The following is a 57,671-nucleotide window of genomic DNA, read 5'->3' on the forward strand; positions in this document are numbered from 1 at the left end:
GGCCGCGGCGGAGAGCGTGCCCGTGCCGATCAGGGCGGCGGCGGTGACCGTGGCGATGGCGATCTTGCGCTTCATGGTCGGTTCCTCCCGAGTGGGTTTCGATGTGTGTCCCACCGTGGAGGGCGGACCCTGAACGCAGCCTGAAGCCACCTGAAGATCACTTCAGGTGGGATGGGGGAGAGTGGACCCCATGCGCTTGCTGATCGTGGAGGACGAGCAGCGGCTCGCCCGGTCGCTCGCCAGGGGACTCACAGCCGAGGGCTTCGCCGTCGACGTCGTGCACGACGGAACCGAAGGGCTGCACCGGGCCTCCGAGGGCGAGTACGACCTGATCGTGCTCGACATCATGCTGCCCGGCATGAACGGCTACCGCGTCTGCGCCGCTCTGCGGGCCGCCGGTGACGAGACCCCCGTCCTGATGCTGACCGCCAAGGACGGCGAGTACGACGAGGCCGAGGGGCTGGACACCGGAGCCGACGACTACCTGACCAAGCCCTTCTCCTACGTCGTGCTGCTCGCCCGGGTACGGGCCCTGCTGCGCAGACGTACGCGCGGGGCGCGGACGGTGCTGCGGCTCGGCGCCCTGACCGTCGACCCGGGCAGCCGGCAGGTCACGGTGGGCGAGCGGCAGGTGGTGGTCACCGCGAAGGAGTTCGCGGTGCTCGAGCACCTCGCCGTGCGGGCGGGGGACGTCGCCTCGAAGTCGGAGATCCTGGAGCACGTCTGGGACTTCGCGTACGAGGGCGACGTCAACATCGTCGAGGTCTACATCAGCGCACTGCGCCGCAAGCTCGGCCCGGAGTGGATCGCCACGGTGCGCGGCGCCGGATACCGGCTGGTGGACGCCGGTGCGTAGGGGTTCGGTACGGACGCGAGCGGCGCTGGGCGCGACCCTCGTCGTGGCGGTCGCGCTGGTCGCGGCGGGCATCGCGGTGGTGGCGGTGCTGCGCGGCGGACTGGCCGACAACGCCCGGCTGCAGGCCGAGTCCAGGGCCCGCCAGGTCGCTGCGCAGGTCTCCGGCGCCGACGCACGGCAGGTGCGGGAGCTCGACGGGCTCGACGACGACACGGACGAACCGGTGCAGGTCGTCGCACCGGGCGGAAAGGTCCTCGGGGCGGGCGAGACGCTCCGGGGACGCGGCCCGATCGCCGGCTTCAACCGGGCCGAGGCCGACGACGCGGAGGACGCGGAGGACGCCGAGGTCGACGGCGACACCGAGGAGAAGACCCTCAGGCTCCCCGCGGACGAGGACACCTCGGAGACGGGCGAGTTCACCGTCGTCGCCGTGCAGACCCTCACACGGGACGGCACACCCGTCACGGTCTACGCGGGCTCCTCCCTCAAGGACCAGCAGGAAGCGGTCTCCTCCGTCACTCGGTCGATGCTCCTCGGACTGCCGGGTCTGCTGCTCGTCGTCGGGGGCGTGACGTGGCTGGTGACGAGGCGCGCCCTGCGTCCCGTCGAGAGCATCCGGAGGGAGATGGCCGGGATCACGGCCAGCACCGACCTCTCGCGGCGGGTCCCGGAACCGGACGCCCGTGACGAAGTGGCCCGCCTGGCCCGTACGACGAACGAGACACTCGCCGCTCTGGAGTCCTCCGTGGAGCGCCAGCGGCAGTTCGTCGCCGACGTGTCGCACGAGCTGCGCAGCCCCATCGCCTCCCTGCGTACGCAGCTCGAAGTGGGCGCGGCACACCCCGATCTGCTGGACGTCGACGGGGCGGTCGAGGACACCGTGCGGCTGCAGGACCTCGCGACCGACCTGCTGCTCCTGGCCCGCCTCGACGCCGGGGAGCGTCCGGGCGAAGGCCGTGTCGCGCTGGGCGCGCTCGTGCGGGAGGAGCTGGCGCAGCAGGAGCACGGGCCGCATCCCGTCCGGCTCGGGGAGACCGCGGAGGGTGAAGTCGCCGGGTCTCGGGGCCAGTTGACGCGCGTGGTGGTCAACCTGCTGCAGAACGCGCAGCGTCACGCCGCGTCGGAGGTGACGGTGACCGTACGCGAGACGGTGCGGGAGGGACGCCGCTGGATGGAGCTGGAGGTGTCCGACGACGGGCCCGGCGTCCCCGAGTCCGAACGGGAGCGGATCTTCGAGCGGTTCGTGCGGCTGGACGACGCCCGCAGCCGCGACGAGGGCGGCGCCGGCCTCGGACTCGCGATCGCCCGGGATGTGGCGACCCGGCACGGCGGGACGCTGAGCGTCGTCGAGGGCGCCCGTTTCGTGCTGCGTCTGCCGGCGGCGGAAGGCTGAACCCGCCGGGGAGGCCGGGGTCAGCACCCAAGGCGACCCGAGCGGCCGGACCGCCGCCGTCGGAGCGCTCGGCCCTGTCTGACAAATGGCGTCGTCCGCCGCAGGCGGTGCTCGCGACGGATGGTGCGTGCAGCCGCAAGGCGGAGGATCGTCCTCGTAGTGGGCTACTCGGTCGATGCGACAACGCTGGGGGCACCTCCCGCGAAGCGGGGGAGGATGTGCGTGCCAGTCGTCGCGAGCAAGGCGAGATTTGTCAGACAGGGCCTATAGGCGGCCCCGTTCGATGCGCAGTTTCTCCGCGACGGGCCGCAGGGTCTCGTAGAGGTGCTCCAGGTCCTCCGGCGACATCCGGTCGATGAAGTGGCGCCGGACCGAGGCGACGTGATGGGGGGCGACGCTGCGCATCGTGGCCCACCCCTCCTCGGTGAGTACGGCGAACAGGCCGCGCTTGTCCGACTCGCAGCTCTCCCGGCGGACAAGGTTCGCCTTCTGCATGCGGGTGATCTGGTGGGAGAGGCGGCTCTTGGACTGGAGCGTCGCGGCCGCGAGGTCGCTCATCCGCATCCGGTGCCCGTCGGACTCGGAGAGGTTGACCAGGATCTCGTAGTCGTTCATGGTCAGGCCGAACGGCTGGAGATCGCGCTCCAGCTGGTACATGAGCAGGCGGTTGACGTCCAGATGGATGCGCCACGCCCGCTGCTCGTCCTCGGTGAGCCAGCGGGTGCCGTTGTCGGGGTCCATACCAGGAGACTTTACCCAGGGCTTGTCCGAAGACCGTACGGATGTGCTCATAGCCCGAACCTTCTCTGGAGGCCGCCCAGCTGGCCGGGCAGCTGCGGAGTCCGGCCCCCCTGCTGCCCGCCGTGCGGGCCGCCGCCCGGTACGCCTTCCTCGTGCGGGACAGCACCCGTCGCCTGCTCGGCCATCAGCACCTCCGTGGACTGGATGAGCACTGTGCCCGCCCCGACGAACTCGAACTGGTGCTCCTCGCCGGAGGCTCCGCCGATGCCCGTCATGGCCCGGATGCCGCCGAGTACGCCCTTGAGGTAGCCGTGGTCGTAGTGGTGGCAGGGCGAGGGGCAGTCCGCCCAGCCGACGAGGGCCTGCGGGTCGACCCGCACGGGCGGCTCGACGAAGTGCACCTCGCCGTTGGAGGCGGCCACGAACTTGCCCGTTCCGATGAGCGTCAGGAAGCCCGGAATGATCGACTGCTTCAGGGACAGCGTCGGTTCGAACGCCAGCAGGTTGCCGGAGCGCACCGTGAGGTTGCCGTCCTCCAGGTCGTAGGAGTTGACATCGAAGGCGCGGTCGGCGAGCAGCATCTTGCCGCTGCCCTCGGCGACGACCCAGTCCGCGGCGTGCAGTGGTGAGTGGAAGCTGGTCGCGACGAGCCGGTCGAGGTGGCCGTGGCCCACGCCGTTGAAGTCGATCTGCCCGTAGTAGGCGATCATCTTGCCCTTCTGCAGGAACCACTGCCCGTTCAGGTCGACGCAGAAGGTGTAGCTGTTGACGTTGTCGTTCGACGGCAGCGTCCTGACGTCCAGGATCTGCGGTGCGGTGGTCACAGCTTCTCCTCACTTGCCTGTACGAACACGACGCCGTTCCCGGAGAGTTCGAGCTGGAAGGCCTCACCCGAGCCGCGGCCCACCATGTCCCGCCAACCCAGGGCGGTGGACAGCTTGTTGCGCACGTCGCCGTGGTGGGCCACATAGGCCTGCGGGTCGACGTGCACCGGACCGGCGGGGGTGACGGGCAGCTGGATGATGCCGCCGTGCGCCATGACCGCGACCGCGCCCTTGCCCTTCAGCGTCGTCGTGAACAGGCCCTGGCCGCTGACCTGTCCGCGCACCATGCCCATCACGCCGCCGTCCGAGCCGAGGAAGAGCGTGCCCTGCTCCAGCGTCCCGTCGAAGGCGAGCAGCCGGTCGGCCTCGACGCAGAGGGTGTCGCCGTCCAGGTTGATCACCTCGACGTGGTGACCGCCGTGCCCGAACATGACCGTTCCCTGGCCCTCGACGGTCATCAGCGGCGTCGCCTCGTTCGCCACGCGCCGCCCGATCATGTTCATCAGACCGCCCTGCCCGCCCTGCATGTTGGGCGTGAAGCGGACGTCGCCCTTGTAGGCGATCATGGCGCCGCGCTGGCTGAACATCCGCTGCCCCGGCATCACCTGGGCCTCGACCATCTTCGAGCCGATCTCGCGGAACGGCATCACACATCGCCCCCCAACGTGTTGCGCTCGCTGGGCTGCACGTAGACCAGCCCGTCGCCCTCGAAACGGATCTGGAAGGACTCCCCGGAGCCCTCGCCCATGAGGGTGCGGAAGTTCACACCGGTCTGGAAGTTCTGCCGGAGATCGCCCTGGTGCGCGATGTACGCCCCCGGGTCCACCTGCAGCGGCATGCCCTGGGTGACGCGCAGCACCACGGCGGTGCCCGCCGACATCAGGGCGGCCTGCCCGGTCCCCTCGATCGTGGTGGTGAACAGGCCGGTGCCCTGCGAGGCTCCGCGCAGACCGGTGAAGGTCGTGCCGGTGCGCAGACCCGCCTCCGCGCAGAGCAGGTTGCTGGCCTCGACGTGCAGGGTCTCGTTGTCGAGCCGGACCAGGTTGATGTCGCTCGCGCGGTCGGCGAAGTAGCACGTCCCCTGCCCCTTCACCTCCATGAGCGTCATCTGCTCGCCGGTGAGGCGCCGGGTCACCATCCCGCGCAGGCCCTCGCCGCCGCCGGACAGCTTCTTGAAGGCCATCTGGCCGTCGTAGGCGACCATCGACCCGTTCTTGGCCTTTACGGAGTCGCCGTTCATGGAGACGGCGAGCACTCTGGCGCTGTGAAGTCGGAACTGAGCCACGTGCGAAACCTACCCTGGGCTGGGCGGGTGAGGGCAGGGGCTGCCACAATGGCCAGCGCTTGTGCTTCCCTTCACAAACGATCGAGGATCTGCCGTGGCCATCCTGGAAAACCCCACCGGTCTCCCGCCGAAGTCGGTCTCCGCACTGCGCCGTCTCCGTCTGGTCTCGACCCCCGAGGCGATCTCCTTCCTGTTGCTGCTCGTCGCGTCCGTGCTGAAGCGGACGACCGAGTTCAACGCCGTGCCGGTCCTCGGAGCCGTGCACGGCGCGCTCTTCGTCCTCTACGTCCTGTTCTGGGCGGACGCCTGGAACAGGGTGCGGTGGCCGCTCGGCCGTGCGGCGCTGCTGTTCGTGCTCTCCGTGCTGCCCGCCGGCGGCTTCTTCGCCGACAGGCAGCTCAGGCGTGAGGGAGAGGCGGGCGTCATCGCCGCCCGCGCGCGCAAGGAGCAGAACGCGGGCGCGGCCGAGTCATGATCGTCGCCTTCTCCGTGACACCGATCGGTGTGGGTGAGGACGTGGGCGACTACGTCGCGGACGCCGTACGCGTCGTCCGCGACTCCGGTCTGCCGCACCGGACCGACGCCATGTTCACCTCCCTGGAAGGCGACTGGGACGCCTGCATGGAGGTCGTACGGAAGGCGGTGGCGGCCGTGGAGGAGCGCGCACCGCGCGTATCGCTCGTCCTCAAGGCCGACATCCGGCATGGCGTGACGGACGGACTCACCTCGAAGGTGGAGTCGGTCGAGCGTCACCTCTCGGGCTGAGCACCTTCCGTCACCTCCCGGACGGGGCGCCTCCGGAGAGGAGCGCGATGCCCAGCGCCGTGCGCTCGTAGAGCACTTGGTGGCGTACACGGCGCGAAGTCAGCAGCCCCGCGTCGCGGAGCGATGTGAGGTGCGCGGAGACCGACGACGGCGCGAGCTCCAGACGGGCGGCAAGCGCCGTCGTCGACGCCGGGTCGTCCAGCGCGCTCAGTACGGCTGCCCGGTTGGCCCCGAGCAGCCGCGCAAGTGCCTGTGCGGAACCGGCGGTGGGCCGCTGCCACAGGTTGCCCACGCCCCGCGCGGCGTAGATGACGGCCGGCTGCCAGGGCGGGGCGAAGCCGCTCACCACGTCCGGCCACACGAAGACGCTGGGCATCAGCAGCACCCCGCGTCCGCGCAACTCCTGCACCAGCAGCTCGCGGTAGCCGGTACGCACGGACAGGGTGCCCTCGCTCCACGACAGCCGGGGATGCAGATCCGCGAACAGCCGCTCCAGGCCCCCTTCCGCCAACTGCCGCGCGCGGTAGGCGATGTCGGCCTCCAGCAGGTCCCGCAGCCGCGGCCAGTCCGGGGCGATCAGCGCCCGCCAGGCCCGTTCGGTGAGGTCCGCCAGTTCCTGTACGGCACGGGCCGGGTCGTCCAGCATCGCCCGGCCGCGGGCGGACCGGGCGGCGCCGGGCGTGCTCGCGAGTGAGCGGACGAGTTCCGCGTGGGCCAGAGAGGGGTCGGTACCGCGGACGCGCTCCAACTCCTCCCCGAATCCGGCCGGAGCGCTGCCGGATTCGAGGGCGGGCGGGCCGAGGAAGTCCGGTGTGTAGCCCCCGTGCTGCGGCATCAGCAGCCAGAGAGGTGCGAGATCGATCCCGCTCACGGCGGAGTGGATCCTGCGGAGCCACGGCAGGTGGTAGCCGTGCCGCTCGGTGCGCCGCAGCGTACGCACGGCCTCGTGCGTCTCGCACAGCGGTGAGACGGCGAACCGGCAGCGCAGCAGGTCTTCGGTGCCGAACTGGAGATGCAGAGGCATGGCTTCTCCCTGATCCGTGATTCGGCCGGTGCCGAAAGAGTAGAGGTGCGCGGCGGGCCGCGACAGGCTCCCCGCATGCCGTCCCGTACCGGTCACGAAGACACCGCCGGCCCCCGGCCGCAGTCCGGTGGGCACCACGGGGGAGCCGGTCCCGTCCACCCCGGCAAGGGCTATCGGGCTGTGTTCCGGGTGCGGGAGTTCCGCTTCGTCTTCGCCGCCCACGTGCTCTCCCTGCTGGGGGGCGTCGTGTCCCATGTCGCCCTGCCGGTGCTGGTGTACACCGGCACCGGCTCTCCGCTGCTGTCCGCCCTCACCTTCGCGATGGGATTCCTTCCGCATGCGCTCGGCGGCGCACTGCTGGCACCGGTCGCCGAGCGGTTCCCGTCCCGTCCTGTGCTCGTCGGCTGCGATCTCGTCTGCGCGGCGTGCGTCGGGGCCATGCTGCTGCCGGGCATGCCGGTGGCCGGGCTGCTGGCGCTGCGGGCCGTGTCCGCCTTCGTGCAGCCGTTGTTCGCAGGGGTGAGGGCGGCCGGACTCGGCGAGTTCCTGGCGGGGGACACCTTCGTGCTCGGACGCTCGCTCATCAGGATCTCCGCGCAGGCCGCCCAGATCGCGGGCTTCGCCGCGGCAGGTCTGCTGCTGCTGGTGCTCAGCCCGCAGGGCGCGCTGCTGCTGACCGTGGGGGGATTCCTCGCATCCGCCGTCCTGCTGCGGCTGGGGACTTCCCCCGGGCGGGGCCGCGCCGGCCGGAACGCCGCCACGGGGCGGTCGCCGGCGGGCGGGCGGACACGCGGGGGAACCCGTGCTCTCCTCGCCGACCGCAAAATCCGGGGGCTTCTGGCACTGTGCTGGCTGCCGCCCGCCTTCGTCGTCGTCCCGGAGGGGCTGGCGGCGCCCTACGCCGCCGAGATCGGAGCCGGCCCCGTCGGAGTGGGGCTCCTGCTGGCGGCGATGCCGGTGGGCGGGGTCACAGCCGAACTGGCCGCCGGCGGACTGCTGAAGCCCGCGGCCCGTGAGCGGCTCGTGCTGCCGCTCGCCGGCAGTCTGCTGCTGCCCTTCCTGCTCTTCGCGCTGCGCCCCGGCCTGTTCCTCGCGCTGGGTGCGCTTCTCGCCGCGGGCATGGGCCTCGCGTACACCCTCGGTCTCGACCAGTGGTTCATCGATGCCGTGCCGGAGGAGCTGCGGGCCCGTGCCATGACCGTCATGTCGTCCGGCCTGATGACGGTGCAGGGCCTGGGCATGGCGGCCGGAGGCGTCGCCGCCGAATTCGCGCCGCCGCACTGGGTGGTCGTGGGTGCCGGGGTTCTCGGGACGGGTGCGGTCCTGGCGGCCGTACGTGCGGTGCGGGCGGCGCGGACCCTGCCGGGGAACCCGGTCGCCGCACGGCCCCGCGGCCGGACGGGACGGGCGTGACGCCGCGGGACGTCACGTGGCGGGCAGGGTCACCTCCCACGTGTCGGCGGCGAAGTGGAGCGTCATCCCGTGCGCGGTGTAGAGCCGCAGGGCGCCCGTCGCGTTCGCGGTGTCCACGCCGAGGCCGATCCTCTCCCGTCCGCGCGCGGCGTAGACGCCGAAGGCGTGCCGCAGGAGATGGCTCGCGAGGCCCCGGCCTCTGGCGGGCGCCCGGACGCCCAGGTTGCGGATCCAGGCCATGGCCGAGCGGTCGTCGCGTGTGAGGACCACGGCCACGTCGCCCAGGCCGTCCAGCGCGGCGATCCACACGAGCGACCAGTCCATGCCCTCTCCCAGATCGTGCAGCCACTCCTCGTAGCCGCGCGGATGGTGGCCGAAGTGATCGGCGAAGGTCTCCTCGACGAGTTCGTGGGCACGGCGGCGGTCCGACTCGTCCCGGCAGTCCCGGAGGGTCAGCCCGCCCGGGGCCGGGGGAGCGGTGTCCTCCGCGGCGGACAGCGGGCGCGTGAGGACGTTGTGGCGGCGTACGGTCCGCCACCCCCGCTCCCTCAGCTCGGCGGTGTCCACAGTGGTGGCGGCCGCCAGCGTGAGATGGACGACGGCATGATCCGCGCCGGTCCCCGCGGCGCTCTCCACGGCTCGCGCCTCCATCAGCCCGAGCAGTCGCCCGCCGGCACCCTGGTGTCCCGGCCGTACGTAGAGGTCGGTGTCGACGCGCTCGGCACTGGAGTCGTTCCACAGCAGGCCGTAGGCGACCAGTTCGCCGCCGTGGAACGCGAGCCACGAGTTCCGGGCCAGATCCGCCTGCGGGTGGCCGAGGTCGTTCGCGACCGTCCGCAGGTCGGTTTCCGGGGCGCCCGTCTCGGCGACGTCGACGGTGTTGAGCAGCTCGCATATGACGGGTGCGTCCCCGGGGACGGCCGGTCTCACCATGAGGGGCATGTGCATGCCGCCACCTTCGGGACGGCCCTGTGCGGGCACAACCGTTTTTCCCCGCCCCGCCCCGCTCGCCCCGCCCCGATCCGCTCCACCTCGCCCCGCGCGTGCCCGGCCGCCCGGGCCCGGGCCCGGGAAGCGCCCGCCTCGTGAGACGGCTATGGCCGGCATGTGAGCGCCCACTAGGGTCTATGGCGTGTCCAAGCCGCTCAGTCTGACCTTCGATCCCATCGCTCGCGCCGACGAGCTCTGGAAGCGACGGTGGGGGTCGGTCCCGTCCATGGCCGCGATCACCTCGATCATGCGTGCGCAGCAGATCCTGCTGGCCCAGGTCGACGCGGTGGTCAAGCCGTACGGGCTGACCTTCGCCCGCTACGAGGCGCTCGTGCTGCTGACGTTCTCGCGGGCGGGAGAGCTGCCGATGTCCAAGATCGGCGAGCGTCTGATGGTTCACCCCACCTCGGTCACCAACACGGTCGACCGGCTGCAGAAGTCGGGGCTCGTCGCCAAGCGCCCCAACCCCGACGACGGTCGCGGAACCCTCGCCTCCATCACCGGCAAGGGCCGCGAGGTGTGCGAGGCCGCGACGCGCGAGCTGATGGCCGTGGACTTCGGGCTGAGCGTGTACGACGCGGAGGAGTGCGGAGAGATCTTCTCGATGCTCAGGCCGCTCCGGATCTCCGCCGAGGACTTCACCGACGACGGCTCCTCGGAGGAGTAGGAAGCGGGGCTCGGCGCCGGGCGGCGTATGCCCGGGGTGCTGTGAGGCGATGCGGAACGCACCGCTACGCTCGTCCCATGAAGAAGTCCGTGCTGACCCGTTACCGGGTGATGGCCTACATCACCGCTGTGATGCTGCTCGTCCTGTGCACCTGCATGATCTTCAAGTACGGCTTCGGCACCGGCGAGGAGATCACCTTCATGGTCTCCCAGGCCCACGGGCTGCTGTACATCGTCTATCTGGTCTTCGCCTTCGACCTGGGCCAGAAGGCACGCTGGCCCTTCGGGAAGCTGCTCTGGGTGCTGGTCTCCGGGACGATCCCGACCGCTGCCTTCTTCGTCGAGCGCAAGGTCGTACGCGAGGTCATGCCGCTGGTCGAGGACGGCCGGGACGACCGCACCGCCCCCGCGAAGGCGTAACGCAGGCAGCCGCTCCGGCTCCGCTCCCGGCCGTCTCACCCGTCACTGCTGTTCAGCCCGTCCGCACGGCCCCTCGGTCGACAATTACTAGGACGTCCAAGTAAATTCGAGTGTATGGACGCACACGAGATTGAAGAGGGCCGGCGCCGCTGGCAGTCCCGGTACGACGCCGCCCGCAAGCGGGACGCCGACTTCACGACGCTCAGCGGCGACCCCGTCGACCCCGTGTACGGTCCGCGCCCCGGCGACACCGTGGAGGGCTTCGAGCGGATCGGCTGGCCCGGCGAGTATCCGTTCACGCGCGGTCTGTATCCGACCGGATACCGGGGCCGCACCTGGACCATCCGCCAGTTCGCGGGCTTCGGCAACGCCGAGCAGACCAACGAGCGTTACAAGATGATCCTGGAGGCGGGCGGCGGCGGCCTGTCCGTGGCCTTCGACATGCCGACGCTCATGGGGCGCGACTCCGACGACCCCCGCTCGCTCGGCGAGGTGGGACACTGCGGGGTTGCCATCGACTCCGCCGCCGACATGGACGTGCTCTTCTCCGGCATCCCCCTCGGCGACGTCACCACGTCGATGACGATCTCCGGTCCCGCGGTGCCCGTCTTCTGCATGTACCTCGTCGCTGCGGAACGGCAGGGCGTCGACCCGGGCGTGCTCAACGGCACTCTGCAGACGGACATCTTCAAGGAGTACATCGCACAGAAGGAGTGGCTCTTCCAGCCCGAGCCCCATCTGCGGCTGATCGGCGACCTGATGGAGCACTGCAGCCGCAACATCCCCGCCTACAAGCCGCTTTCGGTGTCCGGCTACCACATCCGGGAGGCGGGCTCCACGGCGGCACAGGAGCTGGCGTACACCCTGGCGGACGGCTTCGGCTACGTCGAACTCGGCCTCAGCCGCGGCCTGGACGTCGACACCTTCGCGCCCGGCCTGTCCTTCTTCTTCGACGCCCACGTCGACTTCTTCGAGGAGATCGCCAAGTTCCGTGCCGCACGCCGGATCTGGGCCCGCTGGATGCGCGACGAGTACGGGGCGGTGAGTGAGAAGGCGCAGTGGCTGCGCTTCCACACCCAGACAGCCGGCGTCTCGCTGACCGCGCAGCAGCCCTACAACAACGTCGTACGCACCGCCGTGGAGGCGCTGGCGGCCGTGCTGGGCGGCACCAACTCCCTCCACACCAACGCACTCGACGAGACGCTGGCCCTGCCCAGCGAGCAGGCCGCCGAGATCGCGCTGCGCACCCAGCAGGTGCTGATGGAGGAGACCGGCGTCACCAACGTCGCCGATCCGCTGGGCGGTTCGTGGTACGTCGAGGCGCTCACCGACCGCATCGAGGCCGACGCCGAGAAGATCTTCGAGCAGATCAAGGAGCGCGGACGCCGGGCGGTCCCGGACGGCAACCACCCCATCGGGCCGATCACTTCGGGCATCCTGCGCGGCATCGAGGACGGCTGGTTCACCGGCGAGATCGCCGAGGCCGCGTTCACGTACCAGCGTGCGCTGGAGAAGGAGGACAAGAAGGTCGTCGGCGTCAACTGCCACCACGGCTCGGTCACCGGCGACCTGGAGATCCTGCGGGTGAGCCACGAGGTGGAGCACGACCAGGTACGCGCACTGGGCGGCCGCCGCGAGAAGCGCGACGACGCAGCCGTCTCCGCGGCGCTCGGCAGGATGATGGAGGCGGCGCGCGGCGAGGCCAACATGATCGAGCCGATGCTCGACGCGGTACGGGCCGAGGCCACCCTCGGCGAGATCTGCGGCGCGCTGCGGGACGAGTGGGGCGTGTACACGGAGCCGCCGGTCTTCTGACCCGACGGTTCCGTCCTTCCACGGCCGGCTCCCCGCCGTGCCCGGCAGTTGCGCTGTCCGTCAGAATGGCGGCCGGCAACTGCCCCGTACCTTGAGGAGCCGGCCATGAGGGAGCCACCGGGCGGCTCCGTGGAGGGACAGCCGCAACTGCGGCGGGAGCTGGGCGTTCCGGACGCCGTCGTGGTCGGCCTCGGGGCGATGCTCGGCGCCGGGATCTTCGCCGTGCTCGCGCCCGCCTCCGGCGCCGCAGGGTCCGGCCTGCTGTGGGGTCTGGCGGCTGCTGCCGTGGTGGCCTACTGCAACGCGACGTCCTCCGCGCGGCTGGCCGCGCGGTATCCGGCCGCGGGCGGTACGTACGTCTACGGCCGGGAGCGGCTCGGAGAGTTCTGGGGCTACCTCGCGGGATGCGCCTTCGTCGTCGGCAAGACGGCCTCGTGCGCGGCGATGGCGCTGACCGTCGGCTCCTACGCCTGGCCCGGCGAGATGCACGCGGTGGCCTGCGGAGTCGTGGTCGCCGTGACTGCCGTGAACTATGCGGGAGTTCAGAAGTCCGCCTGGTTCATCCGTGCCGTCGTCGCCGTCGTCCTCGCCGTGCTCGCGGCGGTCGTGGTCGCCTCGCTCGCCTCCGGACGGGCGGACGCGGCACGGATCGGCGGCGGCCCGGACGCCGGCTTCACGGGAATACTCCAGGCGGCCGGCCTGCTCTTCTTCGCCTTCGCCGGGTACGCCCGCATCACCACGCTCGGCGAGGAGGTGCGCGACCCGGCGCGCACCATTCCCCGGGCCGTTCCCCTCGCGCTGGGCATCGCGCTCGGCGTCTACGTCGCCGTCGCCGTCACGGCCCTGGCGATGCTGGGACCCGCGGGACTCGCGCGTACGGCCGCGCCGCTCAGCGACGCGGCCGCCGCTGCCGGAGTGCCCGGTCTGGCGCAGACCGTGCGCGCCGGTGCCGTGGTCGCCGCCCTCGGTGCGTTGCTCGCCCTCGTCCTGGGCGTCTCACGGACGGTGATGGCGATGGCCCGGGACGGGCATCTGCCGCGGGCGCTGGCGGCCGTGCACCCGCGCTTCCGGGTGCCGCACCGCGCCGACCTCGTCGTCGGGGCGGCAGTGGCCGTACTGGCGGCCACGGCGGACGTGCGGGGTGCGATCGCCTTCTCGTCCTTCGGAGTGCTGGTCTACTACGCGATCGCCAACGCCTCGGCGTGGACGCTCACTTCGGCCGAAGGCCGCCGTCGCCGCGTCGTCCCCGCCGTGGGACTGGCCGGGTGCCTGGCGCTGGCCTTCGCCCTCCCTCTGCCGGCGGTCCTCGCGGGGAGCGCCGTACTGGCCGCCCTCGGAGCCGTCCACGGACTGCGGCGCGCTCTGGCGGCGGACCGCCGCTGAGGACGGCGCGAGACGGCGGGGCTGCGCGAGACGGCGAGACGGCGGGAACGGCCGAACGGGGGACGGCGGGGGCGCGGGCTCCTCAGGCGGAGCCGTCCTGGTAGCCGCCCTCGGAGCCGCCCTCGCCGCGGCCGCGGGGCGCGGACGCAGCGACCAGGCCGTGCAGCAGAAGCGTCGTGAACGCCTCCGCCCACTGCTCGTCCACCGGTTCGGCACTGACGAGCGTGCGGTGCACCACCGCTCCCGCGATGACGTCGAAGATCAGATCGACCAGCCGCTCGTTCTCCTCCGAACTGGCGGCGTCCGGCGGCAGTTCCCCGCGCGCCTGGGCCCGTTCGCGCCCCTGCAGGACGAGGTGCTTCTGCCGGTCGACGATCGCTTCCCTGATGTGTTCCCGCAGCAGCGGGTCATGGGTGGACTCGGCGACGACGGCCATGAGGGAGGCGTTGGTCTCGGGGCGCTGAAGCATCCTGGCGAAGGAGATCACCACGCCCTCGATGTCTCCCCGCAGGCTGCCCCGGTCCGGCAGCTCCAGCTCGTCGAAGAGGGCGGCGACCGCGTGCACGACGAGTTCGCCCTTGTTCGGCCAGCGCCGGTAGAGGGTGGTTTTCGCCACTCCGGCGCGCGCGGCGACGTACCCCATCGTGAGCTTGCCCCACCCGACCTCGACGAGCGCCGCACGGGTCGCGTCCATGATGGCGGCGTCGGCCTGGGCGCTGCGCGGCCTGCCGACGCGGCGGGGTGTGGGGGCGGGGGACGGCATGGCGCCAGACCATATCGGCCCGAATGCCGCGGGGAACAACGGGTGCCTCCCCGCGGGGGCTTGCGTCACCAGGGGGCGCAAGGGATACGCTACGGAACGTATCGGAACGGGGAACTTCCGGTGCGACGACCAGCGGCCGGGTGGGGACTCGGCACACAGTACTGCGGGAAAGGGGGAGACTGGACCCATGCAGCCACGCAACATGTCCATGAGCGGAGCGGTCGACCTCTCCGCGGTGAAGGCGGCCGGAGAGGCCAAGCAGAAGGCGGAGCAGGCAAGGGCCGCTGCCGCCGAACGGGGCGGAGCCGACGCCCCGGTGAGTCTGGTGATCGATGTCGACGAGGCGGGCTTCGAGGCGGAGGTGCTCCAGCGTTCCGCCGAGGTGCCCGTGGTCATCGACTTCTGGGCCGAGTGGTGCGAGCCGTGCAAGCAGCTCTCGCCGGTGCTGGAGCGGCTGACGCGGGAGTACGCCGGGCGCGTGCTGCTCGCGAAGATCGACGCCGACAAGAACCAGATGCTGATGCAGCAGTTCGGCGTGCAGGGCATCCCCGCGGTGTTCGCCGTGGTCGCCGGGCAGGCGCTGCCGCTCTTCCAGGGGGCGGCCCCGGAGGCGCAGATCCGCCAGACCCTCGACCAGTTGATCCAGGTCTCCGAGGAGCGCTTCGGCATCACCGGTCTGCAGGGAGTCGCCGGCGACGACGCGGAGCAGCCGGCCCAGGCGCCCGAGGCGCCGGAGGACCCGGCACTCGTCGCGGCTCAGCAGGCCCTGGACGCGGGTGATTTGAACGGCGCGGTCCAGGCGTACCAGAACGTGCTGACGGGAGACCCCGGCAACGTCGAGGCCCGGGTCGGCCTGGCCATGGCCGAACTTCTGCGCCGCGTGCAGGGGCTCGACGCGCAGCAGGTGCGCAAGGACGCGGCGGACCGTCCCGGTGACGTCGAGGCTCAACTGCGTGCGGCGGACCTGGACATGGCGGGCGGTCACGTCGAGGACGCGTTCGGACGTCTTGTGGAGACGGTGAAGAGGACTTCGGGAGACGACCGGGAAGCTGCACGTGTGCGCCTGTTGGACCTGTTCGAGGTGATTGGCGCCGAAGACCCGCGGGTAGTCACTGCGCGTAGCGCACTGGCTCGCGTGCTGTTCTGAGCGGCGCGCAGGTTCACATACGCACCGTCACGACACATTGTTTTAGCGACAACAGCGGCTGTGTTTTACCAAACTTTGGTAAACGCAGTCGCTGTTACTCGTAGTAAGTGATGAGGCGGTCTTTGGCCGTTGATGTCCGGGTTGATTCCAGGTCACGTGCCCGGGGGGTGACGACCCTGTGTGTCTGCTCTATGCTGATCGGCCGCCGTCCAGTTATCTGGCCGTTACTCGCTGGTAACGCACCCCCTTGTGCGCAGCCTTCGGATGGACCACGATCGGCCAAGCTCGGTCCATTGCCCGCAGCCCGGCAACCATTCGGCGCACCGCAGGCATTGGATCCCCACCGAGCAGACCGGCAAGCAAGCTTGAGCCCCATCCAGTACCACCGCCGGTCTTCCGGGCAGGGGGGTCTCCGCCGAACTGGCAGAGCCTGTCCGAACAAAGCAGGTTGCGCGTGAGCGTGGCCAGTGGTTGTCGCTCGGGGGTGATCGCCGACAGCTCGGACGTGACGTACTCCGTACGTCTGTCGATGACGGCGCTCTCCTTCCCGAGGACGTAGCACTTCTCCCATCCCAGGTCAGGGAGCGGGCCGTTTCAGGAGCGGCTCGTCCAGGCCGGAGATGTACGTCCGAGAAGGAGGAAAGTCATGGAGTCCCTGGCTCGTGGCGGGACCAGATGGAAGCGGTTCGCCGTCGTCATGGTGCCGAGTGTCGCTGCGACCGCAGCGATCGGTGTCGCTCTCTCGCAGGGTGCGCTGGCGGCATCGTTCAGCGTTTCGGGGCAGCAGTTCAAGATTGCTGCCGACAAGCTCGAAGGCACCGGGTTCGTTCAGTACGGAGCCGTCGACTCGACGAAGGCCGGTAAGAAGCCCGTCGCGGTTGTCGGTTTCAACTCGGCGAAGATCAGGAACCTTTGCCAGTCCGTCGTCGTGCCGGTACCGGCCTTCGGCGACGTGACGATGAAGCTGGGCGCCGGCGCTGCCGGCGGCCCGGAGGTCGAGGCGAAGAAGCTCTACGTCGACGCCGACGACATAGCCGCCAATGCGACGTTCAAGAACGTCGACATCGGCGTCGCCGCGGACGAGACCACGAAGGGTCCCGGTCCGAACAAGGGCGACAAGTACCTGCCCGGCTCGTTCGCGCAGCAGGCCGACACGGCGACATTCACGGATGTCAAGCAGCGTGCCTGGGCGACGACCGCCGGCACGTTCAAGCTCAGCGGGCTGAAGATGGCCGTGAAGAAGGGCAAGAACGAGTGCTACTGACGGGCACTCACTGACCGCACGAGTGCGGAGCGGCTGCTCCTTGCCGCTCCGCGCCCGTCCGGTCGGCTCCACCAACGCAAGCTTTGTGCCAGTCCCGAGGAGCTGTACGACATGAGCGCCGAGACGCGACAAAGGCCGACTTCCGGATTTGGCCAGAAGCGCAGTTCGTTCCGGGAGTGGCGTGGACAGCGCCCGTTCTGGGGCGGGTTGCTGACCCTCCTCGCCGGTATCCCCATCATGTACATCCCGTACCAGAACTTCACGCTGGGTTCGCTGACCATCCGGATGTCCACGACGGCGGGCGCCGGCTCGCTGATCATCGGCGTGCTGCTGGTCGTACTCGGGCTGACGATGTGGTTCCAGCCGCAGTCGCGGGTCTTCGCCGGAATCGCGGCGATTCTGCTGTCCCTGGTTTCGCTGGTCGTGTCGAACGTCGGCGCTTTCATGATCGGGTTCCTGCTGGGACTGCTCGGCGGTGCGCTGGGCGTCGCATGGGCCCCGGGGAAGCCGCCGGCCAAGCGTGAGACCGCCGCAGACGGACCCCAGGGCGCGGGCACGACGGACACGACGGAGCAGGGGCTCCCCAGCTCCGCCCACTCCTCGGCGTCCGGTTCGGCAGGTGTGGAGGGCAAGGAGGCGGGCTCGGGCACAGGCCTCACGGGCACGGCCCAGGACGACCTTTCAGTCTTTGGAACGGCTCCCTCGTCCGGAGCCGATGCGAACCACGGGAACGGGAGGCACCGTGCCGGGTGACGAGGTGCATGAGGAGGCGGGTACGTCGGCGCAAGGAGCGCCCGACGCCGGCCGCGGGAGAACCGGACCGCGCCACGCGGCTCCGAGGAAGCCGCTGCTGACCCGTCTGCATGTCCCCGCGGGCAAGGCGATAGCCATCGCGGCGATGCCGTCCGCGGTCCTTATGGGCATGGGGCTCACCCCCCAGCTGGCCAATGCCAAGCCGCTGCCCAAGAACCCCTTCAAGCCCGGCCCTTGCGTCTCTCAGCCCGACAAGGACGCGGAGGACGAGAAGAAGGACGAGGCCGGGAAGGGCGAAGCAGGCGGCGAGCAGGGCCAGGACGGCTCCGGCGACTCCGCCGGGGACGGCGCCGGCACCGACGAGCCCGGTTCGGGCTCCGGTTCCGGGCCCGAGAAGCCTGAACCCGAACCGTCCGAGCCTCCCTCGTCCGGTGGCGGAAGCGGCGGAAGCGGCGGCGGTTCCGAGGAGCCCGAGCCCTCTCCGAGCCCGTCGGACCCCGAGGAGGGCGACGACGAGGAAGAGGAAGAGGACGACGGTGGTTTCCTCGGCGGCATCGGGGATGCGATCGGCGACATCCTGAGCCCGGAGGAGAAGAAGGAGAAGGCCGAGCAGGAGGAACAGGAGGAGAAGGAGGCGGAGGAGAAGGCTTCCAGCCCTGCGCCGTCCGACTCGGGTTCCTCCTCGTCCAAGTCCGGCTCCGAGCCCGCCGACGACACAGTCGGCAAGGTGGGCGACGGCCTGAAGGACACGGCCGACAAGCTGGGCGAGACCGCCGGCGACGCCGCTCAGGGCGCCGAGGACGGGCTCTCCGGCGACAAGGCGGAGTCCCAGAAGGCGGGCAAGGACGGCAAGAAGGCGTTCCCCTGCGTCGAGGCGAAGAAGGACCCGGGCGAGGACGAGCAGACCCCTGCCACGCTGCCCAACGACCCGTGGACGCTCGAGGCGAGCTCTCTCGGGCTGCACGGCCTCGACTACAAGGGCGTCGTCAACCTCCGTACCGCGAACGGCAAGACGAAGCAGGCCCTGAAGTTCACGGCCAAGAGCGTGGACATCGGCGACCTGCACCAGATCGTCGACGCTCCGGACGGCACCAGGTACCACGTCCGGGCGGCCAAGGGCTCGACGTCCACCATCCGCGACGGCCAGGTGACGATGTACACGGAGCGGCTCAAGGGCAACCTCTTCGGGCTGATCCCGATCACCTTCGACCCGGAGCACCCGCCGCCGCTGAACATCCCGGAGGCGTACTTCACCAACGTCGAGGTCAAGCAGGCCGGCCAGTTCGGCGGCAACCTGACCGTACCGGGGCTGAGTCAGAGCATCGACTGAGCCGAACGCCGGCGGCACCGCCGCACCGCACCGCACAGGAGGGCCCGCGACCTCGGTCAAGAGGTCGCGGGCCCTCCTGTGCGGTGTCCCTGCTCCCGAACGCCTCCGCGCCGCGGGCTCGCGGCGCGGAGGCGGCGTGTCAGTCCTGGGTGCCGCCGAGGTGGTGCACCCGCACCATGTTGGTGGTGCCCGGTACGCCGGGCGGTGAGCCCGCGGTGATGAGCATGGTGTCTCCGGCGTCGTAGCGCTGGAGCTTCAGCAGCTCGGCGTCGACGAGTTCGACCATCTCGTCGGTGTGCTCCACGTGCGGCACGACGTAGGTCTCGACGCCCCAGCTGAGCGTGAGCTGGTTGCGCGTCTCGGGCTCGGTGGTGAAGGCGAGGATCGGCTGGCAGGCCCGGTAGCGGGAGAGGCGCCGCGCCGTGTCCCCGGACTTGGTGAACGCCACCAGGGCCTTCCCGTTGAGGAAGTCCGCCATCTCCGCGGCTGCGCGCGCCACCGAACCGCCCTGTGTACGGGGCTTCTTGCCGGGCACGAGCGGCTGAAGACCGCGGCTGAGCAGCTCCTCCTCGGCCGCCTCGACGATCTTCGACATCGTCTTGACGGTCTCGACCGGGAACTGCCCCACCGAGGACTCGGCGGAGAGCATCACCGCGTCCGCCCCGTCGAGGATCGCGTTGGCCACGTCGGACGCCTCGGCGCGCGTGGGGCGGGAGTTGGTGATCATCGACTCCATCATCTGCGTCGCCACGATCACCGGCTTGGCGTTGCGGCGGCACATCTCGATCAGGCGCTTCTGCACCATCGGCACCCGCTCCAGCGGATACTCCACCGCGAGGTCGCCGCGGGCGACCATCACCCCGTCGAAGGCCATGACGACCGCTTCCATGTTCGCCACCGCCTGAGGCTTCTCCACCTTGGCGATCAGCGGCACCCGGCGCCCGACCTCGTCCATGATGCGGTGCACGTCGCGTACGTCGGTGGCGTCCCGCACGAAGGAGAGCGCGACCATGTCGCAGCCCATCCGCAGGGCGAACTTCAGGTCCTCGACGTCCTTGTCGGACAGTGCGGGGACGTTCACGGCCGCGCCCGGCAGATTGATCCCCTTGTGGTCGGAGATCACGCCGCCCTCGATGACGATGGTGCGTACGTGGGGTCCGTCGACCTCGGTCACCTGGAGGGCGACGTTCCCGTCGTTGATCAGGATCGGGTCGCCCTTGGCGACGTCGCCCGTCAGGCCCTTGTAGGTGGTGCCGCAGATCGTCTTGTCGCCCGGGACGTCCTCGGTGGTGATCGTGAACTCTTCGCCGCGGATCAGCTCGACGGGCCCCTCGGCGAAGGTCTCCAGACGGATCTTCGGACCCTGGAGGTCGGCGAGGACGCCGACCGCCCTGCCGGTCTCCTCGGCGGCCTTGCGGACGCGGTCGTACCGCTCCTCGTGCTCCGGGTGGGACCCGTGGCTCATGTTGAAGCGGGCCACGTTCATGCCGGCCTCGATCAGCGTCTTCAGCTGGTCGTAGGAGTCGACGGCAGGGCCCAGGGTGCAGACGATTTTGGAACGGCGCATGGGGCGATCCTAACGGTTTGTTCAAACGCGGAACGTATCGGGGGTGAAGTGGATCACGTGGTCATCCGGTTTGGCGCGGCTCCCTGCCGGTGACCAGCGCGTACGTCTGGCGTGCGATCTCCAGCTCCTCGTCGGTCGGTACGACGGCCGCCGCGACCCGCGCGTCCCGGGAGGAGATCAGCCGGGCACCGTCGGCGGCCGGTCCCTCCGCTTCGTTCGCGGCCGGGTCGACAGCCAGACCGAGCCCCTCGAGGCCGGCGAGCGCGGCCTCGCGTACCGGAGGCGAATTCTCGCCCACTCCCGCGGTGAAGGCCACGGCGTCGACGCGGCCGAGCACCGCGTAGTACGCCCCGATGTACTTCTTGATCCGGTGGATGTAGATGTCGAAGGCGAGTTGCGCGCGCTCGTCCCCCTCCTCGATACGGCGGCGGATCTCCCTCATGTCGTTGTCCCCGCACAGCCCGACGAGCCCGCTCCGCTTGTTCAGCAGCTCGTCGACCTCGTCCACCGTCATGCCCGCCACCCTCACCAGGTGGAAGACCACGGCCGGGTCGAGGTCCCCGGAGCGGGTACCCATCACCAGGCCCTCGAGCGGGGTCAGCCCCATCGAGGTGTCCACACACCGGCCCCCCTCCACCGCGGAGACGGAGGCGCCGTTGCCCAGATGCAGCACGATCACGTTGACCTCCGACGGGTCCTTGCCGAGCAGCTCGGCGGTCCGGCGGGACACGTACGCGTGCGAGGTGCCGTGGAAGCCGTACCGCCGCACCCGGTGCTCGTCCGCGGTCCCGACGTCGATGGCGTAGCGGGCGGCGTGCTCCGGCATCGTCGTGTGGAAGGTGGTGTCGAAGACCGCGACCTGCGGCAGCCCGGGGCTGAGGGTCTGCGCGGTGGTGATCCCCGTGAGGTTGGCCGGGTTGTGCAGCGGTGCGACCGGCACGAGCCGGCGGATCTCCGCGAGCACGTCGTCGTCGACGAGCGTGGGACGCGTGAACCACTGTCCGCCGTGCACGACCCGGTGCCCGATCGCGGCCAGCCCGGGCGAGTCCAGGCCGAGCCCGTCGGCCGCCAGCTCCTCCGCGGCTGCCCGCAGCGCGGCCTCGTGGTCCGCGAACTCCTCCACGCGTTCCCGGCGTTCACCTTCCGAAGCCACGGGGCTCCCGCGCCGCAGGCAGACGTGCGTCAGCCGCGACTGATTCTCACCGATGCGCTCCACGAGGCCGACGGCCAGTCTCGACTCGTCGGTCATCTCCAGCAGCTGGTACTTCACCGACGAGGAGCCGGAGTTGAGTACGAGGACACGGGTGGCGGTCACAGGCGGGCTCTGCTTTCTGGAAGTGGACGGGCGGCTGCGGACACCGGACGGGACGCCCGTGGTGACAGGCAGGTGACAGGCAGGTTCACCGCCGGGCCGACGCTGGCAGGGTCACCGCCGGGCCGGCGCTGGCAGGGTCACCGCCGGGCCGGCGCACTGTTCTGCTGTGCCTGTACGGCGGTGATCGCCACGGTGTTGACGATGTCGGAGACCATCGCACCACGCGAGAGATCGTTCACCGGCTTGCGGAGCCCCTGCAGGACGGGACCCACGGCCACGGCCCCGGCCGAACGCTGCACCGCCTTGTAGGTGTTGTTGCCGGTGTTGAGGTCCGGGAAGACCAGCACGGTCGCCCTGCCCGCCACCTTTGAGCCGGGCAGCTTGGCCGCCGCGACGGACGGGTCCACGGCCGCGTCGTACTGCACGGGGCCCTCCACCAGCAGCTCCGGCCGCCACCGCCGTACGAGGCCGGTCGCCTCCCGCACCTTGTCGACGTCCGCACCGGAGCCCGAGGTGCCAGTCGAGTACGACAGCATCGCGATCCGGGGCTCCACGCCGAACTGCTGCGCCGTCGTCGCCGACTGCACCGCGATGTCGGCGAGCTGCCGCGCGTCCGGGTCGGGTACCACCGCGCAGTCGCCGTACACGAGCACACGGTCGGCCAGGCACATGAAGAAGACCGAGGAGACGGTCGACGCGTCCTCACGTGTCTTGATCACTTCGAAGGCCGGACGGATCGTCGCCGCAGTGGAGTGGGCGGCGCCGGAGACCATGCCGTCCGCGAGGCCCTCGCGCACCATGAGCGTCCCGAAGTAGGACACGTCCGCGACGACGTCGTGAGCGAGCTCGAAGGTGACTCCCTTGTGGCGGCGGAGCTCCGCGTACACCTCGGCGAAGCGCTCCCGGAGCGGCGAGGTCTGCGGGTCCACGATCCGGGCCGAAGCCTGCGAGGCAGGCGGCAGCTCGTCGTCGCCGAGGAGGGCCAGGTCCACGCCCAGCTCGGCCGCGCGCTTGCGGACGGCGTCCGGCTCGCCCAGCAGCGTCAGATCGCAGATGTCGCGCCTGAGCAGCACCTCCGCGGCCCGCAGCACCCGCTCCTCGCCGCCCTCCGGCAGGACGATGTGACGCCGGTCCGAGCGGGACCGTTCGACGAGCTCCCGCTCGAACATCATCGGCGTGACCCGCTCGCCCCGCTCGACGGCGAGCTGCTGCGTCAACTGCGCTGTGTCCACGTGCCGTTCGAACAGGCCGAGGGCGACCTCCGCCTTGCGCGGCGTCGCCGCCGTGAGCCTGCCCTCCAGCCCGAAGAGCTCCGCCGCCGTCGGGAACGAGCCGCCGGGGACGGCCAGTACGGGCGTACTGGGGGCGAGACGGCTCGCCAGCGCCATGGTCTGTGCCCCCGGCCGCTCGCCGAGAGTGAGCACCACACCCGCGATGGCGGGGGAGCCGGCCGCGTGGGCGGCCAGCGCCCCGACGACCAGGTCGGCCCGGTCCCCCGGCGTGATCACCATGCAGCCCTCGGTCAGGGCGGGCAGGAACACCGGCAGGTGAGCGCCGCCGAAGACGAAGTCGCGGACGTCACGTCCCAGTGCCTCCGGGGCGCCCAGCAGCAGCTCCGCGCCCAGCTTGTCCCGCACCTGGGCGACGGTCGGTGCCGACAGGGCAGGCTCTTCCGGCAGTACGTACACCGGTTCGGGCAGCTGTCCGGCGAGCAGCCGGGACGTCTCCCGCGCTTCGGACTCGCGTACCCGGTTGGCGATCATCGCCACGACGTGGGAGCCGAGAGACGCGAAGGCGTGGCGGGCGTTCCGCACCTCCGAGGCCAGGGACTCGGCGCTCTGGCCCCTGCCCGACACGACGGGCAGCACGGGCGCCCCGAACTCGTTGGCCAGCCGCGCGTTGAGGGCAAGCTCCGCGGGGAGCTGGGTGTCGGCGTAGTCCGTTCCGAGGACGAGCACCGCCTCGTGGCCCGCGGCGACCGCGTGGAAGCGCTCCACGAGGCGGGAGACCAGCTCGTCCTCCCCCTTCTCCGCCTGGAGCGCCGCGCCCTCCTCGTAGCTCATGCCGAAGACGGTCTCCGGGGGCTGGGTGAGGCGGTACCGGCTGCGCAGCAGCTCGTAGAGGCGCTCGCCGGACGGAGTGCCCTCGTGCACCAGCGGGCGGAAGATCCCCACCCGGTCCACCTGCCTGGTCAGGAGTTCCATGACTCCCAGCTCGACGACCTGGCGGCCGTCGCCGCGGCCGATTCCGGTCACGTACACGCTGCGCGTCACGGGTGGTCAACCTCTCGTCGCTGGACGGGCGGCCGGGGGAGCCGGCCGTGGAATAGTGGGTTCCCGGAGGGATTCCCTGCATTCCGCACGGAGAACGCCCGCCCGCGTTCGGGCGTGCCCGGCGCGGCCGGGCCGCCGGCGGTGATCGCCGAGGCGGAGGCGCGGTGCGGACCGAGGGGGTCCGGTGGGCGGACGGGCAGTGCGGCCCGCGTTCAACACATGAAACACTCCCTCTCGGCTCCTTTCAGGACCGAGCAGCCCGGCGGCCCGTACCACGCGGGTCACTCACCGACCAGGAGATAGAACCCCCATGCGCATCGGAGTCCTCACGGCAGGCGGCGACTGCCCCGGTCTGAACGCCGTGATCCGTTCCGTCGTCCACCGGGCCGTGCACGACCGCGGTGACGAAGTCATCGGCTTCGAAGACGGATTCACGGGGCTCCTCGACGGCCGCCACCGCCCGCTCGACACGAACGACGTCGCCGGCATCCTCGCCCGCGGCGGCACCATCCTCGGCTCCGCGCGGCTCGAGCGGGACAGGCTCCGTGAGGCCTGCGACAACTCCGAGGAGCTCATCGACCGCCTCGGCCTGGACGCGCTCATCCCCATCGGCGGTGAAGGCACGCTCACCGCGGCGCGGATGCTCGCGGACGCGGGACTGCCCGTCGTCGGCGTTCCCAAGACCATCGACAACGACATCTCCGCGACCGACCGCACCTTCGGCTTCGACACGGCCGTCGGCGTCGCGACCGAGGCCATGGACCGGCTGAAGACCACCGCCGAGTCGCACCAGCGCGTCATGGTCGTCGAGGTCATGGGACGGCACGCCGGCTGGATCGCCCTGGAGGCGGGCATGGCGGCCGGCGCGCACGGAATCTGCATCCCGGAGCGGCCCTTCGAGGTCGACGACCTGGTGAAGATGGTCGAGGAGCGCTTCGCCCGCGAGAAGAAGTTCGCACTGATCTGCGTCGCCGAGGGCGCTCATCCCGCCCAGGGGTCGATGCCCTACGAGAAGGGCGTCATCGACCAGTACGGGCACGAGCGCTTCGTCGGCATCGGCAACCGCCTGGCCAGCGAGCTGGAACACCGCCTCGGCAAGGAGGCCAAGCCGGTCATACTCGGGCACGTGCAGCGGGGCGGCACACCCACCGCGTACGACCGGGTGCTCGCCACCCGCTTCGGCTGGCACGCCGTCGAGGCGGCGCACCGAGGGGACTTCGGGCAGATGACGGCGCTGCGCGGCACCGAGATCGTCATGACGCCGCTGGCGAACGCGGTGAGCGAGCTGAAGCGTGTGCCGCAGGACCGCATGGACGAGGCCGAGTCGGTCTACTGACCGCAGGCGGGGGCGTCGGGCGGGGCGGCACCGGGGCGCCGGAGAATGGAGCGCATGCCGATCGGACCAGGCGATTTCGAGCTGACGATGGACGAACTGCGGGCCGTGGCCCGCTACGCGGCCGAGAGCGCACAAGAAGTCCTCGGCTTCTTCGAGGACGCTCATCCCGAGGACGCGCGGCCCCGCACCGCCGTCGAGGCTGCATGGACCTTCGCGAACGGCGCTCCACGGACGAAGCTCCAGCGCGTCGCCTCGCTGGACGCGCACCGCGCTGCAAGAGCCGCCGCCGGCGAAGCCGCCGGTCATGCTGCGCGTGCTGCGGGCGACGCGGCATCCGCCGCGTACCTGCACCCCCTTGCGAAGGCGACCCAGGTCGGCCACATCCTGCGCGCGACCGCAAGCGCGGCGCGGGCGGCCGAGCTGCGCGCCGGCGACGACCCCGCCGTGGGAGACGCGGTGATCCGGCAGGCGCGTCGGCGCGCCACGCCTGTGCTCATCGACGTTCTCGGCCGGTATCCCCTCGCCCCCACGGGAAAGAGCCGCGTCGCGCACCTGATGAAGGCCCTGGACAGCTCATTGCGGACGCCGTAGCGCAGACCGCCCGGCGCCCGGACTGGCGCTCGTCGCCGGCGTGGTCAGCCCTTGACCGCACCGCCGAGGGTGAAGCCGCCGCCCAGGCGCTTGGAGATGAGGATGTAGAGCAGCAGCACCGGCGTGGAGTACAGGATCGAGAAGGCGGCCAGCTCGCCGTAGGCGATGGAACCGAAGTTGCCGAAGAAGGTGAAGATGCTGACGGACGCGGGGAGTTGCTCCGGGCTGATGAGGAGCATGAAGGGGACGAAGAAGTTGCCCCACATCATGATGAAGCTGTAGACCGTGACGACCGAGAATCCGGGGCCCATCAGCGGGAGGATCACCCTGACCAGCGCCTGCAGCCAGCTTGCGCCGTCCGTCCACGCGGCCTCTTCGAGCGCCACCGGTACGCCGTCCATGAAGTTCTTCATCAGCCAGATGGCGAACGGCAGTTGGGACGTGGCGAGGAAGAACGACGTGCCGTGCATCGTGTCGATGAGGTTCGTCTGCACGAACAGGCCGTAGACAGGCACCATGACGGCCGTGATGGGCAGGCAGGTCGTGAAGAGGATCGTCAGCAGGTACGGGCGGGCGAAGCGGGCCCGGTAGCGGGAGAGCGGATAGGCCGCGAGGGCCGCTCCGGTGACCGTCATCAGTGTGGCGCCGCCGCACAGCAGCAGGCTGTTGAGCATCGGCGTGAAGGTGATCTCGTCCGTCAGCACGGCCGAGAAGTTGTCCGTGGTGAGGGAGCCGGGCGGGCTCACGGTCATCCCGGGGTCCTTGTCCACCGAGGCGAACAGCAGCCACAGCAGCGGCAGTACGAAGGACGCGACGATGACGAGCAGCCCGAGGTCGGCTGCGAGCCGCTGCCGCGCGGGCCTGCTGAGCGTGCGGCCGGAGGACGGCCGGCGGCCGGTGCCCGTGGCCGGGCGGCCCGGGTTCCCGGCCGTGCCGGGGACGGAGTCGTGGATCGCGGTCATCGCTCGCCTCAGACCTCCTCGCGCATCAGGCGCAGATAGACGACCGAGAAGAGCGCGCCGACCACGAGCAGGAGCAGCGCCACCGCGGTGCCGTAACCGATGAGGGACTTGTTGAACGCCTGGTCGTACATGAAGATCGGCAGGGTTTCGCTGCGGCCCCCGGGGCCGCCGCGGGTCATCGCCCAGATCAGCCCGAACACCGAGAGCGTCTGCAGGGTGTTGAGCATCAGGTTGGTGCCGATGGAGCGGCGGATCATCGGCAGCGTGATGTGCCACAGCCGCTGCCACGCGCCCGCGCCGTCGACCTCGGCGGATTCGGTGACCTCCTTGGGGATCTCCGAGAGCGCCGCCGAGTAGACGAGCATGGAGAAGGCCGTTCCCCGCCAGACGTTGGCGAAGGAGACCGCGAGGATGGGCAGCGTGTACAGCCAGTTCTGGGACGGCAGATGCAGGAAGTCGAGGACGGCGTTGAGCGTCCCCTCCTTGTTGAAGAACGTGTAGAGCAGGAAGCCCGCCACGATCTCCGGCAGCACCCAGGCACTGATGACGACCGCGCCTGTTACGGACCGGACGACCTTCGACGAGCGTGCCATCAGCGCCGCCAGCGTCAGGCCGAGGGTGTTCTGCCCGAGGATGCTGGAGATGAGGGTGAAGACCAGGGTCAGGACGACGGCGTTGACGAACTTCGCGTCGCTGAAGGCCCGTTCGAAGTTGTCGAGGCCCACGAAGGACGCCGATGCCTGGCCCGTCAGCTGCATGTCGGTGAACGCGATGTAGACGCAGTACGCGATCGGCCCGGCCAGGAACAGCAGGAGCAGGACGGTGGCGGGGGCGATCGGCAGCCAGCGCAGGGCGCGCGTACCTCTGCCGCGCGGATCGCGGGTGATGCCGTCGCCCCCGCCGGGGCGTCCCTTGCTGACGGGCGAGGCGAGTCCGGTGGTGCTCACTTCGTCGTGACCGCTCCGTCGGTGATCGAATCGAGTTGCTCGTCATAGGACTTGGCGGCTTCGCCGACGGATCCGTCGCCCGTCGTCACCGTCTCCATGGCCTCGGTGATCGCGGTGGAGACCTGCGGGTAGACGGGCAGCGCGGGACGGTACTGGCTGTGCTCGACGCGGTCGGTGAAGAACTTGATGCCGGGCAGCGAGTTCAGGTACCGCTCCTCCGCGGCGACGTCCTTGCGTACGGCGATCTGCGAGCCGCGCACGCACCACTCGACGGCGTTCTTCTTGGTCTGGAAGGTCTTGATCATCTCCCAGGCCAGGTCGGGGTTCTGCGACTTGGCGGGGACGGACCACGTCCAGCCGCCGGACATGCTGACCTCGCCCGGCGCCTCGCCGTTCTGCGTCGGCATCGGCGCCATGCCCATGGTCTCGTCCCATTCGGGCCACGGGCTGCCGCCGGTCTTGATCCAGTTGTTGCTGAGGAAGGAGCCGTCGATGCCGATGGCCAGCTTCCCCTTGGGGAAGAGGTCGGTGCCGACCTTGGTCTGGATGTTGGGGTTGAGGGCCGCGTCGACATCGGGGCCGAGGCCGTCTCCGTAAACTGTCTCGACGAACTTCAGGCTGTCCTTGAAGCCCTTGCTGCCCTTGACCCACTTCTTCGACTTCTTGTCGTACAGCGGGTCTTCGCCCGTGCCGTAGAGCAGCATCTCGAAGCCCTGCATGGCGGCTGCCTCGCCCGCGGCCTTGCCGGTGAAGACGTTCAGCGGGATCTTGCCGGGCACTTCCTTCTTGACCGTACGGGCCGCGTCGAGCACCTCGTCCCAGGTCTTGGGCTTCCAGTCCTCCGGCAGCCCGGCCTGCTTGAAGATCTTCTTGTTGAACCAGATGGCCCGGGTGTCGGTTCCGTCCGGCACGCCGTACGTCTTGCCGTCCTCGGCCTTGGCGGCGGTCTTGGCGCTCGGCTCGAACTGGTCCCAGGTCTTCCACTTCTTGAGCTTGTCGTCGAGCGGCCGCAGATAACCGCTCTTGATGTCGGAGTTGATGAGGAAGGTGTCCTCGTAGACAAGGTCGGGCGCGGTCTTGGGCGAGCGCATCATCTGCTGGATCTTGGAGTAGTAGTCCTGCTGCGATGCCTGGATCGGGATGATCTCGACCTTCTTGCCCTTGTTCTTCTTCTCGAACTCCTCGGCCACGTCCTTGACGTAGTCGTCCCGCACCGTGACCTTCTTGTCGGTGTCCTTGGGGAAGGCGATCTTGATCGTGTCGGGGTCGCTCCCGGAGCCCCCGCCGCAGGCGGTGAGGGTGCCTGCGGCGAGGACTGCGGCGATGCTGAGTGCCAGCGGGGTGGCGGGGCGCACGGACATGACGGGCCTGACCTCCTTGGGCCACGGCCCGGCGGCCCTGAGGGGCCGCAGGCCGCGTCGGACGGCTTTGTCCGTACAATCACCCGCCCGTCGTGTTCAGGTCAATGGCCGTGCAGACACGCAGTTCAACACCGTGACAACGTTGTTATCAACGCCGTCGGCGGCCTGATCCGTCCCGTCCGCCCGCGGGCGACGCTGCGCGCCTCAACCCGTGTACTCCGCAAGGATTTTGGAGAATTCCCACGGCTGCTGGTCGACTCCGCTGCACGAATCCGCACCGCCTCCGGTGCAGGGGCGGTCCCGGTTGACCGACCAGAAACTCGCCCGCGCCAGGTGGTGTTCCTTCGCGTAGTCGACCATCGACCGGAAGTCGGCAGGGGAGACGGATTCGCCCTGCACGTCCGTGATTCCGTTCATCGAGGAGAAGCCGGCCTTGCGGTAGGCCTCTTCGGTGGAGATGCCGTACGCCGCGCCCACCGTCTGCGCGAGCCCGTCCACCGCGGACCTGGTCGCGGCGGCCAGGTCGGTGGTGCCGTCGCCGAAGTCGAAGGGCATGACGGTCCAGCCGTCCACGTCCAGTCCGGCGTCGGCGCCCTTCTGGATGAGGTCCTTTCCGTTGGCGTTGGGGCCCTGGGTGGTGGTTCCGAAGGTCAGATAGACCTTGATGCCCTCGTTGCCGTCCTTGACGATCTTCAGTGCGTCGATGACGCGCTGCCGGGCCTCCGCGCTCTCGAACTCGGTGGATTCGATGTCGACGTCGACGGACTTCAGTCCGTAGGCGTCGATCACCTTCTGGTACGCGCCGGCCAACTCCTCCGCGCTGGAGCACACTTCGCCCAGCTTGCTGCCGCTCCAGCCGCCGATGGAGGGAGTGATGTCCCCGCCGGCGGCCTGCACCGCCTTGATGGTCTGCTCGTCCTGGCCGCCGGCCAGCGGCCTGCTGCCGTCCCAGGCGGGTGAACAGCCGCCGTCGGACAGGATGAAGGCCATGGTGAGCTGCGTGAGGCCCGTCTCCTCCATCAGATCCACGGCGTTCGGCGGGTTGTCCCAACCGAGGTAGAGGTAGGGGCCGTTGAGGCCGCTCGGAGCGGCGGCCGCCGGTTCCGGTGCCGGCTTCGCGGACGGGCGCGGCGAGTCCTCGTCCGGAGCGGCCTGCGCCTGGCCGGCGAGGGCGCACGAGGCCACGAGGGCCGCGGTCAGGGCGAGGCCGAGGCGGCTGCGCCTACGCGGAGTGGTCGGCGCACTGCGCTGTGTGGTGGTGTGGGGGCGCACGTCAAGCTCCCGTCTTCGGGGTGGGGAAAGGGACTTGGGTCATGCGGAAACGCGTGGTGGTGCGGCTCGCACGCTAGCGCGGGAACATTGGTCCAGACAATAAGAAGGTAAGGAAAGGTTCCAGTCGATCAGATCCGTGCGCCCCAAGAGTGGGTTCGACCGGCCGCGGAGGGGGCGCGCAGAGCGGCCACTTGTCCTGCGGAGGCGGTCTGGCGTGGCGGTGGCAGCGGCCATAGCATCGCTGCCCATGCCTGCCGACGAGCCCACGATCCTTGCCACTTCGGGCGGTCACCGTCTCGGAGGGCGCACCATGGTGGAGTTCGACGCCCTCGTGCACCACGCCGTCGACCTGTCCGGTGCGCACGGCCGTCGCCCGCGCATCCTGTACGTCGGCACGGCCATCGGCGACGCGGAGCACTTCACCGCCCGCATGACGGAAGCCGCCCGCGTCGCGGGGTTCGACCTGACGCCGCTGCATCTCTTCCCGATGCCCAACGTCGAGGACGTGGAAGGCACCGTCCTCGGGCAGGACGTCGTGTGGGTGATGGGCGGCTCGGTCGCGAACCTGCTCGCGGTGTGGCGCGTCCACGGTCTCGACGCCGTCTTCCGACGCGCCTGGCAGGAGGGAGTGGTGCTCAGCGGCGTCAGCGCCGGTTCGATCTGCTGGTTCGAGGGCGGCACCACCGACTCCTTCGGTCCCGAACTGCGGCCGCTGACCGACGCGTTGGGCTACCTCCCGTACGGCAACGGCGTCCACTACGACAGTCACGAGGGACGCCGTCCGCTCGTACACCGGCTCGTCGCGGACGGAACCCTGCCCGAGACGCACTGCACCGACGACGGAGTGGGCCTCGTCTACCGCGGCACCCGGCTCGTCGAAGCCGTCTCGGAGACGGCAGGCAAGGGCGCCTACGTCGTCGTACGGGAGAACGGCTCGGCCGTCGAGGAGCGCATCGAGCCGCGCCTGCTGCCAGGGCCGTGACGCCGGGGACGCGTGCCGTTCAGTCCCGCCAGCGGTAGCACAGCTCAGGGCGCCCCACGTGTCCGTACTGCGGCCTGCGGTCCGCCGTCCCGCCCTCGAGGAGGTGCTCCAGATAGCGCCGTGCGGTGATCCGGTTGACGCCGAGCCGGTCCGCCGCGGCACTCGCCGTCAGCCCCGACCCGCCGGCGTCGCGCAGCGCCTGCGTCACCGCGTCCAGCGTCGCGGCACTCAGCCCCTTGGGCAGCGTGGGAACTTCGGGGGCGGTACGGAGCACGGACAGCGCCCTGTCCACCTCGGCCTGGCTGCCCGCCTCTCCGCCGGCGCCGGCCGTCGTGCTGCGGAACTGCGCGTACCGCCGCAACCGGTCGCGCAGGGTCGGGAAGGTGAAGGGCTTCAGCACGTGCTGTACGACGCCCAGCGAGACGCCCTCCCTGATGACGGTCAGATCGCGTGCCGACGTCACAGCGAAGACATCCGTCGTACGGCCAGCGGTACGCAACGCCCGCAGCAGCGCCATGCCGTGCCCGTCGGGGAGGTAGAGGTCGAGCAGGATCAGGTCGACGGGCAGCCGCTCCAGCGAGCGCAGTGCCTCCGCGCGGGAGTGCACGACGGCGGCCACCGCGAAGCCGGGGACGCGGGAGACGTAGAGGGCGTGCGCGTCGGCGGCCAGCGGATCGTCCTCGACGACGAGGACCTGGATCGGCTGCGGGGCGCCGGACTCGCTCATCCGTCCTCCTGGAGCGGCAGCCGCACCACGAACTCGGCCCCGCCCTCCGCCGAGGTGCCGACGTGGACCGTTCCTCCGCGCCGGTTCACCGTCTGACGGACCAGGGCGAGACCGAGTCCCTGCCCGCGGTCGCCGCCGGTGACGGGCTTGGTGGACCAGCCGCGCTCGAAGACGGCCTCGGCGTCCTCGGCGGGTATGCCGGGGCCGGTGTCGGTGACGCGCAGGAGCAGCGTGGTCCCCCCGCCGGCGCCGGACTCGCTGCGTACGGCGACCCGCACGCGCGGGGTGCCGGCGGCGGGGCGGGGGAGCGTTGCGAGCGTCTCGGGACGTCCGGAGCCGTCCACCGCTGGGACTGCGGCAGGCCGGGACAGCGGACCGGGCTCCTGCTCCGTCGTCCGCGGGCCGTGGCCGGGTGCGTCCGCGGGGCCGTGCGCAGGTCCGCTGGACGCCGCCGCGTCGACGGCGTTGTCGATGAGGTTGCCGAGGACGGTGACGAGATCGCGGTGCGGGAGCCCCGGCGGCAGCAGCCCGTCGCCGATGTGGCTGTCCGGTGTGAGCGACAGCTCCACGCCCCGCTCGTTCGCCTGCGCCGCCTTGCCGAGCAGCAGCGCTGCCAGGACCGGCTCGGCCACGGCCGCCACGACCTCGTCGGTGAGGGCCTGGGCCAGCTGAAGCTCCTCGGTGGCGAAGTCCAGCGCCTCGTCCGTACGTCCCAGCTCGATCAGCGAGATCACGGTGTGCAGCCTGTTCGCGGACTCGTGGGCCTGGGAGCGCAGCGCCTCGGCGAAGCCGCGTACCGAGTCCAGCTCGCCCGCCAGCGACTGGATCTCCGTGTGGTCGCGGAGGGTCACCACGGTGCCGCGCTGCTCGCCGCCGTCCACGGGGGAGGTGTTGACGACGACCACCCGGTCCCCGGTGAGGTGCACCTCGTCCACCCGGGGCTCCCCGGAGAGCAGCGCCCCTGTCAGAGCAGGCGGCAGGCCGAGTTCCGCGACGCTGAGCCCCACGGCGCCGGCGCCGCTCCCGGCTCCGGCCCGCCGCCCGGCTCCGGGCTTGTCCCGGTCGAGGCCCAGCAGCTCGCGCGCCCCGTCGTTCACGAGGGCCACGCGTTTCTGTCCGTCCAGCATCAGCAGCCCCTCGCGCACGGCGTGCAGCACCGCCTGGTGGTAGTCGTGCATGCGGCTCAGCTCCGCGGCGTTCATGCCGTGCGTGTGCCGCCGCAGCCGCGCGTTGATCACGTACGTGCCGAGGCCGCCCAGCGCCAGTGCGCCCCCGGCGACGCAGAGCAGGACCGTCAACTGCCGCTGCAGCTCCGCCGTGATGGTCTTCACCGCGATGCCCGCGCTGACGAGTCCCACCACGCGGCCCTCGTCCCACACCGGGGTCACCACGCGGACGGACGGGCCGAGCGTCCCGGTGTAGGTCTCGTGGAAGGTACGGCCCCGCGCCGCCTCCCCGATGTGACCCACGAAGCGCCCGCCGATCCGGGACGAGTCGGGGTGCGTCCAGCGCACGCCGTCCGTGTTCATGATGGTGACGAAGGTGACGCCCGTGTCGTGCCGGACCCGCTCCGCGTACGGCTGGAGCTGCTCCTCGGGGCGGGGGGTGCGTATCGCCTCCAGCACGGAGGGGGAGTTCGCCGTCGCCTTGGCCGTCGCGGCGGCCCGCTGCCGCGCCGACTCCTCCGCCTGTACACGGTCCGTGACGTAGGCGAACACGGCGCATCCCGCCACCAGCACGGTCACGAGAACGACCTGCATGACGAAGAGCTGGCCGGCCAGGCTTCGTGGCCGCCGGGGCGGACGGGGAGCGCGCATGCGGCAAGTCTGCCTTGGGGAATTTCCGTGCACGTAATGCACGCAACCGTGACGGCCGTCACTGCGGGGTGCATAGTCGCCGGGACCCGGCAGCGACTCCGAGGGAGTCCGAGCCGTTCAGGCCCGGTCCACAACCGGTCATCACCGGCTTGCGTCCGGCCTGTACCGGCTCACAACCGGTCGTAGTGAGTCAGAGCCGCAGTGGAAACGCAAACGAGGAGCCCGACGTGTCCCAGCAGCCACCTCCGCACCAGGAGCCGCCCGCCCGGACGAAGCGGGACCGCACCAAGTACCTGTACCTGGCCGTGATCGGCGCCGTCCTGCTCGGTGTGATCGTCGGCTTCGCCGCGCCCGGTGTGGCCAAGGAGCTCAAGCCCGTGGGCGAAGGCTTCGTCAACCTCATCAAGATGATGATCTCCCCGGTCATCTTCTGCACCATCGTGCTGGGTGTGGGGTCGGTCCGTAAGGCCGCGAAGGTCGGAGCCGTCGGCGGACTGGCCCTCGGCTACTTCATGGTGATGTCGACCGTGGCGCTCGGGATCGGGCTGGTCGTCGGCAACATGCTCGACCCGGGCAGCGGCCTGCAGCTCACCGAGGCGGCCAAGGAGGCCGGCGCCGCGGAGGCGGGCGGCAGCGAGACCACGACCGAGTTCCTGCTCGGCATCATCCCGACCACGCTGGTCTCCGCCTTCACCGAGGGCGAGGTCCTGCAGACGCTGATGGTCGCCCTGCTCGTCGGGTTCGCACTGCAGGCGATGGGACGAGCGGGGGAGCCGGTGCTGCGCGGCATCGGGCACATCCAGAAGCTCGTGTTCCGTGTGCTCGCGATGGTCATGTGGGCCGCACCCGTCGGCGCGTTCGGCGCCATCGCGGCCGTGGTCGGCGAGACGGGTCTGGACGCCCTCAAGGCGCTCGCCGTCATCATGATCGGCTTCTACGTGACCTGCGCGATCTTCGTCTTCGTGGTGCTGGGCATCCTGCTCCAGGCGGTCTCCGGGGTGAACATCTTCGCGCTGCTGAAGTACCTGGGCCGGGAGTTCCTGCTGATCCTCTCGACCTCCTCCTCGGAGTCCGCGCTGCCGCGCCTCATCGCGAAGATGGAGCACATGGGCGTCAGCAGGCCCGTCGTCGGCATCACCGTCCCCACCGGGTACTCCTTCAACCTGGACGGGACGGCCATCTACCTGACCATGGCCTCCCTCTTCATCGCCGAGGCGATGGGAGACCCGCTCTCCGTAGGCCAGCAGATCTCCCTGCTGATCTTCATGGTCATCGCCTCCAAGGGCGCTGCGGGTGTCACCGGGGCCGGGCTCGCGACCCTTGCCGGCGGCCTCCAGTCCCACCGGCCCGAACTGGTCGACGGAGTCGGCCTGATCGTCGGGATCGACCGCTTCATGAGCGAGGCGCGCGCCCTCACCAACTTCGCGGGCAACTCCGTCGCCACGGTCCTCATCGGGACCTGGACCAAGGAGATCGACCAGGGGCGGGTCAGGCAGGTGCTCGCCGGTGAGCTGCCCTTCGACGAGACGACTCTCCTCGACGACGACCACCCCGGGGACGGCTCCGACGCCAAGGTCCCCGAGCAGTCCGCCGGCGAACCGGAGAAGGTCTCCACCCGGAAGCCGGGGAGCTGACCGGCTGACGCGGATCCCCGCTCGTCCGACGAGAACACCACGCGGCCGCGGCCGCACCCCCGTCCCGTGCGGGAGTGCGGCCGCGGCCGCATGATCGGAGGGTGGACCCTCGGTATCCCCGCGAACGGAACGTCGACCGCCGCCGGCTGCTCGCCGCCGCGGCGCCGGCCGCCGCGGCCCTGCTGGCCGCCTGCTCGGACTCCGCCCCGGCCCCCCGGCGTCCGGGACGGAGACGCCGGGGCCGCCCGCGTGCCCTCGTGTACCGCGGTCCCGCCGTCTGCCCCGGCTGTGCCGAGTCCGCCGCCGCCCTGCTGCGCGGCGCGCCGCGGCCGTGCGCGGTGACGTACTGCGGGCCGCGGGAGCGCGTCCCGCTCTCGGCGGACTCCCTGGCCGACGCGGAGGTCTACGTCCAGGCCGGGGGACCCGACGACGTGGACGGCGCGTGGACGGAGGTGCGGGGCAGCGCCCGCGCCGTGCGGGAGTGGGTCCGCGCAGGCGGCCGCTACCTGGGGTTCTGCATGGGCGGTTATCTGGCGGGGAGCGATCCGGGGTTCGGGCTGCTGCCGGGGGACACGGACGCGTACACGACCACGCCGGGCGCCTCCGTCCGTACGTCGCGCGACACGGTGATCGCAGTGCGCTGGAGGGGGCGCGAGCGGCACATGTACTTCCAGGACGGTCCGTACTTCGATCTGCGGAAGGGCGCGGACGCGACCGTGCTCGCGACCTACGGGAACGGCACCGTCGCCGCCCTGGTCGCTCCGTTCGGCGAGGGACGGGTCGGGGTCTCGGGGCCTCACCCGGAGGCCGACCGTTCCTGGTACGACGAAGCCGGGCTGAGCAACCCCGACGGCGTTCGGCTCGACCTCGGCCACGACCTCGTCGAGGTCACGACCGCGGCGTCCGGCCGCCGTTGAGCCGACGGCCGGACGCCCGCTGTCGCCTCACCGCCCGGAGGCAGCCCCCGCGTGCGGACGCAGCCAGACGGTCGTCAGCGGCGGAAGCGTGAGGGTGACCGACGCCGGACGCCCGTGTGCCCGAACGGTTTCCGCGGGCAGGGGCCCGGAGTCGGTCGTGCCGCTGCCGCCGTAGCGCGGGTCGTCGGTGCTGAGGATCTCCGTCCAGGCCGAATGGGCGTCGGGCACGCCCAGCCGGTACCCGGGGCGGGGCACCGGCGAGAAGTTGCAGACGGCGATCAGCGGGTCTCCGCCGCCGTCGAAGCGGAGGAACGCGAAGACGTTCTCCGTGTCCGGTCCGCCCGTACCGTCGTGGATCCAGGCGAACCCGGACGGCTGCGTGTCGAGCTGCCACAGCGCCGGGGTGCGCAGGTACTCCTCGTTGAGGTCGCGCACCAGATTGCGCACGCCGCGGTGGCGAGGCTCGGCGGGGGACGAGGGGTCGAGGAGCCACCAGCCGGGGCCGTGGGTCTCCGACCACTCCGTCGTCTGGGCGAACTCCTCTCCCATGAAGAGCAGTTGCTTGCCGGGATGGGCCCACATGAAGGCGAGGAACGCCCGGTGGTTCGCGAACCGTTCCGACCGGTCGCCGGGCATCCTGGAGACCAGCGGCCCCTTGCCGGACGTGAGTTGGGTGTGCGGTACCGGCAGCAGGTGGTTCTCGGCATAGGCCGAGGTCATGGAGGAGGTCAGCTCCGCGTGGTGACTGGAGCGCCGGCCGGGTTCTCTGCCCACGTACGTCAGAGAACCGCGCATCCAGCCCGTGTTCCAGGTGAAGTCGAAGCCGAGCCCGCCGTATCCGCTCTCGCCCGCGTGGTGCGTGGCCCGCGTCACGCCGTCCCAGGCTGTGGACACCTCCGCGACGGTCATCAGGCCGGGGCACCGGTGGTGCAGGAGGGCGTTCATCTCCTGCAGCAGCGAGACCGCCCCGGGGTCGGGGGAGCCGGGTACGAGCAGGGAGGCGACGCCGTCGACGCGGATGCCGTCGAGGTGGAACGTCTCGCACCAGTAGACGGCGCTGCTCACCAGGAAGTTGCGCAACAGGGCCTGCGCGGCCCCCCGGGGCCGCGCGACGGGAGACGCATGCACCCAGTCCATGATCACACCGACGCCGGCGCGGTGCAGCGCGTCGACGAGGCACTTGAGGTCGTCGGGGTCGCCCAGCCGCGCGTCCGGGGCGAAGAGGCCCTGGACGCCGAGGCCCGGCGAGCCGGTGGCGCGGGGCTCGGCGCACGGCATCAGCTCGACGTGCGTGAACCCCAGGTCCCTTACGTAAGCGGGCAGTTGCTGCGCAAGTTCGCGGCAGGTCAGCCCAGGCCGCCACGAGGGAAGATGCACCTCGTAGACGGACACGGGTGCGGCCTGCGTCCGTCCCGCGCTGCGCCGGTCCAGCCAGTCCCCGTCGCGCCACCTGTGGGCGGAGGTGTGGACCACGGAGGCGTCGCCGGGCGGCACTTCGGCAGCCCTGGCCATCGGGTCCCCGAAGACGACGCGCGAGCCGTCCTCGCACACCGCCTCGAACTTGTAGACGTCGCCGTCCCCGACGCCCGGCAGGAACAGCTCCCACACGCCCGAGGACCCCAGCGCCCTCATCGAAGTGGCCCTGCCGTCCCAGCAGTTGAAGTCGCCGACGATGCGGACCCCGCGCACCTCCGGCGCCCACACCGTGAACCGGGTGCCCGTCACGCCGCGGTGCGTCATGGTGCGCGCTCCGAGGGCCTGCCACAGCTGTCCGTGCCGTCCCTCGCCGGTCAGCCGCGCGTCCAACTCGCCGAGTGCGGGCGGGAAGCGGTACGGGTCGGCGACGCGGGACGCTTCCCCGCCAGTGGTCCCCCCGTACGCGACGAGCAACTCGTACTCCGGGAACTCGCCCGCGGGCACGGCCACTTCACTTGCGAAGAGCCCGTCCCCCTCGTCGTGCAGCCGCGCCCGCAGGCCGCCACCGCCACTGTCACCGTCACCGTCACCGTCGACGACGGTGACGGAGCGCGCGGAGGGCTGGAACGTCCTGAACCGGACCCTGCCGTCCGGCACGGTACGCGCGCCGAGCACGGAATGCGGATCGCGGTGGGTGCCTTCGAGGAGCTGCCGGCGGTCCTCCGCGGGGAGCGCGGGTGCGGGGCGTACCGATTCCGGTGCCGTGCCCGGCGACGGCTCACCCCCGGCCGCCGCCCAGCGCGCCGCCCCACTGGAACGGCTCGTGCGCACGCGGTGCGGAGCGGGGGTCGGGGGAGCATGTGCGGGGAGCGGCGGCAGCGTACCCGGCGGGTTCACCGGGGGAGTGCCTCGCCGCCTCCTGGACGGTCCGCGTCTCACCGGCGTCCCGCCGGGGCGGCCCACCGGTACCGCCATCGGGCCGGTCAAGGCGCCCAGCGACCGGCCCGAAAGGCGGTCGCCGCTCGGTCCGCCGCCGTCACCGGCCAGAAAGGTGGCGGGGACGGGGGGCTGCGATCGCCCTGGACGGTCGGGTGACTGAGGCACGGTCACGGTCGGAACCTCCTGTAGACGTCATTCGACGGTTGACGGGGCGGCAAGCAGCCCGGCGGGCAGGCCCGGACACGGTGCGGGGACGAGCGCAGTCGGGGAGATCGGGGAGATCGGTTGCGGCCGGTCCCGGGCGTCCTCCGGGTGCTGTCCGGGGCGGAGGTGCAGGCCGGTCCTCAAGAGCGGTGCGGGCGAGGGACCTTCGCGACATGGCGCCCGGCGTCCTTTCCCCGACGGTATGGAAACCACGAAGATTGTCCCGAATTAGGACTGCGTCTGTCCGGCTGTGCCGGGACGTGTCGGGGATCTTCACCCGGGTCCGGACCGGGTCCGGACCGGGACCGGACCCGGGACCGGTGGCGCACCGGACCGGCGCGAGGAGGGACCGGGGCCGCGGACGGGAAGAGGGACGGCCACCTGCAGCAGGGGGCCGTCCCGTCCCCGCGTTCCGGGGCCGCAGCCCCGAGCCGGCGGCGGCGCCGCCTCTCCGGCCCTCTCAGGGCCGGAGCGTGAAGATGTGCGCAGCGGGGGAGTCGCCCCCCACTTCGAGACGCACGTGGTTCTCCCTGCCCCAGCGGAAGGTGGCGCCGGTGAGCTCGTCGCGTACGGGGAACGTCTCGGCTCCGGTGGCCTGCGCAGAGCGGAGACCGAACGCGGACAGGCTCTCCTCCTCCAACGTGACTGTCGTCTCACGCGTGTTGTGCGGGTCGAGATTGACCACGACGACGATCGTGTCGGCCTGCGGCCGGTCGCAGTGCTTGGAGAACGCGATGACGTCCGGGCTGTCGCAGTGGTGGAAGCGGAGCGAGCGCAGCTGCTGCAGCGCCGGGTGGCGGCGGCGCAGCATGTTGAGCTTCCCGATGAGCGGTGCGATGGACTCCCCCGCTGCCTCCGCGGACTCCCAGTCACGGGGGCGGAGTTCGTACTTCTCCGAGTGCAGGTACTCCTCGCTGCCGGGGCGTGCCGCGGTCGCTTCGCACAACTCGTAACCCGCGTAGAGCCCCCAGGAGGGCGAGAGCGTCGCGGCCAGCACGGCGCGGGTGAGGAACGCGGGGCGTCCGCCGTCCTGGAGGTAGGCGCTCAGGACGTCGGGGGTGTTGACGAAGAAGTTGGGCCGCAGGTAGTTGGCCGTCTCGCCCGACAACTCCGTGAGGTGGTGCGTCAGTTCCTGCTTCTTGTTCCGCCAGGTGAAGGGGGTGCAGGACTGCTGGAAGCCGGCCTTCGCGAGAGTGCGCATCACCGCGGGCCGGGTGAAGGCACCGGCGAGGAAGAGAACGTCCGGATCGGAGCGGTTGATGTCGCCGACGACCTTCTCCCAGAAGGTCACGGGCTTGGCGTGCGCGTCGTCGATGCGGAAGATGCGCACTCCGCGCGCCATCCACAGGCGCAGCAGCCGCACCGTCTCACGCACCAGGGCCCCGTACGCGTCGGGGCCCTGGTCGAAGGAGAGCGGATGGACGTCCTGATGGACGGGGGGCGGGTCCCCGGCGTGGACGGTCGTGCCGTCGGGGCCGTGCGGGAACCACTCGGGGTGCTCCTTGATCCACGGATGGTCCGGCGAGCACTGAAGCGCGAAGTCGAGGGCCACCTCCATGCCGAGGGAACGGGCACGCTCCACGAAGTACGCGAAGTCCTCCGCGGTCCCGAGGTCCGGGTGCACGGCCTCGTGCCCTCCGGCCGGCGAACCGACCGCCCACGGGGAACCCACGCCGTGCGGACCCGCCGACATCGCGTTGCCGGGACCCTTGCGGGACGTCTCGCCGATGGGATGCACCGGCGGCAGGCACACGACGTCGAAGCCCATCTCCGCGACGGCGTCCAGCCGGCGGGCGGCCGTGCGGAACGTACCGGAGACGGGCGGTTCGTCCTCCGTCCCGGGGAGCACCGCACCCTCCGAGCGGGGGAAGAGGCCGTACCAGGAGCTGAACCGGGCCCGCTCACGCTCCACCTGGAGCGCCATCGGACGTGTGGCGGTGACGAGCTCACGCAGCGGACAGCGGTCCAGAACGGCCAGTACCTGCGGCGTCAGAGCGGCGGACAGGCGGGAGGCGACGGGGCGGTTGCCGTCGCGCAGTGCCCCGGCCGCGGCGAGCAGCGTGTCCCGGCCGGCGCTCCTCGGCACCTGCCGTGCCGCGCGTTCGTGCAGGAGGGCGCCCTCTTCCAGGGTCTCCTCGGCGTCGGTGCCTGCCGGGACCTTGATCCTGGCGTGGTCCCGCCAGGTCGCGATCGGGTCGGCCCACGCCTCCACGGCGTAGGTCCATCTCCCCTCCCGGTCGGGTGTGATCTCTGCTCCCCAGCGGTCGGTGCCGGGTTCCAGCTCGCGCATGGGAGTCCAGGGGCCGCAGCGGCCGGTGGAGTCCCGCAGTACGACGTTGGCGCCGATCACGCCCGGGCCTTCGCGGAAGACCGTCGCCGAGACGAGGAAGGACTCGCCCGGTACGGCTTTGGCGGGATGGCGTCCGCAGTCGACGAGAGGCCGGACGTCGAGGACGGGGATGCGACCGATCATGTCTTCACCTGGGTGCATTGCGGAAGATGGGCGGCCTGCGTGGATCGCAGACTCCGCCTGTTCTATCTGTTCCGCCTGCTGCTTCCCCGTTGCAGACATGGGCGTTGGGGGCCGCGTTCACCCGGCCGGGCCTGAACGGACGGACACGTGGCGACGGGCGGCCGGGCCGCACGCCGAACCGGCGAGCCCGGCCACGCGTGTCCGCCGTCGGCTCAGTCGCGGTGCAGCCTCACCGGGAACGACTGGAGGTCGTTCTGCGTGAGCACCGGCTGGTTGAGGATCTCCCCGACCGGTACGGCCAGTTGCAGGTCCGGGAAGCGGGAGAAGAGCGCCGGGAGGGCGATGCCCGCCTCCAGCCGGGACAGGGCCGCGCCGGGGCAGATGTGCGGTCCGTGACCGAACGTCATGTGACGGTTCGGCGAGGGGCGGGCGACGTCGAACTCGTCCGCGTCGGGGCCGTGTTGATCGGTGTCGCGGCCGATGGCGCGATAGGAGACGACCAGGCCCTCGCCCTTGCGGACGACGCCCTCGCCCACCTCGACGTCCTCGGTGGCGAAACGCATCAGCAGATGCGTCGAGGGGGTGTCCCAGCGCAGCGTCTCCTCGATGACGGCGTCCCAGCCGACTTCTCCGTCCAGGACCATGCGCAGCTGGTCGGGGTGGGTGAGCAGCGCCCGTACGGCGTTGAGGATCAGGCCGATCGTCGTCTCGTGCCCTGCCGCGACCATCGCCTTCAGGTTGCCGACGACCTCCTCCTCGGTGAGGGGTTCGCCGCCCTGGTCCGCGAGGATGAGCGCACTGGTCAGATCGTCGGAGGGTTCGGCTGTCCGGGCCCTGACCATGTCCGTGAAGATGCCGTCGAGTTCGTCGATGACCGCGAGCCGCTCGTCCTGCGGGGTCAGCATCGAGAAGAACGCCTTGTAGAGGGTGTGCAGCCGCGGATGCAGAGCGGGGTCCACGCCCATCAGCTCGCTGATCACCGACATCGGCAGCGGCAGCGCGAACACGGACTTCAGATCCACCGCGTCGTAGGCGCCCTTGCCGGCCAGCTCGTCCAGCAGCCGGTGGGTGATCCTCTCGATGACCGGACGCATGGCTTCGAGGCGTCGCGGGGTGATGGCCTGCGCGGTCTTCGTACGCAGCCGCCGGTGCTCTGCGCCGTCCACGGTGAACATCGAACGGCCCGCGTCGATCATGCCGATCAGCGGCCATTCCTCGGTCACTTCGCCCGTCCGGTACAGCGTCCACTGGTTGATGTCCTTCACCAGACGCGGGTCCGTCAGCAGGCGGCGCGCCTCGGCATGGCGGGTGACGGACCAGGCCGGGACGCCCATCAGTTCGATGCGGACGAGCGGGCCGGACTCACGGAGCCGGCGCGTCTCCTCGTCCAGGTTCCGCACCATGGGGTCGATGACGATCGGGCACTGCGCGGCCGGGGCACCGCTCGGCGCGGCCCCGGCCTGCTCATGGTGCGCCGGTGAGGGGGGTGTGGGAGCGCTCATCGTGTGCCTTTGATGGGAGGGGTGGGGGAGAAGTGCACAGGCAGGGCCGTCACCCCCTGCTGGAACGCGGAGGGCCGCCTGGTCAGGGACTCGGGGGGAACGGTGAGGTCGATCTCCGGCAGCCTGTCGAGGAGGACTTCGATGCCGACCCTGACGATGGTCTCGGCGATCTCCTGCGCCTGGAACGGGCACTGGAACTCGCCGTGGCTGAAGGCGAAGTGGGCACTGTTGCCGCCCCGCAGGCCGGTGTCCGCCCCCTCCGAGGTGACGTGCACCTTGGGGTCGGCGTTGGCGCCGGCGAGGCCGAGGAGCAGCAGGTCACCGGCGCGGATGTGCTGTCCGGCGAGCCATGAGTCCCAGGCCGCCCAGCGTCCGGGAAGGATCTGGGTGGGCGTCTCCTCCCAGAGCACCTCGTTCATGGCCTCGGGGATGCTGCGACGGCCGCCGGTCAGCGAGGCGGCGAACCGGTCGTCGGTCAGCATCAGACGGACCGAGTTGCCGATCCAGTCGGAGGTCGGGAGGTGGCCTGCGGCGGTGATCGCCATCAGGTCCAGCGCGTACTCCTCGTCGGTGAACGGCTCCGGGTAGGCCATCATCCAGGAGGTGACGTCCGGGCCGGGCTGGGCCCGCTTGGCCGCCACCAGCTCGTTCATCATTCTGCCGAACGTCGTGAAGCCCTCCAGCGCGTCTGCACCGCCGTCGGCCAGGGCGCTCATCGCCTTGCTGAGGACGGGCGACTCCTCGTCGGTGAAGCCGAGGATGCGGGCGAGCACCAGGAGGGGCAGCGGCTTGGCGTACTCGGTGATGATGTCCGCCTCGCCGCGAGAGCAGAAGCCGTCGAGCAGCCGGTCGGCCAACTCCTCGCAGTGCTTGTTCAGTTCGAGGGGACTGATGTTCTCCATGGCGCTCTGCACCATCTCGAGGTGCCGCCTGTGCTCGTCCCCGACGGTGTAGTAGATGGACGGGCGCCGCTCGCCGATCATCGGCCGCAGCGGCCAGTCCTCGGGAAGGTTGTCCCACTGGTTCCACAGGCCCGAGTCGCGGGGGAAGGCCGCCGAGTCGCTCGTGACCTGGTACATCTCCTGGTACCCGATGACGAGCCAGGCCGGGATGCCGGCGGGCAGCACCACCGGTACGACGGGACCGTGGTCGCGCCGCATCTCGCGGTACAGCTCGGTCGGGGCCGTCTCGAAGCGGGGGCCGAACAGCGGTACGGCGTCGGAGTGCGCGGGGCACTGGGGCGGCGGGGTGCTCCCCGCGCCGAGGGCGTCTTGATACGCCGTCACGACACAAACCTTCCATGTGGGGGATCGCGACCTATTGCGTACGCGGGAACTGGAACAGCGTGACCGGAGTACGGTTCCAGCGACGCGGCGTGAGGGAGCTGGTCAGGAACCCACCGCGTGTGCGCCGTCACGCTCGTCCGCACCAGGGGCGAGCGTGCCCTGGGCCCGGTCGGGCCCGACCCTTGCTCTCCGTTCACCTCCGCATTTGCTGCCTGGCGCGCTACTTCAGCGCCTGCGAAGTCGCGCCGCCGGACGCACAGATGACCCTGCCGTCCCGCCTGCCCCCCTGGGCACCAGAAGCTTAGAGCTGAGTGCGGAGCGGGTCGAGAGCGGGAGCAGGTCCATTCACCTGGGCATCCACTTCGGGGGCGTCGGGCGCCAGATGTGTCGGACTCGTGCCGGATGTGCGGGCCGGCGCGTACCGCGGGACGGCACGCCACCCGGAGCGCGGACTGCCGGGCGTGCGGGCGCCGGCGGTACGAGAGCGTGACGACACACCGACGGGGCGGGTGCCGCAGCGCTGGTTCGCGCGCGACGCCCGCCCCGTCGGTGTGCGACGGTGCCTCAGGCAGACCGGGAGCTGTGTGGACCCCCGGCTACCGTGCGGCGGTCATCCGGTCACTTGACGGCGACGGCCGTCCAGGCGGCCTCGACCGCCTTGGTCTCGGCGCTGTCGGCGCCGAAGAGGTCGTTGGACGCCTTGACGGTCGCCTCACGGGCCGCCTTGTAGTCCGTGTTCTCGGTCATGTTCTCGGTCAGCGCCTTGAACCAGATCTCCTGGGCCTTGGTGATGCCGATGCCCTCGATGGTGGAGCCGTCGGAGGTCGGCGAGTCGTACTCGACGCCGTTCTTCTCGGACTTGCCGCTGCCCATGGACATCAGGAAGAACCAGTGGTTGGCGATGCCGGACGAGTAGTGCACGTCCACGTCACCGGCCTGGTCGCTCCACTCGTCGAGCGAGTTGCCGTCCTTGCTCGGCTTGTCCATGTAACGGAGCGGCGTGCCGTCACCGTTGATGTCGATCTCCTCGCCGACGAGGAAGTCGGCGACGTCCTCCTTGTTCTCCGGGGCGTGGAACTCGGTCGCCGCCGCGAAGATGTCGGAGGTGGCCTCGTTCAGGCCGCCGGACTCGCCCGCGTAGACCAGACCCGCGGTCGTGGAGGTGACGCCGTGCGACATCTCGTGGGCCGCGACGTCGAGCGAGGTGAGCGGGGCCTTGTTGCCCTCGCCGTCGCCGTAGGTCATGCAGAAGCAGCTGTCGTCCCAGAAGGCGTTGACGTAGTTGTCGCCGTAGTGGACGCGGCTGGGCGCACCCTTGCCGTCACCGGCGATGCCTTCGCGCTTGAAGACGTCCTTGAAGAAGTCCCAGGTCTGCATGGCGCCGTAGTGCGCGTCCACAGCCGCGGTCTGGGCGTCCTCGGGCTTGCCGGTGCCCCACTTGTTGTCCTCGTCGGTGAAGTCCTTGCCGTCACCGCTCTCGCCGTTCTCCAGGTTCGTGGTCTTGCTGCCGCCCCTGGAGGCGTCGCTCAGCGTGAACTTGCCGTCCGCGCCGTCCGTGGTGAGCTGGACCTCGCCGCTGTACATGCTGGCGCCGGTGCCGTCCGCCTCGTGGATGCCCTGGAACTCGAAAATCTTCTTGCCGGTCTTCGCGTCCGTGATGACGTGCAGCTGGTTCGGGGCGCCGGACTTCTGCGTGCCGCCCTCGACCGTCTCCCAGGCCAGCACCGGCTTGCCCTCGAGCGCGAAGACGACCTGGCGCGGGGCCTTGCTGCCCTTGGCCTTCGGCGTGGCCGGCTTCGCGGAGGCCTTCACACCCTTGGTGGACACGGCGACGTCGGCCTTGGTGCCCTTGGTGACGCCGGTGTGCTCACCGGACTTCGACTTGTGCACGACGAGGTCGCCGCCGAGGACGGGCATGCCGTCGAAGGTGCGCGCGTAACGGACGTGCGTGGCGCCGTCCTTGTTCTTGACGACGTCCTTGACGCGCAGCTCCTCCTTGGAGCCCAGGCCGAGGGCCTTGGCGTCGGCGGCCTTCACCTTGGCGGTGTCGGCCTTCTTGATGAGAGCGGTCTTCTGGGCCGCGGACAGCTTCATGGCCGTGGCACCGGCACGCATGCCGGAGTCCTCGGCGGACGAACCGGCCGTAGCGGTACCCGCGGTGATACCCGCCACGAGGAGTGCGGCGGTTGCTGCGAACGCGGATATCCGCTGCTGCTTGGTGAGGGACTTCACGGAGTGGCTCCTTCTGCCGTGGGGGCCGGACGGCTGCGTCGGCTGCCGCCCGGGCAGAACTGTGGAACTTGGGTTACGAATAGGCGTGCGTCACTCGAACGCGCGAGTAACAAGAGCAGCCTGCCATCGAGCACGTGTGCATGTCACCGTTTCGGGCAGAGAGTGTTCACAGCTTGACCAGAACTTTGTCCGCTGAGTCGAAGCCCGTCTCCGGATAACGGACGTACCTGACCTGGGAATTGGTACTTCCCCAGGTCGCGTGCCCGCGAGGTGGTCCAAACCTGTGGCGGTCACGGTGGCCCCCTACGGCACTCCCTGCACGAGACTTTCACGCCACGCCTCGTGCAGACCGGCGAACCTGCCGTTTCCGGCGATGAGTTCCGCCGGCGGTCCGTCCTCCACGATCCGCCCCTCCTCCATCACGAGGACCCGGTCGGCGACCAGGACCGTGGAGAGCCGGTGCGCCACCACCACGGCCGTGCGCCCTCGCAGAACCGTCAGCATCGCCTGCTGCACGGCGCGTTCTCCCGGTACGTCCAGCGAAGAGGTCGCCTCGTCCAGGATGAGCACCGCGGGGTCGGCGAGCAGCGCACGCGCGAACGCCACCAACTGCCGCTGCCCCGCGGAGATGCGGCCGCCGCGCTTGCGTACGTCGGTGTCGTAGCCATCGGGCAGCGAGACGACGAAGTCGTGGGCGCCGAGGGCCTTCGCCGCCTTCTCGATCTCCGAACGCGTCGCGTCGGGACGGCCGATGGCGATGTTCTCCGCCACGGTGCCGGAGAAGAGGAAGGCCTCCTGGGTGACCATCACGACGCTGCGGCGCAGCTCGGCGGCGTCCAGATCGCGCAGGTCCACGCCGTCGAGGAGGACGTGCCCGCGGGTGGGATCGTAGAAGCGGGCGAGGAGCTTGGCGAGGGTGGACTTGCCCGCGCCCGTGGCGCCGACGACGGCTACGGTCTGCCCGGCGGGCAGCGTCAGATCGAAGGCGGGAAGCACTTCGCCGCCCGTGCGGTAGCCGAAGGCCACCCGGTCGAAGACGACTTCACGTCCCTGCCCGCCGCTGCGGCGGGCAGGAAGCCCGCGGGGTGCGGCCGGTTCCGGCACGGCCGGCCGCTGGGCCAGGAGACCTGCGATCTTCTCGAGCGAAGCCGCCGCGGACTGCCAGGAGTTGAGGAACATCCCGAGCCGGTCGATCGGGTCGTAGAGCCGGCGCAGATACAGCGCGGACGCGGCGAGCACGCCGAGCGCGAGCTCGCCGGAGGCGACGCGGTGGGCACCCCACAGCACCATGGCGGCGAGCGCGGCGTTCGCGGTGAACCGGGAGAGGACGACGTAGCGCGCCATCTCCAGCAGAGCGTCGCCGTTGGCCTGCCGGTGCACTCCGTTGAGCCGTGCGAACGACTCGTCGTTCGCACGCTCACGGCGGAAGGACTGGACCGGGCGGATGCCGTTGACGGTCTCGGCGAACTTGACGATGACGGAAGCCATGGCCGTCGACTTGTTCCGGTACACGCGAACGGAGCGGCGCTGGAAGTCGCGTACGAGCAGCGCCAGCGGCACGAAGCTCGCGACGGCGGCGGTTCCCAGCCCGATGTCCAGCCAGAGCAGCATCCCCAGGATGTAGATGACGGAGAGCACGACGGCCATGAGCTCCTGAAGCCCCTCGTCGAGGAGTTCGCGAAGCGCCTCGACGTCGGTGGTGGAGCGTGAGATGAGACGGCCCGAGGTGTAGCGGTCGTGGAAGTCGACGTCGAGCGCCTGGGCGTGACGGTAGATCCGGCCCCTCAGCTCCATCAGCACCCGCTGGTTCACGCGGGCCGCGGCCACGATGAACGCGAACTGGAGCCGTCCGGAGGCGAGCGCACAGCCGAGATACGCGACGCCCACGGCGACGAGCGGACCGCTCTCGCCCCGGCGCAGCGCGGGGACGGCGTGGTCGATCGCGAAGGCGACGAGGAGCGGGCCGGCCTGCACGGCGGCCTGCTGGAGCAGCAGCAGGAGCGCCGCCACCGCCACTCGCCGGCGGCGGGGACGCAGCAGGGAGGCGAGGAGGGAGCGTGCGGCGTGCGGCGGTGCGGGAAGGACGTCGCTGTCGAAGACGTCCGCCTCGGGGGGCTGTGGGGGACCGGTGGCCGCCTCGCCGCCCGCGCCGTCCTCCGCACGTGCCTGCCCGCGCTTCCCTCCGCCGTCCGGTCCGCTCCCGCCGTCCGGTGCGTCCGGGGTGTCCGGGGCTCCCGGGCCGTGCGGTCGGCGTCCGGCCGATGCTGCGGCGTTCCCCTCCTCCGGGTCCTCTTCGCGTTCCACCGGCCGCAGTGTGCCCGTCAACTCGGCTCCCCCTCACACCTGTTCCGGTCGCCGGCGCCGAGGCCGCCGCCGAGCTCGCCACCCCCGGTTCCGTCGCCGGTTCCGTCGCCGGCCCCGCCGTTCTCGCGGCCCCCGCCGGACCTTCCGTCCCCGCCGGACCTTCCGTCCCCGCCGTTCATGCCGTCCCCGCCGGTCATGCCCGCCGTACGCTCGCCCGTCATCAGATGCCGGTACTCGGCGCTGCGCTCCAGCAGTTCGTGGTGCGTCCCCACAGCGGTGACGCGTCCTCCCGACAGCAGCGCCACGCGGTCCGCGAGCTGCACGGTCGACGGCCGGTGCGCGACGACGAGAGCGGTGGTCGTCGCCAGCACCTGACGCAGCGCGGCCTCCACGGCCGCCTCCGTGTGCACGTCGAGAGCGGAGAGCGGATCGTCCAGCACGAGGAAGGCCGGCTGCCCCACCACCGCACGGGCGAGGGCGAGCCGTTGCCGCTGCCCGCCGGAGAGGCTCAGGCCCTGCTCCCCGACCTGGGTGTCCGCGCCGTGCGGCAGGGCACCGACGAACTCCGCCGCCTGCGAGACGCGCAGCGCGCCCCGGAGGTCGGCCCGCTCCTCGGGACGCCCGGCGTGCGGGGACCCGCCGCCGGGAGCTCCCGCCGCGCCGTACGTCCCCGCCGCCCGCGGCTCCGGCACGCCCGCGTCCTCAGCAGGGGCCGAACTGCCCGCCCCCATCAGCACGTTCTCCGCGACGCTCGCCGAGAAGAGAGTCGGTTCCTCGAACGCCACGGCCACGCGGGAGCGCAGCTCGGCCCGGCCGAGGGTGGCGATGTCGTCACCGTCGAGGGTGATGCGTCCGGCTGTCGTCTCGTGCAGACGCGGGACGAGTGCGGTGAGGGTCGTCTTGCCGCTGCCCGTCGCGCCGACGAGCGCCATCGTCTCGCCGGGGCGCACGTGCAGGTCGACTCCGTCCAGGACGGGCGGGCTGCCGGGAGGCGCGTCGGGGTAGCGGAAGCGGACGCCCTCGAACCGGAGTCCGTCCCCGCGCCCGGCGGGGCCCGGCCCCTCCTCGCCGCTCGCCTCGCGGAGCACGTCCGGCGGGACCGGCTCGTCCATGACCTCGAAGAAGCGGTCGGTCGCCGTCGCCGACTCGTTGCTCATCGCCAGCAGGAAACCGAAGGAGTCGACGGGCCAGCGCAGGGTCAGCGCCGTGGAGACGAAGGCGACCAGGGTGCCCGCCGACAGTTCTCCGTCCGACACCTGCACCGTGCCGAGCACCAGTGCCGCACCGATCGCGATCTCCGGCAGCGTCATGATCAGCGCCCAGATCCCGGCCAGCAGGCGCGCCTTGCGCAGCTCCGTGTCGAGCAGCCGTCCGGAGAGTGCGCGGAAGGCCCGCGCCTGACTGCGGTGCCGTCCGAATCCCTTGATGATGCGGATGCCCAGGACGGCTTCCTCGACGACGGTCGTGAGATCCCCGATCTGGTCCTGCGCCTTACGGGCGGCGAGCGCGTAGCGCTTCTCGAAGACCGTGCACAGCATCACCAGCGGAATGACCGGACCGAGGATGACCAGCCCGAGCGTCCACTCCTGCGCGAGCAGCACGACGCAACCCACCACCACGGTCACGCTGTTGACCAGCAGGAAGGTGACCCCGAAGGCCAGGAACATCCGCAGCAGCTGAAGGTCCGTCGTGGCCCTGGAGAGCAACTGCCCGCTCGGCCACCGGTCGTGGAAGGCGACGGGCAGCCGCTGAAGACGGCCGTATATGTCGGCCCGCATCGCGGCCTCCACGCCCGCCAGCGGACGGGCGTTCAGCCACCGCCGCAGTCCGAAGAGCGCGGCCTCCAGCACGCCGACAGCCAGCAGGAGTGCCCCGCCCAGCCACACACCGGCGGTGTCCCGCTCCGCCACGGGGCCGTCGACGAGCCACTTCAGTACGAGCGGGACGACCAGGCCGGTGCAGGAGCCGAGGATCGCCACGAACGCGGCTGCGGACAACCGTGCCCGCACGGGCCGGACGTACGGCCACAGGCGCAGCAGCGAACGCACCGTGGACCTGTTGCCCTGCCCTGTGCCGCCGCGGTCCTCTGCACCCGCACCGTCCCCTGTGCCCCCGCGGTCCTCTGCACCCGCACCGTCCCCTGTGCCGCCCACGCCGTCCCCCGTGCCGCTCACCGTTCCGCCGCTCGTGCCGTCCGCGGTTTCCGCACAGCTAGGGCACGTCGTTTGGATCTTCGCGGGCTCGCGACGCCCGGCCCGCCCATCTGCTGCGTTGTCGGAGCCGCCCGAGTACGCCCAGTACGAGGGCGATCCTCCGCCTGGCATCTGGACGCACCGGACGCCGCTCGCCGACCCACGAAGATCCAAACGACGCACCCTCGTCCCGTCACCGGCAGTCATCGAAGGTGAGACTACGGTCGGGCGCTCATGTCCTTCACCTGCTTTTTGTCGCGGCCGAGTCGGTCCTCGCCCGGCGGCCGTCCACACGCGATGCTTCCGGCACAGGGGCCTCTCGCGCACCCGCGTGAGCGATTCGTTTCCCATGCGGCGGCGGGTCGTTGGTCTCCTTACGGACGAACTTCACGGGGAGTGCGGACATGGAACGGGTGGGGCGGGCGGTGCGGTCAGGCAACACGGCATCGGTGTGGAGAGGCGGGCTGCGCGCATGCGCGTTCGGTCTGCTGGGTGCACTGGGCGCTCTGGTGTCGGGCTGCGGCACGTTCGTCGAGACGCGTACTCCCGCGCAGGTCATCAAGGTGACGCCCGCCGACGGCGCCAAGCGCGTGGAGGCGGGCGAGAAGCTCCGGGTGTCGGTGGTGGACGGCACGCTGAAGCGGGTGCGGGTCACGCTGCGGAGCAAGGGCGCCCGGCACGGACTGCCCGGCCGCGTCTCGGCCGACGGCCGCACCTGGCTGCCCCAGGCGTCCCACCGCCGGCTGAAACTCGGCAGCAAGTACGCCGTCGACGTGGTCGCCGAGGACGCCGACGGCCGACGCTCGGCACGTCACACCACGTTCACCACCAAGCCGCAGCCCCGCCGCGTCATCGGCTTCTTCACGCCCGAGCACCGGCAGACCGTCGGCACGGGCATGATCCTCTCGATCAAGTTCAACCGTCCGATCGAGGAGCGGGCCGCTGTCGAGCGTGCCGTCCGTGTCACCGCGAAGCCTTCGGTGCGTGTCGCGCCGCACTGGTTCGGCAACTCCCGACTCGACTTCCGCCCGGCGGAGTTCTGGAAACCGGGCACCCGCGTCACCCTCGATCTGCGGCTGCGGGGCGTGCGGGTGGCACCGTCCGTGTACGGGGTGCAGCGCAAGCGCGTCCATTTCACCGTCGGGCGAGACCAGCGCACAGTCGTGGACGCCGGCCGCCACATGATGACGGTGCAGCGGGACGGCGCAGTGGTGAGCCGGGTGCCCGTCACAGCGGGATCGTCGAAGAACCGCACGTACGAGGGCCACATGGTCATCAGCGAGAAGTTCGACGTGACGCGCATGAACGCCCGGACCGTCGGCTTCGGCGGCGAGTACGACATCGAGGACGTACCGCACGCGATGCGGCTCACCGAGAGCGGCACCTTTCTGCACGGCAACTACTGGGCTCCCAGGCGCACTTTCGGCAGGGCCAACGTCAGTCACGGATGCATCGGGCTGCACGACAAGAAGGGCGGGGACCCGCGCAGCGCCGCGGGGGCCTTCTACCGCAGCTCGCTGGTCGGGGACGTGGTCACGGTCAGGAACTCCGGTGAGCGTACGGTCGCGCCCGGCAACGGCCTCAGCGGCTGGAACATGCAGTGGCGGGAGTGGACTGCCGGGTCCGCGCTGGACTGACGGCTGGACCGGCACCATCGGTCCGGCCGTCGGTCCAGCCGTCGGATCGGCAGCTGGATCGGCAGCCGGACCGGCACCCGACGTGGCCTGCACTGTCGGCACCGGCCTCGCGGAACGCCGGCGGCCGCCCGGACGCTGCGGTCCGTCAAGATCATGGGGGTGCACGGGAAATCGCGACGGAACAGTGACAATCGCGGGGATCCCCTCGCCAGCACGGTGTGATTATCTAGCGGCGGAGAGTTGTATTTCGCGTCGGGGGTGCACGCCGAGTGGTGCGCGAGCAGCCGTGCGAGGGGAGTAGCCCGCTGTGGATCTGAAGGCCGTCGCCAAGGACGTCAAGGAAAAGCTGAACCCGGAGGCGATACGGGGGGACAGCAGGGCCCAGCTCATAGGCGGGTCGGCAGTAGGACTGGTGGTGCTCGCCGTGGTGCTGCTGCTGACCCTCACCACCTGCGGGGGTGCGGGCAGCGGGTCGGGCGAGCAGGGTGCGGGCAAGGACGACAGCGACAAGCCCTCGCAGGCGGTTCTCGACATATCCCCCAAGGACGGCGCGGACGGTGTGGGGACCGACGGGGCGCTGAAGATCGAGGCGTCCAAGGGCAAGCTCGTGAAGGTCCGGGTCGAGGACTCCGACGGCAACGAGATCAAGGGCAGGATCGCGGAGCGGGGCACCTCCTGGCTGCCGGCCACCCACCTGGCCACCGACACCAAGTACTCCGTCGAGGCGCTCGCGAAGGACTCCGAGGGGCGGGAGAAGACGAAGCGCGCACGCTTCACCACCCTCAAGCCCGACAGCACGTTCATAGGCCGCTTCACACCGGAGGACGGCGACAAGGTGGGCGTGGGGATGCCCGTCTCGATCAACTTCAATCACGCGATCAAGGACCGTAAGGCTGTCGAGAAGGCGATATCCGTGACCGCCGACCCCGGGGTCGAGGTCGAGGGCCACTGGTTCGGCGACAGCCGCCTGGACTTCCGTCCGGAGGAGTACTGGAAGGCCGGCACGAAGGTCGAACTCGATCTGAACCTGGACGGTGTGGAGGGCTTCGACGGCGTCTACGGCACCCAGGACAAGTCCGTGAACTTCGAGATCGGGCGCAGCCAGGTCAGTGTCGTGGACGCGAAGAAGAAGCAGATGACCGTCACCCGGGACGGCAAGGAGATCAAGAAGGTGGACATCACCTCCGGCAGCCCGGAGAACCCCACCTACAACGGCCGCATGGTGATCAGCGAGCGCCACAAGGTGACGCGGATGGACGGCCGCACCGTCGGCTTCGGACGCGACGAGGACAACGGCGGGTACGACATCAAGGACGTGCCGCACGCCATGCGCCTGTCCACCTCCGGCACCTTCATCCACGGCAACTACTGGCTGCCGCAGTCCGCATTCGGCTCGACGAACGGCAGCCACGGCTGCGTCGGACTGTTCGACAAGAAGGGCGGCGGCGACAAGGGGACGCCCGGCGCCTGGTTCTTCAACGAGTCGATCGTCGGCGACGTCGTGGAGATCAAGAACTCCAAGGACAAGACGATCCAGCCCGACAACGGCCTCAACGGCTGGAACATGGACTGGGACGAGTGGAAGGCGGAGCAGGACTAGGTTCTGCCCCGACCCGACCCGACCCTACCTGCCCCGCCCGCCCGCGGTGGCGCCACGAGGGTCACCGGCCCCCGGTGCTGTGAGGAACGGCACCGGGGGCCGCACGCGTAACGGCCGTTAACCTTCCCCCATGACTGTGAATCTCGAAGTCGCCGAAGGCGTCGGCACGATCCGCCTGGACCGTCCCCCGATGAACGCCCTGGACGTCGCCACCCAGGACCGGCTGCGTGAGCTCGCCGAGGAGGTGTCCGTACGCGAGGACGTACGAGCCGTGGTCGTCTACGGCGGGGAGAAGGTCTTCGCGGCGGGGGCGGACATCAAGGAGATGCAGGCCATGGACCATGCGGCCATGGTGTCGCGGTCCAAGGGCCTGCAGGACTCCTTCACCGCTGTGGCCCGTATCCCCAAGCCCGTCGTGGCCGCCGTCACCGGCTACGCACTGGGCGGCGGCTGCGAGTTGGCGCTCTGCGCGGACATCCGCATCGCCGGTGAGCGGGCGAAGCTCGGCCAGCCGGAGATCCTGCTCGGTCTGATCCCCGGTGCGGGCGGCACCCAGCGGCTCTCCCGCCTGGTGGGACCCGCCAAGGCCAAGGACCTCATCTTCACCGGGCGTCAGGTCAAGGCGCCGGAGGCGCTGCAGATGGGGCTCGTCGACCGGGTCGTGCCGGACGAGGAGGTCTACGCCCAGGCGGCGGCGTGGGCGGCGCAGCTGGCGGCCGGACCGGCGATGGCGCTGCGTGCCGCCAAGGAGTCCGTCGATGTGGGTCTGGAGACGGACATCGACACGGGTCTCGCCGTCGAACGGAACTGGTTCGCCGGACTGTTCGCCACGGAGGACCGGGCGACGGGCATGCGCAGCTTCGTCGAGGAGGGCCCGGGCAAGGCCAAGTTCCGCTGACCTTCCGGGGCTTCGGCCGGCGTCCTTCCGTCCGGGCGAGGCGGGGCTACCCGCAGAAGCACTCCTTACACCAGCGAGTGGGTGCGCACGTCCCCTCCCGCGTGCGCCCCACCTTGTGGGGGAATGGACAGAAACTCGGCCGGGCACGGGACACGCCGCCTCCGCCGGCCCGTCGTGATCATGCCGGCTTGCGTGTCGTCGCTGGTCGCCGAGGTTCTGGTCCGCCGGGGAAGGTGGCGCGACGTCAAGTGGCCGATGCCCCGGAGGAGTTGGTTCCGCAATTGGGAATCTGAGGTAACAGCCCCACGACTCCCCAGCTCCCGCCATGATGGTGGCCATGGCGGGACAGGGAGAAGTGGCGAGCGTGACCGAGCGAGTGCCAGAAGTCCCGGGTGAACCGACGAACGACGACTTTGCGAACAGCGTCCTCGATCTCGTCGGTGACCCGACGATCGAAGAGGTGCGGCTGCCCAACCGCCCCGAATCCGCCCGTTGCGCGCGCGAGATGGCCCGCACCGTGACGGAGTCGCACTGGGGCCTTCCCGGCGCCCTCGTCGACGACGCCGTACTGCTGGTGTCCGAACTCGTCGGCAACGCCGTACGTCACACCGGCGCGCACGTCTTCGGGCTGCGGATGATGAGACGCCGCGGCTGGATCCGCGTCGAGGTGCGCGACCCCTCCCGCGGCCTGCCCTGCCTCCTGCCTGTGCACGGCCTCGACACCAGCGGACGGGGGCTGTTCCTCGTCGACACGCTCTCCGACCGCTGGGGGGTCGACCTGCTTCCGCGCGGGAAGACGACGTGGTTCGAGATGAGGATCACCACTCCCTGACGTCCTGTCACCTTTGTGTACGACCACCCGGGTAGTGCCTTCCGAGAGTGCTACTGTGCGCCGCTGAACGCGAGTTACCGGCGCGCGGCGCCACCGGGGGCAGCGCTGTGCCAGACAGAGATACGGGGACGGATGACTGTGCAGTACCGGTACGCGAGAGCGAAGCGGCCGCTCCTTTGCACGACGTTGCTGACTCTCGCCCTTCTCACGGGATGCGGCGGGGAGTCCGGCAGCGGAACCGGGAACGAGAAGTCCGCGAACGGGACGGGCAGGACCGCGGGCGGCAAGGACGACTCGTCGGAGGCGGGGAGTTCGCCGTCCTCGCCGGCGGCCGACGGCAAGGACACGGGCGCCTGCCGCGACGCGCAGTGCGAGGTATTGGTCACCGCGGGCGACGTGCTGCGGCCCCAGGCTTCGTACGGCATCCAGCAGTTCACCGTCGAGCAGATCAGAAAGGGAGTCGTCTCCTGGCGGACGGTCTTCACCACCGGCTCCGCCTCGATGCAGACACGCGGTTCGTCCCTCTCCTCGACCAGCTGCACGGGTGGCGAGTGCAACGGCCGGCTCGGCAGGGCGGTGGGCAGGCTCGAGACGGACAAGGTCATCATCGATTTCAGCTTGATCGACGACGACAGCGCCGTGGCGAAGCTGACACCGAAGAGGTAGCGGCAGCGGCCTTCCGCCACTGCCGTTCCGGCACGGCGGCCGCCAGGACGCCCGGCGCCCGCAGCCGTCCGTCAGGCCGCAGCGGGCGCTCCGGCCGCTCCCGTCCGGGTGGTTGTCCGAGCGCACCGGCCGGGTGACGCACGAGGACGCACGGCGGTAGTCGGTTCCGTCAGCCGGCACGCGGCGCGTTGACGGCGGAGCCCGGCGACGACCGGCACACTCGACGACCTGGACGGTGGGACGCCCGGCGAGGTGGAGTCGCCCCGTACGGCGTCGTCGCCCCGCCGAAACGGCAGCGGGGAGCCGGGCGGCCGCGCACCTGCGGAGCCGGCGGCCTGCGAAGAGGAGAGGAGCAGCTCCACATGAGGATCGAGTCCGCGGAGACCGTCGTCACCAGCCCGGGACGCAACTTCGTCACGCTGCGCGTGGTGACCGCCGACGGGCTCACCGGTCTGGGCGACGCCACTCTCAACGGCCGGGAACTGGCCGTCGCCTCCTATCTCCGCGACCATGTGGCGCCGCTGCTGACCGGGCGGGACGCCCGGAACATCGAGGACACCTGGCAGTACCTCTACCGCGGCGCGTACTGGCGGCGCGGCCCCGTCACCATGGCTGCGATCGCCGCCGTCGACACCGCGCTGTGGGACATCAAGGCCAAGGCGGCCGGGATGCCGCTCTACCAGCTGCTGGGCGGCGCGAGCCGGCGCGGTGCGCTCGCATACGGACACGCATCGGGCCGCGACGTCCCCGAACTCCTCGACTCCGTCCGGGCGCACCTGGCGGACGGTTACCGCGCCATCCGCGTGCAGACGGGCATTCCCGGGCTCGACTCGGTCTACGGGGTGGCGGCCTCCGCCGCCGGCTCCGGCGAGCGCTACGACTACGAGCCCGCGCGCCGCACGGCGGGCGGCCCGGTCCTGCCGGTGGAGGAGACGTGGGACACCCGTGCGTACCTGC

The 57,671-nt window shown here is 70.7% G+C and carries 48 protein-coding genes (2 of these 48 only partly in view); 24 read left to right on the top strand and 24 right to left on the bottom strand.

All coding sequences use genetic code 11. The features are described 5' to 3' along the window. A protein-coding gene (locus ACFPA8_RS06625) for a PepSY domain-containing protein (RefSeq protein WP_386443680.1) crosses the window boundary here: on the bottom strand, nt 1–75 show its start. The gene continues 681 nt to the left of window position 1, outside the view; only the first 75 of its 756 coding nucleotides appear in the window; its start codon is at nt 73–75; its stop codon lies off the left edge, out of view. A gap of 115 nt (nt 76–190) precedes the next feature. Here ACFPA8_RS06625 and ACFPA8_RS06630 point away from each other — a divergent pair, with 115 nt between their 5' ends. After that, a complete protein-coding gene (locus ACFPA8_RS06630) occupies nt 191–856 on the top strand; it encodes a response regulator transcription factor (protein WP_386443683.1) in 666 nt (221 codons plus the stop codon). After that, nucleotides 849–2,249: a sensor histidine kinase gene (locus tag ACFPA8_RS06635; protein WP_386443686.1), complete on the top strand. Its 1,401-nt coding sequence runs from the start codon at nt 849–851 to the stop codon at nt 2,247–2,249. Before ACFPA8_RS06630 ends, ACFPA8_RS06635 begins: the two co-directional genes overlap by 8 nt. Before the next feature lie 264 nt (nt 2,250–2,513). Here ACFPA8_RS06635 and ACFPA8_RS06640 read toward each other — a convergent pair whose 3' ends face one another. The 4 genes from ACFPA8_RS06640 to ACFPA8_RS06655 are packed head-to-tail and all read right to left on the bottom strand — an operon-like array spanning nt 2,514 to nt 5,099. Beyond that, nucleotides 2,514–2,990, bottom strand: coding sequence for a MarR family winged helix-turn-helix transcriptional regulator (locus ACFPA8_RS06640; protein WP_386443689.1), 477 nt, complete (start codon nt 2,988–2,990; stop codon nt 2,514–2,516). 47 nt (nt 2,991–3,037) lie between these two features. Then, nucleotides 3,038–3,814, bottom strand: a complete 777-nt coding sequence (locus ACFPA8_RS06645; protein WP_386443691.1) for an AIM24 family protein — start codon at nt 3,812–3,814, stop codon at nt 3,038–3,040. After that, nucleotides 3,811–4,461 carry an AIM24 family protein gene (locus ACFPA8_RS06650; protein WP_386443694.1) on the bottom strand — a complete coding sequence of 217 codons (651 nt, stop codon included), beginning with the start codon at nt 4,459–4,461 and terminating at the stop codon, nt 3,811–3,813. The genes ACFPA8_RS06645 and ACFPA8_RS06650 overlap by 4 nt, the downstream gene beginning before the upstream one ends. Further along, a complete protein-coding gene (locus tag ACFPA8_RS06655) occupies nt 4,461–5,099 on the bottom strand; it encodes an AIM24 family protein (protein ID WP_386443696.1) in 639 nt (212 codons plus the stop codon). The genes ACFPA8_RS06650 and ACFPA8_RS06655 overlap by 1 nt, the downstream gene beginning before the upstream one ends. Before the next feature lie 94 nt (nt 5,100–5,193). Between ACFPA8_RS06655 and ACFPA8_RS06660 the strand changes: the two genes are divergently transcribed. Then, nucleotides 5,194–5,574, top strand: a complete 381-nt coding sequence (locus ACFPA8_RS06660; RefSeq protein WP_386443699.1) for a DUF3817 domain-containing protein — start codon at nt 5,194–5,196, stop codon at nt 5,572–5,574. Further along, on the top strand, nt 5,571–5,864 hold the full coding sequence (locus ACFPA8_RS06665) for an MTH1187 family thiamine-binding protein (protein ID WP_386443702.1): 294 nt from the start codon (nt 5,571–5,573) through the stop codon (nt 5,862–5,864). Before ACFPA8_RS06660 ends, ACFPA8_RS06665 begins: the two co-directional genes overlap by 4 nt. 10 nt (nt 5,865–5,874) lie before the next feature. Here ACFPA8_RS06665 and ACFPA8_RS06670 read toward each other — a convergent pair whose 3' ends face one another. Further along, on the bottom strand, nt 5,875–6,888 hold the full coding sequence (locus ACFPA8_RS06670) for an ArsR/SmtB family transcription factor (RefSeq protein WP_386443705.1): 1,014 nt from the start codon (nt 6,886–6,888) through the stop codon (nt 5,875–5,877). Between the two features lie 75 nt (nt 6,889–6,963). On the opposite strand from ACFPA8_RS06670, the gene ACFPA8_RS06675 reads away from it, so the two are divergent. Continuing rightward, a complete protein-coding gene (locus ACFPA8_RS06675) occupies nt 6,964–8,301 on the top strand; it encodes an MFS transporter (RefSeq protein ID WP_386443708.1) in 1,338 nt (445 codons plus the stop codon). A gap of 12 nt (nt 8,302–8,313) precedes the next feature. Here the strand turns inward: ACFPA8_RS06675 and ACFPA8_RS06680 are convergent, their stop codons facing one another. Continuing rightward, a complete protein-coding gene (locus tag ACFPA8_RS06680; RefSeq protein WP_386444681.1) occupies nt 8,314–9,243 on the bottom strand; it encodes a GNAT family N-acetyltransferase in 930 nt (309 codons plus the stop codon). 190 nt (nt 9,244–9,433) lie between these two features. On the opposite strand from ACFPA8_RS06680, the gene ACFPA8_RS06685 reads away from it, so the two are divergent. The 4 genes from ACFPA8_RS06685 (at nt 9,434) to ACFPA8_RS06700 (ending at nt 13,575) form a co-directional block, all read left to right on the top strand. Further along, a complete protein-coding gene (locus tag ACFPA8_RS06685; RefSeq protein WP_386443711.1) occupies nt 9,434–9,958 on the top strand; it encodes a MarR family winged helix-turn-helix transcriptional regulator in 525 nt (174 codons plus the stop codon). A 77-nt stretch (nt 9,959–10,035) separates the two neighbouring features. Continuing rightward, nucleotides 10,036–10,377, top strand: coding sequence for a DUF3817 domain-containing protein (locus ACFPA8_RS06690; protein WP_386443713.1), 342 nt, complete (start codon nt 10,036–10,038; stop codon nt 10,375–10,377). Between the two features lie 114 nt (nt 10,378–10,491). Next, a complete protein-coding gene (locus ACFPA8_RS06695) occupies nt 10,492–12,192 on the top strand; it encodes an acyl-CoA mutase large subunit family protein (protein ID WP_386443716.1) in 1,701 nt (566 codons plus the stop codon). Between the two features lie 105 nt (nt 12,193–12,297). Further along, a complete protein-coding gene (locus tag ACFPA8_RS06700; RefSeq protein WP_386443719.1) occupies nt 12,298–13,575 on the top strand; it encodes an APC family permease in 1,278 nt (425 codons plus the stop codon). A gap of 82 nt (nt 13,576–13,657) precedes the next feature. On the opposite strand, the gene ACFPA8_RS06705 is transcribed toward ACFPA8_RS06700, so the two are convergent. Further along, nucleotides 13,658–14,338: a TetR/AcrR family transcriptional regulator gene (locus ACFPA8_RS06705; protein WP_386443722.1), complete on the bottom strand. Its 681-nt coding sequence runs from the start codon at nt 14,336–14,338 to the stop codon at nt 13,658–13,660. Nucleotides 14,339–14,525: 187 nt separating this feature from the next. Here ACFPA8_RS06705 and ACFPA8_RS06710 point away from each other — a divergent pair, with 187 nt between their 5' ends. From ACFPA8_RS06710 to ACFPA8_RS06725, 4 genes are all read left to right on the top strand, one after another. Continuing rightward, nucleotides 14,526–15,485, top strand: a complete 960-nt coding sequence (locus ACFPA8_RS06710; RefSeq protein ID WP_386443725.1) for a tetratricopeptide repeat protein — start codon at nt 14,526–14,528, stop codon at nt 15,483–15,485. A gap of 646 nt (nt 15,486–16,131) precedes the next feature. Continuing rightward, the gene (locus ACFPA8_RS06715; RefSeq protein ID WP_386443728.1) at nt 16,132–16,749 is read left to right on the top strand and encodes a DUF6230 family protein; all 618 of its coding nucleotides are present in this window, start codon (nt 16,132–16,134) and stop codon (nt 16,747–16,749) included. Between the two features lie 111 nt (nt 16,750–16,860). Further along, the gene (locus ACFPA8_RS06720; protein ID WP_386443731.1) at nt 16,861–17,502 is read left to right on the top strand and encodes a DUF6114 domain-containing protein; all 642 of its coding nucleotides are present in this window, start codon (nt 16,861–16,863) and stop codon (nt 17,500–17,502) included. Then, nucleotides 17,492–18,832 carry a hypothetical protein gene (locus tag ACFPA8_RS06725; RefSeq protein ID WP_386443734.1) on the top strand — a complete coding sequence of 447 codons (1,341 nt, stop codon included), beginning with the start codon at nt 17,492–17,494 and terminating at the stop codon, nt 18,830–18,832. The genes ACFPA8_RS06720 and ACFPA8_RS06725 overlap by 11 nt, the downstream gene beginning before the upstream one ends. Nucleotides 18,833–18,971: 139 nt before the next feature. Here ACFPA8_RS06725 and pyk read toward each other — a convergent pair whose 3' ends face one another. From pyk to pta, 3 genes are all read right to left on the bottom strand, one after another. Further along, the gene (gene pyk, locus ACFPA8_RS06730) at nt 18,972–20,399 is read right to left on the bottom strand and encodes a pyruvate kinase (RefSeq protein WP_386443737.1); all 1,428 of its coding nucleotides are present in this window, start codon (nt 20,397–20,399) and stop codon (nt 18,972–18,974) included. 61 nt (nt 20,400–20,460) lie between these two features. Next, nucleotides 20,461–21,714 carry an acetate kinase gene (locus ACFPA8_RS06735; RefSeq protein ID WP_386443740.1) on the bottom strand — a complete coding sequence of 418 codons (1,254 nt, stop codon included), beginning with the start codon at nt 21,712–21,714 and terminating at the stop codon, nt 20,461–20,463. A gap of 137 nt (nt 21,715–21,851) precedes the next feature. Next, nucleotides 21,852–23,987 carry a phosphate acetyltransferase gene (pta, locus tag ACFPA8_RS06740; protein WP_386443743.1) on the bottom strand — a complete coding sequence of 712 codons (2,136 nt, stop codon included), beginning with the start codon at nt 23,985–23,987 and terminating at the stop codon, nt 21,852–21,854. 310 nt (nt 23,988–24,297) lie between these two features. On the opposite strand from pta, the gene ACFPA8_RS06745 reads away from it, so the two are divergent. Continuing rightward, on the top strand, nt 24,298–25,323 hold the full coding sequence (locus tag ACFPA8_RS06745; protein WP_386443745.1) for an ATP-dependent 6-phosphofructokinase: 1,026 nt from the start codon (nt 24,298–24,300) through the stop codon (nt 25,321–25,323). Nucleotides 25,324–25,377: 54 nt separating this feature from the next. Continuing rightward, on the top strand, nt 25,378–25,914 hold the full coding sequence (locus tag ACFPA8_RS06750) for a putative immunity protein (RefSeq protein ID WP_386443747.1): 537 nt from the start codon (nt 25,378–25,380) through the stop codon (nt 25,912–25,914). 44 nt (nt 25,915–25,958) lie between these two features. On the opposite strand, the gene ACFPA8_RS06755 is transcribed toward ACFPA8_RS06750, so the two are convergent. The 4 genes from ACFPA8_RS06755 to ACFPA8_RS06770 form a co-directional block, all read right to left on the bottom strand. Next, the gene (locus ACFPA8_RS06755) at nt 25,959–26,876 is read right to left on the bottom strand and encodes a carbohydrate ABC transporter permease (RefSeq protein ID WP_386443750.1); all 918 of its coding nucleotides are present in this window, start codon (nt 26,874–26,876) and stop codon (nt 25,959–25,961) included. An 8-nt stretch (nt 26,877–26,884) separates the two neighbouring features. After that, nucleotides 26,885–27,763 (bottom strand): carbohydrate ABC transporter permease, encoded by an 879-nt coding sequence (locus tag ACFPA8_RS06760; RefSeq protein ID WP_386444683.1) that lies wholly within the window; start codon nt 27,761–27,763, stop codon nt 26,885–26,887. Nucleotides 27,764–27,819: 56 nt separating this feature from the next. Then, on the bottom strand, nt 27,820–29,184 hold the full coding sequence (locus tag ACFPA8_RS06765; RefSeq protein ID WP_386443753.1) for an extracellular solute-binding protein: 1,365 nt from the start codon (nt 29,182–29,184) through the stop codon (nt 27,820–27,822). 204 nt (nt 29,185–29,388) lie between these two features. Beyond that, nucleotides 29,389–30,456: a chitinase gene (locus ACFPA8_RS06770; RefSeq protein WP_386443756.1), complete on the bottom strand. Its 1,068-nt coding sequence runs from the start codon at nt 30,454–30,456 to the stop codon at nt 29,389–29,391. A gap of 247 nt (nt 30,457–30,703) precedes the next feature. On the opposite strand from ACFPA8_RS06770, the gene ACFPA8_RS06775 reads away from it, so the two are divergent. Beyond that, on the top strand, nt 30,704–31,438 hold the full coding sequence (locus ACFPA8_RS06775; protein ID WP_386443759.1) for a Type 1 glutamine amidotransferase-like domain-containing protein: 735 nt from the start codon (nt 30,704–30,706) through the stop codon (nt 31,436–31,438). Between the two features lie 19 nt (nt 31,439–31,457). Here ACFPA8_RS06775 and ACFPA8_RS06780 read toward each other — a convergent pair whose 3' ends face one another. Both ACFPA8_RS06780 and ACFPA8_RS06785 read right to left on the bottom strand, forming a co-directional pair. Beyond that, nucleotides 31,458–32,165, bottom strand: a complete 708-nt coding sequence (locus ACFPA8_RS06780) for a response regulator (protein WP_386443762.1) — start codon at nt 32,163–32,165, stop codon at nt 31,458–31,460. After that, the gene (locus ACFPA8_RS06785) at nt 32,162–33,982 is read right to left on the bottom strand and encodes a sensor histidine kinase (protein ID WP_386443765.1); all 1,821 of its coding nucleotides are present in this window, start codon (nt 33,980–33,982) and stop codon (nt 32,162–32,164) included. Before ACFPA8_RS06785 ends, ACFPA8_RS06780 begins: the two co-directional genes overlap by 4 nt. Nucleotides 33,983–34,209: 227 nt before the next feature. On the opposite strand from ACFPA8_RS06785, the gene ACFPA8_RS06790 reads away from it, so the two are divergent. Continuing rightward, nucleotides 34,210–35,616 (top strand): cation:dicarboxylate symporter family transporter, encoded by a 1,407-nt coding sequence (locus ACFPA8_RS06790; RefSeq protein ID WP_386443767.1) that lies wholly within the window; start codon nt 34,210–34,212, stop codon nt 35,614–35,616. 101 nt (nt 35,617–35,717) lie between these two features. Beyond that, nucleotides 35,718–36,533: a BPL-N domain-containing protein gene (locus ACFPA8_RS06795; protein WP_386443770.1), complete on the top strand. Its 816-nt coding sequence runs from the start codon at nt 35,718–35,720 to the stop codon at nt 36,531–36,533. Nucleotides 36,534–36,560: 27 nt separating this feature from the next. Here ACFPA8_RS06795 and glgB read toward each other — a convergent pair whose 3' ends face one another. The 7 genes from glgB to ACFPA8_RS06830 all read right to left on the bottom strand — a co-directional run bounded on the left by glgB (nt 36,561) and on the right by ACFPA8_RS06830 (nt 50,937). Then, nucleotides 36,561–38,924: a 1,4-alpha-glucan-branching protein gene (glgB, locus tag ACFPA8_RS06800; protein WP_417801318.1), complete on the bottom strand. Its 2,364-nt coding sequence runs from the start codon at nt 38,922–38,924 to the stop codon at nt 36,561–36,563. A 628-nt stretch (nt 38,925–39,552) separates the two neighbouring features. Next, a complete protein-coding gene (locus ACFPA8_RS06805) occupies nt 39,553–41,565 on the bottom strand; it encodes a maltotransferase domain-containing protein (RefSeq protein WP_386443775.1) in 2,013 nt (670 codons plus the stop codon). Between the two features lie 212 nt (nt 41,566–41,777). Next, complete coding sequence (locus ACFPA8_RS06810; RefSeq protein ID WP_386443777.1) at nt 41,778–43,067, bottom strand: cytochrome P450 family protein; 1,290 nt, start codon at nt 43,065–43,067, stop codon at nt 41,778–41,780. Then, on the bottom strand, nt 43,064–44,353 hold the full coding sequence (locus ACFPA8_RS06815; protein WP_386443780.1) for a cytochrome P450: 1,290 nt from the start codon (nt 44,351–44,353) through the stop codon (nt 43,064–43,066). Before ACFPA8_RS06815 ends, ACFPA8_RS06810 begins: the two co-directional genes overlap by 4 nt. A 618-nt stretch (nt 44,354–44,971) precedes the next feature. Then, complete coding sequence (locus ACFPA8_RS06820; RefSeq protein ID WP_386443783.1) at nt 44,972–46,585, bottom strand: M4 family metallopeptidase; 1,614 nt, start codon at nt 46,583–46,585, stop codon at nt 44,972–44,974. 303 nt (nt 46,586–46,888) lie between these two features. Then, nucleotides 46,889–48,889, bottom strand: coding sequence for an ABC transporter ATP-binding protein (locus ACFPA8_RS06825; protein ID WP_386443786.1), 2,001 nt, complete (start codon nt 48,887–48,889; stop codon nt 46,889–46,891). A gap of 17 nt (nt 48,890–48,906) precedes the next feature. Next, nucleotides 48,907–50,937, bottom strand: a complete 2,031-nt coding sequence (locus tag ACFPA8_RS06830; RefSeq protein ID WP_386444685.1) for an ABC transporter ATP-binding protein — start codon at nt 50,935–50,937, stop codon at nt 48,907–48,909. 548 nt (nt 50,938–51,485) lie between these two features. Between ACFPA8_RS06830 and ACFPA8_RS06835 the strand changes: the two genes are divergently transcribed. The 6 genes from ACFPA8_RS06835 to manD all read left to right on the top strand — a co-directional run. Then, a complete protein-coding gene (locus tag ACFPA8_RS06835; RefSeq protein ID WP_386443789.1) occupies nt 51,486–52,718 on the top strand; it encodes a L,D-transpeptidase in 1,233 nt (410 codons plus the stop codon). 307 nt (nt 52,719–53,025) lie between these two features. Continuing rightward, complete coding sequence (locus ACFPA8_RS06840; protein ID WP_386443792.1) at nt 53,026–54,318, top strand: L,D-transpeptidase; 1,293 nt, start codon at nt 53,026–53,028, stop codon at nt 54,316–54,318. Between the two features lie 130 nt (nt 54,319–54,448). Next, nucleotides 54,449–55,216, top strand: coding sequence for an enoyl-CoA hydratase/isomerase family protein (locus ACFPA8_RS06845; RefSeq protein WP_386443795.1), 768 nt, complete (start codon nt 54,449–54,451; stop codon nt 55,214–55,216). A 325-nt stretch (nt 55,217–55,541) separates the two neighbouring features. Further along, entirely contained in the window at nt 55,542–56,048 is a 507-nt protein-coding gene (locus ACFPA8_RS06850) for an ATP-binding protein (RefSeq protein WP_386443798.1), read from the top strand. A gap of 132 nt (nt 56,049–56,180) precedes the next feature. Beyond that, complete coding sequence (locus ACFPA8_RS06855) at nt 56,181–56,714, top strand: hypothetical protein (protein ID WP_386443801.1); 534 nt, start codon at nt 56,181–56,183, stop codon at nt 56,712–56,714. A gap of 362 nt (nt 56,715–57,076) precedes the next feature. Further along, nucleotides 57,077–57,671: the 5' end (the start) of a D-mannonate dehydratase ManD gene (manD, locus tag ACFPA8_RS06860; RefSeq protein WP_386443804.1), read on the top strand. It continues 647 nt past the right edge of the window; only the first 595 of its 1,242 coding nucleotides appear in the window; its start codon is at nt 57,077–57,079; the stop codon falls past the right edge of the window.

The sequence above is a fragment of the Streptomyces ovatisporus genome (assembly GCF_042653885.1).
GTDB lineage: Bacteria > Actinomycetota > Actinomycetes > Streptomycetales > Streptomycetaceae > Streptomyces > Streptomyces ovatisporus.

Excerpts from the sequence above, each read along its gene's own strand:
- ACFPA8_RS06630 (WP_386443683.1), top strand. The coding sequence starts at position 191 with ATGCGCTTGCTGATCGTGGAGGACGAGCAGCGGCTCGCCCGGTCGCTC.
- ACFPA8_RS06640 (WP_386443689.1), bottom strand. The coding sequence starts at position 2,990 with ATGGACCCCGACAACGGCACCCGCTGGCTCACCGAGGACGAGCAGCGG.
- ACFPA8_RS06650 (WP_386443694.1), bottom strand. The coding sequence starts at position 4,461 with ATGCCGTTCCGCGAGATCGGCTCGAAGATGGTCGAGGCCCAGGTGATG.
- ACFPA8_RS06665 (WP_386443702.1), top strand. The coding sequence starts at position 5,571 with ATGATCGTCGCCTTCTCCGTGACACCGATCGGTGTGGGTGAGGACGTG.
- ACFPA8_RS06670 (WP_386443705.1), bottom strand. The coding sequence starts at position 6,888 with ATGCCTCTGCATCTCCAGTTCGGCACCGAAGACCTGCTGCGCTGCCGG.
- ACFPA8_RS06675 (WP_386443708.1), top strand. The coding sequence starts at position 6,964 with ATGCCGTCCCGTACCGGTCACGAAGACACCGCCGGCCCCCGGCCGCAG.
- ACFPA8_RS06680 (WP_386444681.1), bottom strand. The coding sequence starts at position 9,243 with ATGCCCCTCATGGTGAGACCGGCCGTCCCCGGGGACGCACCCGTCATA.
- ACFPA8_RS06690 (WP_386443713.1), top strand. The coding sequence starts at position 10,036 with ATGAAGAAGTCCGTGCTGACCCGTTACCGGGTGATGGCCTACATCACC.
- ACFPA8_RS06695 (WP_386443716.1), top strand. The coding sequence starts at position 10,492 with ATGGACGCACACGAGATTGAAGAGGGCCGGCGCCGCTGGCAGTCCCGG.
- ACFPA8_RS06700 (WP_386443719.1), top strand. The coding sequence starts at position 12,298 with ATGAGGGAGCCACCGGGCGGCTCCGTGGAGGGACAGCCGCAACTGCGG.
- ACFPA8_RS06705 (WP_386443722.1), bottom strand. The coding sequence starts at position 14,338 with ATGCCGTCCCCCGCCCCCACACCCCGCCGCGTCGGCAGGCCGCGCAGC.
- ACFPA8_RS06710 (WP_386443725.1), top strand. The coding sequence starts at position 14,526 with ATGCAGCCACGCAACATGTCCATGAGCGGAGCGGTCGACCTCTCCGCG.
- ACFPA8_RS06715 (WP_386443728.1), top strand. The coding sequence starts at position 16,132 with ATGGAGTCCCTGGCTCGTGGCGGGACCAGATGGAAGCGGTTCGCCGTC.
- ACFPA8_RS06720 (WP_386443731.1), top strand. The coding sequence starts at position 16,861 with ATGAGCGCCGAGACGCGACAAAGGCCGACTTCCGGATTTGGCCAGAAG.
- pyk (WP_386443737.1), bottom strand. The coding sequence starts at position 20,399 with ATGCGCCGTTCCAAAATCGTCTGCACCCTGGGCCCTGCCGTCGACTCC.
- ACFPA8_RS06745 (WP_386443745.1), top strand. The coding sequence starts at position 24,298 with ATGCGCATCGGAGTCCTCACGGCAGGCGGCGACTGCCCCGGTCTGAAC.
- ACFPA8_RS06750 (WP_386443747.1), top strand. The coding sequence starts at position 25,378 with ATGCCGATCGGACCAGGCGATTTCGAGCTGACGATGGACGAACTGCGG.
- ACFPA8_RS06755 (WP_386443750.1), bottom strand. The coding sequence starts at position 26,876 with ATGACCGCGATCCACGACTCCGTCCCCGGCACGGCCGGGAACCCGGGC.
- ACFPA8_RS06765 (WP_386443753.1), bottom strand. The coding sequence starts at position 29,184 with ATGTCCGTGCGCCCCGCCACCCCGCTGGCACTCAGCATCGCCGCAGTC.
- ACFPA8_RS06775 (WP_386443759.1), top strand. The coding sequence starts at position 30,704 with ATGCCTGCCGACGAGCCCACGATCCTTGCCACTTCGGGCGGTCACCGT.
- ACFPA8_RS06780 (WP_386443762.1), bottom strand. The coding sequence starts at position 32,165 with ATGAGCGAGTCCGGCGCCCCGCAGCCGATCCAGGTCCTCGTCGTCGAG.
- ACFPA8_RS06785 (WP_386443765.1), bottom strand. The coding sequence starts at position 33,982 with ATGCGCGCTCCCCGTCCGCCCCGGCGGCCACGAAGCCTGGCCGGCCAG.
- glgB (WP_417801318.1), bottom strand. The coding sequence starts at position 38,924 with ATGGCGGTACCGGTGGGCCGCCCCGGCGGGACGCCGGTGAGACGCGGA.
- ACFPA8_RS06805 (WP_386443775.1), bottom strand. The coding sequence starts at position 41,565 with ATGATCGGTCGCATCCCCGTCCTCGACGTCCGGCCTCTCGTCGACTGC.
- ACFPA8_RS06810 (WP_386443777.1), bottom strand. The coding sequence starts at position 43,067 with ATGAGCGCTCCCACACCCCCCTCACCGGCGCACCATGAGCAGGCCGGG.
- ACFPA8_RS06835 (WP_386443789.1), top strand. The coding sequence starts at position 51,486 with ATGGAACGGGTGGGGCGGGCGGTGCGGTCAGGCAACACGGCATCGGTG.
- ACFPA8_RS06845 (WP_386443795.1), top strand. The coding sequence starts at position 54,449 with ATGACTGTGAATCTCGAAGTCGCCGAAGGCGTCGGCACGATCCGCCTG.
- ACFPA8_RS06850 (WP_386443798.1), top strand. The coding sequence starts at position 55,542 with ATGATGGTGGCCATGGCGGGACAGGGAGAAGTGGCGAGCGTGACCGAG.
- ACFPA8_RS06855 (WP_386443801.1), top strand. The coding sequence starts at position 56,181 with ATGACTGTGCAGTACCGGTACGCGAGAGCGAAGCGGCCGCTCCTTTGC.